The sequence below is a fragment of the Corynebacterium kalinowskii genome, from assembly GCF_009734385.1.
GTDB classification, from domain to species: domain Bacteria; phylum Actinomycetota; class Actinomycetes; order Mycobacteriales; family Mycobacteriaceae; genus Corynebacterium; species Corynebacterium kalinowskii.
In genome coordinates this window covers 1,207,628-1,265,298 of the sequence record NZ_CP046452.1, presented here as the reverse complement: position 1 = coordinate 1,265,298, position 57,671 = coordinate 1,207,628, and the positions used below count along the sequence as shown (strand labels likewise).

Sequence of the window (57,671 nt, the reverse complement as noted above, 5' to 3'; positions counted from 1 at the left end):
GGGCTGGATGTGGCTCACCAACCCTATTCTGCTGGTTGTCGTCGGCCTGCTGCTCGCCATTGAGCTCGTTGCGGACAAGATTCCCGCGGTCGATTCGGTCAACGACATCATTCAAACCCTGATTCGACCAACCTCCGGTGGCATCATGTTCGCCTCAGTGTTTGGCGATCAAACAGTGTCTTCCACCGAGATGCTTTCTGATCCACAGACGTGGATTCTTCTTGTCGTTGGTTTCGTAGTCGCCTTGGTTATGCACTTGATGAAGTCCACGACTCGGCCAGTAATTAATGCGGGAACTGTGGGCATCGGTGCCCCGGTGGTTTCCACTGCTGAGAACGTGGCCGCAGCATCGCTGACCGGAGCCGCGCTGCTCGCGCCACTGCTCGTGTTTATCCTGCTTATTCCAGTAGTGCTGGGCTTCTTCTGGTTCCTGTCCAAGTTCCGTCGCCCGAAGGCTGCTTAGCTAAGAAGTAGCTCCACGAATCAAAAAAGCCCGTCAAAAATGACGGGCTTTAACAGTTTCAAGAACTATGCAGCTACGCGCTCACGTCCGGCTGCGTAGAGCCAAGCGGTGTATGCGGTCACGATGCCAGACAGTGCGACGTGAACTGGGATAGTCCAGCTTGGGATACCGAACCAGTACTGAATCAGGCCGACGGCTGCCTGTACGAGGATCAAGACGATCAACATAACACCGAGCTTGCGGGCCTTCTCCGAGGCCTTAACCGTAAACAGTGCCACGACGAGACCAATTGTCAGGCCGAGATACAGGTACATGAAGTGGGCGTGGATATGGGCGATCTCGATGATCGGAACGTTCAGACGACCCTCCATGCCGATGCCCTTATCTCCCGAGTGCACGCCAGCACCAGTGACCATTGTTCCGGTCACCAGCACTGCTACCAGGGAGACTGCAGAGCCAACTGTGAGGAGACGAAGCGGCCGAGGGTACATCCATTGGTCGACGCCTTCGTCGCTTTCCTTCACGTGCTCGTAGAGCAACACCGCGAGCCAAATGAGCAGCATAGACGGCAGGAAGTGCAACGCTACAGACCACCACTGGAGGTCGAGACGGACAGAGATGCCTCCGAGGATGCCCTGGAAGATCACACCAGCGAACTGGTACCAGGCGTGGAGCTTAATCAATTTACTGCGATTGGCCTTGTACACTGCCACCAGCAGGGCAAGCACCAGGAATCCGAGAATGATGGCAAGGCCACGGTTACCGAATTCGATGATTTGGTTAATCCAAGGGGCAGCACCTTCGACAGGGACCAGGGAGCCTTCATGGCAATTAGGCCAGGTGTTGCAGCCCAGCCCGGAGCCGGTCACGCGCACCAGCGATCCGGTTACTGTAATGGCGATCTGACTGATGAGAACGGTGAGCGCGAGACGCTTCACCCACGTATTAGCTGCGGTATTCACATCTTCGAATCTTATCCCTGCCGGGCCGATAAAGGTAAACGGCTAGCCGGTGAACTTAAACAGCCGAACAGCTGCTATCGATGCCGCCGCAAACCAACATCCGAGGACGAGGAAGGACAGCCAGGCGACACTTCCTTGGAACGCGGAGGTCAGGGACTCCACGACAGCCACAGAAGGCAGCCACTGTAGCCATGGAGAAGCATCAGCACCAGCGCGGAAAGTGGCATAGGCTGCCGCGCCGATGAGAACGAACCAAATGAGGTTAGCGCTGGCCAGCACGGCTTCGGAGCCCAGAGTGCCACCGAGTAGCAAACCTAGAGCTGTGAACGTGGCAACACCCATAACAACTGCACAGAAGGACAACAGAACGCCGAGCATGCTCGTGTGAAAGCCGAGGACTGTGGCAACGGCACCCAACACAATGGCCTGAAGCAGCGCCACTGCGAGCACCGCAACGACCTTGCCAACGATGATCGTCCACGCGGGCACGCCAGAGGCACCGATCCGTTTGAGAGCGCCGTATCGACGGTCGAACGCGACCGCGATGGCTTGTCCAGTGAATCCGGCGCTCATTCCGGCTATCGCCAGGGTGAAGGGGAACACGCGCTGCACTGGATCGGCGTCGTCAAGCACGGGCACCAGTGTGAGACCGACCAACAACGCGAGCGGAATGATCATGGACAACAGCTGCTGCTCGCCGTGGCGCAGAAAGAGCTTGGCTTCGATCAAGGCTTGCGCCCGCACCATCGCGCCGATAGAAGCACGTTGCGGGGCAGGGCTAAAGGTACCGGGCTGAAACATTTAAGTCCTCATCTTTCGGCCGGTGATATCAAGGAACACTTCCTCCAGCGATGCCTTATCCACCTCAAGGCTCCTAATTAAGACGTTTTGTGCTGCAGCGGCCGACACAATCTGAGAAATGGATTCCGGAGTGGCCGGAGCCTGGAAACGATAGGTCAGTGGGCGAATCGCTTCGCCGGGAAGCTCCACCGCCGATAGATCCAGGGCGGAAGACGTGGAGACATGGATGTGGGAAACTTCAGACCCACGCTTCATGAGCTCTGCTGGTGTACCTGCAGCCACCAGGGCACCATGATCAACGATCACCACTTGATCTGCCAGCGCCTCGGCTTCATCCATCAGGTGAGTGGTAAGGATGACAGTGACACCGTCCGCTCGAAGGCGATCAATGAGGTCCCACACCAAGAGGCGAGATTGTGCGTCCATGCCAGCGGTCGGTTCGTCTAGGAACATCAGTTCGGGTTTGCCTACCAATGCCTGTGCCAGAGACAGGCGTTGTTGCTGCCCGCCGGAGAGGCGTCGATAAGGCGTGCGACGCTGCGCCTCGAGACCCACGAGCTCGAGGAGCCAATCTACGTCGTGAGGATCAGCGCTGTACGAGGCGGTAAGACGCAGCATTTCTTCTACCCGCACCCCTGGGTAGGCGCCGCCTCCCTGTAGCATAATGCCGATGCGCTCTCGCACCTGGCCAGGTGCACGGGTGGGGTCGAGCCCGAGCACACGGATCTCCCCCGAGTCAGGCTTCTGGAAGCCCTCGCACATCTCGATCGTCGTTGTCTTGCCGGCGCCGTTCGGGCCCAGCAGCGCGAGAACAGATGCTGCCGGAACATCAAAGGAAAGCCCGGTGACGGCGACCTTGTCACCGAAAGACTTAGATACGTTGCGCACTGACAACGCAGAATCGAGAGCGTTCACAAGGAATCAGTGTAGGCCAACGATGCCCCGACGCTTCAACAACCACCACAATGCAGCCAGCAACAAAGCGAAGATGATGGCGGCCCCTACATAAATGCTAACCACCGTCTCAGGAGGCAGCCGGAGGCCACGTGGGAGAACGAAGAAGCTCATGATCGCGGAGTAAAGCACAGTGAGCACGCGAAAGAGCGGGCGGTTTGCCCAGGCGGCAAGCGGAACAATCGCCCACAACAGATACCACGGGTGTACAACTGGGAAGAGCACGACCAGGACAAACATGGCTGCGCCGAGCCCACCGATGGTATGGATGCGACCACGGAACGTAGCCAAGAGCATGCGGAGCATAAAACCTCCGGCAATGACCAGGCCCACTAGGCGAGAGACCGCGAGCATTTGCTCGGTATGGTCGCCGAGCCCCAGCCAACCACCGATCAACCCGGATATCACGCCCACGTCAGTGGTGATAGACATCCAGCTCCGAATGGTCGCGGCACCGCCCTGGCCGGTGATCCACCCCAAACCGATCCCGGACGCGGCGGTAACTATCGCCGTCGTCACTATGAGAATCGTGCATTGGGCAGCCACCGCCAACGCAACGGCGGTCAGCGGTCCCTTGCCACCGAGGTGCAGCTTCCGCGCCAAGGCCATACCCACGAAACCCAGCGCGATAAAGCCGGTTACTTTGACCAGCCCGCCGCAGGTAATTAGCGCGCCCCCGAGCGCGAACAGGAGCCAGGCAGGCGCACCCTTGGATTCAATGCCCCGCAAGGCGATCTCGATGCCAGCGATCATGAAACCGAGCATCACGGACTCATTGTGAATGCCACCGATGAGATGGAGCATGCACAGCGGATTCAGGATGCCCAGCCACATCGCCGCCTGCTTTGACACGTTGCAGCGGCCGGCAAGCTTCACGACGCCCCAGGCTGCGCACACTAGTGCCACCACAGAGAGCAGTCGGTGTGCCAGCACTCCCAGCACAATGCTGTTATCAGTGAGGTGGCTGATAACAGCAGCGAACATGAGAGCCACCGGCCCATAGGGTGATGGCGAGTGCGCCCAGATGAAGGGAACACTGCGAGCCAAGGTGTTGTCTGGTCCGAGTAGGTCGATCGGCCCCGCAGAATACGGGTCTAACCCATTTGCAACGATGGCGCCTTGGGCCAGATAGGAATAGATGTCCTGGGTAAAGAGCGGGGCAGTGAGAGCAATCGGTAGCACCCAGGCGACGAAGGTACGACGCAGCATGTTCATGCTCACCCGGTGGGCGTTGCTTGCTGTCCCGGCAATCGGCACGGCAAGGGTGGTACTCACGAACGGTGCCATGAGGACCCAAGCGAGAACGAGGAAGCCGACTCCAATCAGCGTGATGATCGACGACGTGGTGAGCATGCGAGCCATGAACCCGCCGCCGGGGTAACCGGGGTAAGGGTTGTTGACGACCGGGAAAGCGCCAGCACCGAGGGCGCCAAAACCCATGAGCAAGGACCCTACGGTTCCGATCCAACGCAGAATGATGAATCTCTGCAGTTCGGACGGCGAAAGTGGGAGGGCATCAAGGGAACGGTCGTCGTGAAGCTCAGCAGAGCGGGAGCCAGGGGTACCCAGGCGCGGCAGGGCGTCTTTTAGCCAGGTCATGCCATGGATACTGCTGGAAGTAATCACGGTGCTTAATCCTACAAGAGTCAACGAATCGCCCATGTTCGGCGTGTCGTGGCCGTGGGGCTGGACAAACCTCGTGAATTACGGAACACTTGTGTTGTCTAATAGCTACGTTGGACAGTTAGTTGAGAATTCAGGAGGTGATCGTCGCATGACAGCCCACATCCATCCGGAGCACGCTGACGGACGCACGCGCAGCGACATCATGGACATGCTCCTGAAGAATGGGCCGTGTAGCGCATCCGATCTCGGAGAACGACTCGGCCTTTCAGCAGCGGGAGTACGACGTCACTTGGACATTTTGGAAGCCGAAGGTCTGGCGGAAGTCGCGCCAGCCCGCGGGCTTGCCCAACGAGGTCGAGGACGCCCAGCCAAGTCCTTCGTCCTCACCGACAAAGGGCGCAGCCAATTCGGACACGACTACGACGGCCTAGCAGCCTCCGCTTTGGAAGCACTACGTGAAGCCGGTGGGGAAGACGCAGTGCGCGTCTTTGCCCGGAAACGGATCGAGAAGATAGTCGCGGGCATCACGCCGGCGGACGCATCGGAAGAATCCGTGAAGGACACCACCGAGCAAATCGTGGCAGCCTTTGCTAAAAGCGGCTACGCGGCGTCGACAAGCTCTGCGGGCGGTGGCATGCAGCTTTGCCAGCACCATTGCCCAATCTCACACGTGGCCTCGGAGTTTCCGGAGCTATGCGAGGCAGAACACCGGGTGATTGCCGAACTCCTCGGCCAGCACGTTCAACCTTTGGCCACCATTGTGGATGGCCACGGGATCTGCACAACTAACATTCCACTAATCCCTATTAACAACTCATCCAAGGCACAACGCGAAACTTTAAGGGAAGGAGCTACTGATGACTCAGGCAACTAACGAGCGCGACGTCAAACCGCAGCTCACTGACGATGAAATTATTGACTCCATTGGTGCGTACCAATTCGGTTGGCACGACCCAGATGTCGCAGGTGCCGCCGCTAAGCGCGGACTGAGCGAGGCTGTCGTCCGCGATATTTCTGGTCTCAAGAACGAGCCGGAGTGGATGCTGGAGCGTCGACTCAAGGCACTCGAGATCTTTGACAAGAAGCCAATGCCGAAGTGGGGCGCCGATCTCTCTGGCATCGACTTCGACAACATTAAGTACTTCGTCCGCTCTACTGAGAAGCAGGCGACCTCCTGGGAAGAACTTCCTGAGGACATTAAGAACACCTACGACAAGCTGGGTATCCCAGAGGCCGAGAAGCAGCGCCTCGTCGCTGGCGTGGCCGCTCAGTACGAGTCTGAGGTCGTCTACCACCAGATCCGTGAGGACCTGGAGGAAAAGGGCGTCATCTTCGTCGATACCGACACCGCGCTGCGCGAGCACGAGGATATCTTCCGCGAGTACTTCGGCACCGTCATCCCTTCCGGCGATAACAAGTTCTCCGCACTGAACACCGCTGTTTGGTCCGGCGGTTCCTTCATCTACGTGCCAAAGGGCGTCCACGTGGACATCCCGCTGCAGGCTTACTTCCGCATTAACACCGAGAACATGGGCCAGTTTGAGCGCACGCTGATCGTCGTTGACGAAGATGCCTACGTCCACTACGTGGAGGGTTGTACCGCTCCGATCTACAAGTCCGACTCGCTGCACTCTGCAGTCGTGGAAATCATCGTGAAGAAGGGCGGCCGCTGCCGCTACACCACGATCCAGAACTGGTCTAACAACGTCTACAACCTGGTGACCAAGCGCACCAAGTGTGAAGAAGGCGCCACCATGGAGTGGGTCGACGGCAACATCGGCTCCAAGGTGACCATGAAGTACCCAGCTGTGTGGATGACTGGTCCACATGCCAAGGGTGAGGTGCTCTCCGTCGCGTTCGCAGGCGAGGGTCAGTTCCAGGACACCGGCGCGAAGATGGTGCACATGGCGCCATACACGTCCTCCAACATTGTCTCTAAGTCCGTTGCCCGCGGTGGCGGCCGCGCTGCGTACCGTGGCCTCGTGCAGATCAACAAGGACGCGCACCACTCCACCTCCAACGTCGAGTGCGACGCGCTGCTGGTTGATAACATCTCCCGCTCGGACACGTACCCGTACAACGACATCCGTAACGACCACGTCTCCCTCGGTCACGAGGCGAAGGTGTCTCAGGTCTCCGAGGATCAGCTGTTCTACCTGATGTCCCGCGGCGTTGCCGAGGACGAGGCCATGGCCATGATCGTCCGTGGCTTTGTTGAGCCGATCGCCAAGGAGCTCCCAATGGAGTACGCGCTTGAGCTCAACCGCCTCATCGAACTGCAAATGGAAGGATCTGTGGGTTAATGACCGCCCCTGTGAAGAACGCCACCTACCACAACACCAAGGGCGATCTGTTTACGTCTTTTAACGTCGAAGACTTCGACGTCCCACACGGCCGCGACGAAGTCTGGCGCTTCGTACCAATGCGTCGCCTTCGTGGCCTGCACGACGGCAGCTTTGCGACGGCAGTGACTGCCGATATCGCAGTGTCTGTTCCTGACTCAGCCACTGGTGTGACCGTGGAAACGGTTGCTAAGAACGATCCTCGCCTCGGCCAGGCGGGCGCTCCAGTGGACCGCACTTCTGCCCAGGCATGGACCTCCATGAGCGAAGCGACCGTAGTTACTTTTGCCAAGAACTCCGTTGTCGCCGATGCCGTGAACATCACGGTGACCGGCAAGGGCGACGATGTCACTTCTTTCGGCGCAATCACCGTCATCGTTGAAGAGGGCGCGGAAGCTCTGGTGAACCTCCACTTTGTTGGCTCAGGAACTCACTCTGACAATCATGAGTTCATCGTGGGCGATAACGCTCGCTTGTCTGTCGTTGTTCACGAGGATTGGAACGACGACGCGGTACACCTGGGCGCCGAGCGCGCCTTGCTTGGCCGCGACGCCACCTTCCGCCACGCGGTTGCCGTGTTTGGTGGCTCCCTGGTTCGCCTGGTGCCACAGGTGAAGTTCGCGGCCCCAGGCGGCGACGCCGAAATGCTCGGTGTCTACTTCGCCGACGACGGACAGTTCTTTGAACAGCGTCTGCTGGTTGACCACGCACAACCGAACTGCAAGTCCAATGTTCTGTACAAGGGCGCACTGCAAGGCGACCCAAGTACCGAGCGCTCCGAAGCACGTACCGCCTGGGTTGGCGACGTCCTGATTCGCGCCAACGCACAGGGCACCGACACCTACGAGGCCAACCGCAACCTGGTTCTCACCGAGGGCGCTCGGGCAGATGCGGTTCCTAACCTGGAAATCGAAACCGGCGAGATCGCCGGCGCAGGTCACGCCGCAACTGTCGGCCGTTTCGACGACGAGCAGCTGTTCTACCTGCTTTCCCGCGGTATCAACGCAGAAGATGCACGACGTCTGATCGTCCGCGGCTTCTTCTCTGAAGTGATAAATCGCATTCCAGGCGAAGCTACCCGCGAGCTACTGGAAGCAAAGATCACCGAAGAACTCGACGGCACCGAACTTTAATTAACTTAAAAAGGAACACACATGAGCACCCTTGAAATCCGTAACCTGACCGCACAGGTTCTGCCCAACGACGAGTCCGGCGAACCAAAGCAGATCCTCAACGGCGTGAACCTGACCATCAAGTCCGGCGAAACCCACGCCATCATGGGACCAAATGGCTCCGGTAAGTCCACCCTGGCCTACACCCTTGCTGGCCACCCACGTTACGAAGTTACCGGCGGCGAAGTACTGCTCGACGGCGAGAACATCCTGGACCTTGAGGTAGACGAGCGCGCCCGCGCTGGCCTGTTCCTGGCAATGCAGTACCCAGTGGAGGTTCCTGGTGTCTCCATGGCCAACTTCCTGCGCACTGCAGCCACCGCTGTCCGCGGCGAGGCACCTAAGCTGCGCGACTGGGTAAAGGAAGTTAAGGTCGCGCAGGAAGAGCTAGCGATCTCCAAGGAGTTCGCCGAGCGATCCGTGAACGAGGGCTTTTCTGGTGGCGAGAAGAAGCGCCACGAGGTCCTGCAGCTGGGCCTGCTGAAGCCAAAGTTTGCTGTTCTGGATGAGACCGACTCCGGCCTCGACGTTGACGCGCTCCGAGTTGTCTCCGAGGGCATCAACAAGTTCCAGGAACGCGAAAACGGCGGTGTCCTGATGATCACGCACTACAAGCGCATCCTGAACTACGTCAAGCCTGATTTCGTTCACGTGTTTGCTAACGGCAAGATCATCACCACTGGTGGCCCTGAGCTTGCTGATGAGCTCGAGGCTAACGGCTACGACCAGTACCTGTAAATGGTCTCTCTCACTCATTCCGACGGATCGCTCAACCTTGATGCGATCCGCTCGGAATTTCCCATCCTCCAGCGCAAGGTCCGCGGTGATCAGCCACTGACGTACCTTGATTCGGGAGCTACTTCGCAGCGCCCAGAGCGCGTGTGGCGGGTAGAGGAGCAGTTCGTGCTCCACACCAATGCGCCTGTGCATCGCGGTGCGTACTCCCTGGCTGAGGAAGCCACCGACGCTTACGAGTCCGCGCGCGCTGCCATTGCGGCTTTCGTGGGTGCGGACACTGACGAGCTTGCGTTCACCAAGAACGCTACCGAGGCGCTTAACCTGGTCGCCTACGTGCTTGGCGACGAGCGCAGCGGCGACCTCGCAGTGGGCGCGGGCGATACCGTGGTTGTCACGGAGCTCGAGCATCACGCGAACCTCGTGCCTTGGCAGGAACTGTGTCGTCGCACGGGTGCCACCCTCAAGTGGTACTCCGCCACCGATGACGGGCGAATTGACCTGTCATCTTTGGAACTGGACGAGACCGTCAAGGTGGTCGCATTCACCCATCAATCCAACGTCACCGGAGCTATCGCTGACGTTCCGGAGCTGGTACGTCGTGCCCAGGCAGTCGGAGCGCTCACCGTGCTGGACGCTTGCCAATCCGTGCCCCACATGCCGGTGAACTTCCACGAACTCGGAGTAGACTTTGCTGCGTTCTCTGGGCATAAGATGTGCGGCCCTACCGGTGTCGGCGCGCTTTATGGCCGAAGCGAGCTCCTACGCAAACTGCCACCATTCCTCACCGGCGGATCGATGATTGAGCTAGTGCGGATGGAGGGATCCACCTACGCGCCACCACCACAGCGCTTCGAGGCCGGTACGCAGATGAACTCCCAGGTTGTTGGTCTCGGCGCGGCAGTGCAGTTCCTTAACGAAATCGGAATGGATCGCATCTCAGCTCACGAACACGAGCTGGTGTCTTATGCCTTGGAACAGCTGCAAAGCATCGAGGGATTGACCATTTTCGGTCCGACCACCGCAGAGCAGCGGGGCAGCGCAATTTCTTTTGCTGTCGAAGGCATCCACCCGCATGATTTAGGTCAGGTGTTGGATGATCAGGGCGTATCCATCCGTGTTGGGCACCATTGCGCCTGGCCGATTCACCGTGCGAAGGGGGTACAGGCGTCGGCAAGAGCGTCCTTTTACCTGTACAACACCCGCGCAGAAGTCGATCGCTTGGTAGCGGCAATCAAACATGCTCAAGAGTTTTTTGGAGTGGCAAAATGAAGCTAGAGCAGATGTACCAGGAAGTCATCCTGGACCACTACAAGCACCCACAGCACGCAGGTCTACGCGAGCCCTACTGCGCTGAGGTACACCACGTGAACACGTCGTGTGGCGACGAGCTAACGCTGCGCGTCCACCTGTCGGAGGATCAGAAAACTGTTGAGGATATCTCCTACGAGGCTGAGGGCTGTTCGATTAGCCAGGCGTCGACCTCTGTGATGGCGGAGGAGATTGTTGGTCGCCCAGTGTCCGAGGCTATGGACACTTTGGCAGCCTTTGAAACAATGGTTACCTCACGTGGCGAAGTCGAAGGTGATCCAGAGGTTATCGGCGACGGCGTTGCCTTCGCTGGTGTGTCGAAGTATCCCGCACGCGTCAAATGCGCGCTGCTGGGCTGGAAAGCATTCCAAGCCGCCACGGCGGAAGCTCTGGAAGGAAAGAAATAGATGAGCGAAGAGAACTTGAGCGAAGAAGAGAAGGTCGTTCCACCGAAGCCAGAGCAATCTGAGGCAGATCTTGCCAAGGCCTCTGATGTCGAGGAATACATGCGCGATGTCATCGACCCGGAGCTTGGCATCAACGTCGTTGATCTCGGCTTGGTGTACGACATCTACATGGTCGAGGGCACGCACGCGGTCATCAACATGACGTTGACCTCGCCCGCCTGCCCACTGACTGATGTCATTGAAGAGCAGGCAGAACAAGCAGTGGTCGGTAATGGTGTCGCCGAGAAGATGACGCTGAACTGGGTGTGGATTCCAGCATGGGGTCCACACATGATCACCGAGGACGGCCGAGATCAGCTCCGCGCGTTAGGCTTCTCCGTCTAAGTGAGCTAAGACGACTCGGTTTCGTAGGCTCCTAATAGGCAGCCACCGAACATGAGCAGTTGGGCCGGGTGCCCGGGGAAGTCCTCGATGCGCCCGGTCTCTTTTGCATCCTGCACCAGGGCGACGCAGGCACCAGGTCGGTCGGGATGGTCAGAAAGACCTCGCCCCTCCTCGACGGCATCTGAGGCTGCCGTCATATTGACCATGGCTACGAACAGGTAGAGCGCCACTGCTCCCTTCAGGAGAGAACTAAGCATGCAGCCACTCTTCGGTTTCACCGGCACCATTGGGCGTTGCTGTGTCTGGTGAGGTGAAGGTATCGCCAAAGGTCCTGGAGGAACCATCGGTGTTCCGCCAGTTTGTGCAGGTGCTACCTGCGAGCGATAAGTGGGCAATCCGACCGGGGTGAATACGCTATCGAGCAGTTCGGTCGGTTCGATACCGTAGCGTTCCAGTTCTGCCGCGATAGCGCGTTTCGACGGCACTGCAGCAAATCGCAGGATGATGTGGCCCTGCTGACCCGACTTGAGTGTGTACGTGACGTTATAGTCTTGACCTTGCTCGTTGCCCATACCTTGAACCTATCCCGTCCGCTGCCACAATGCTCGCAGGATACCGGCCTTGGTACCTATATCCACGCGTGCGAAAACCAATGCCATTCCCATGAGGGTGCCTCGGATATCGCCCATGCGGAGGAACCGACGCTGTATGTAGACAGGCAGCGTGAGCAGCGACCGCAATAATGAGTGCAACTGCTGTGGCGGTAGCCCGGTGAGAGTCTTAGACAATAGTCTCAAGAGGGCGCGATCCGCTCGGAACTCGCGGCTTCGCCAAGGCAACGCGCCACCTCCCCAAAGCGCATTCAGTGTGGATTCTGCCATGGCCAGCGAGGTAGCAAGACTGTAGCCGGTGATCGGGTTGACGAATCCAGCACGCGCCCCAAAAGCTAGTGCCGGTCCAGCAGTCTCGTGGCTGTCCAAGGGAATGAGTACATGCTCGACTGCTGTTGGTGTGGCTTGAGGGAATCGGCGCTTAAGCTGCTCCTCCAGCACCGACCAGTCCTGCACGCTGCTCGTCGCCAAAAAGGTTTCTTCCACTAGATGACCGCGGGGCGTGGCGAAGCTGTACAGGAATGTCTGACCGGCGAAATCCATCCACGCATTTGGTGCGGAGTCGATGAACCAGCCGAGCGCCTGCTGGACAGGGGAGTTTGGCTGTATAGCTGCGCCCCGTGCGTCGACGACCACATCTGCAAAGACTTCAGTGCCGTCGATAAGCACGCGGTTGGCAGATGGTATCTCAGCGGTGCCGTAGCGGACGGGGAAGGTGAGGAGCTGCTTGCGCCACGTAGCGGAGTCGACAATGGCGTACTCGCGCTCGATGACTCGTCCGAGCCCGCCGAACCGGACTGTTGGCTTGCCCCGCCAGTGCAAGGGCACATCGGGGAGCTCGTCGACCCAGCCACCGTACGTGGCTTCCCACTGCTCATTGCGATCAACTCCGAGGACCTTGAGGCCACGCGCTTGCGCGCAGTAGCCCAGGTAGGCGCCGGCCGGGCCAAGGCCAACGATGATCAGGTCGTAGGAGCTCATACTTCACACGCTATACTGACCTGCTGTGATTGTCACCGAAGATTTGGAAGTGCGCGTCGGCGCCCGCACCCTGCTCAACGCCCCCGGCCAGCACCTGCGCGTGCAGCCGGGCGACCGCATCGGCCTGGTCGGCCGTAACGGTGCAGGCAAGACGACGACCATGCGCATTCTCGCAGGTGAAGGGGAGCCTTACGCTGGCAAAGTTGTCCGATCCGGGGAGATCGGCTACCTGCCACAGGACTCTCGGGAAGGCAATATCGATGTTACTGCCCGCGATCGCGTGCTCTCGGCACGAGGCCTGGACCGTATCAAGAGCTCGATGGAGCGTCAGCAGGAGCTGATCGAGACCGGTACCGATGCGGTGCGGGACAAGGCCGTCAATAAGTATTCCCGGTTGGAAGAGCAGTATTATTCCCTCGGCGGCTACGAGGCAGATGCTGAAGCAGCCCGCATTTGCGACGCCCTCGGCCTGCCGGAACGGGTGCTAGATCAGCAGCTCAAGACGTTGTCTGGTGGTCAGCGTCGCCGTGTGGAACTCGCGCAGATCCTGTTCGCCGCCACCGCGGGTTCGGGTCGCTCGCAGACCACGCTGCTTCTCGACGAGCCGACCAACCACCTCGATGCCGATTCCATTACGTGGTTGCGTGACTTCCTGTCCAAGCACGAGGGCGGGCTCATCATGATTTCGCACGACGTGGAGCTGCTCGAAGCCGTCTGTAACAAGGTCTGGTTCCTCGATGCCGTGCGCAGCGAAGCGGACGTGTACAACATGGGCTGGAAGAAGTACCTGGATGCCCGCGCCACTGACGAAGCTCGACGACGCCGTGAGCGCGCCAACGCGGAGAAGAAAGCTTCTGCGCTGAAAACGCAGGCCGCGAAGCTGGGTGCCAAGGCTACCAAGGCAGCGGCAGCCAAGCAGATGCTCGCCCGCGCCGAAAAGATGGTGTCCTCCACCGACGATATTCGTCAGGCGGACCGCGTGGCCCACATCCAATTCCCGGAGCCAGCGCCATGTGGCAAAACGCCGATGAATGCCAAGGGTCTGACCAAGATGTACGGTTCCCTAGAGGTCTTTGCCGGCGTTGACCTAGCAATTGATAAGGGCTCGCGTGTGGTCGTACTGGGCTTCAACGGCGCTGGTAAGACCACTTTGTTGAAGCTACTCGCTGGCGTCGAACGCACCGACGGCGAAGGTGGCATCGTCACCGGACATGGCCTCAAGATCGGCTACTTCGCCCAGGAACACGACACCATCGATCCTGCTAAGTCCGTGTGGCAGAACACCATCGATGCCTGCCCAGAAGCAGGGGAGCAGGATCTGCGCTCTCTCCTCGGTGCCTTCATGTTCTCCGGGGAACAGCTCGATCAACCGGCTGGCACCCTGTCCGGTGGTGAAAAGACCCGTCTTGCACTCGCATCGCTCGTGTCCTCCCGTGCCAACGTGCTGCTCCTTGACGAGCCGACCAACAACCTCGACCCACAATCCCGCGAACAGGTCCTAGACGCATTGCGCACCTACACCGGTGCCGTCGTCCTGGTTACCCACGACCCGGGCGCTGTTCGAGCATTGGAGCCGGAGCGGGTCATCGTGCTTCCAGATGGCACCGAAGACCTGTGGAATGACGAATACATGGAGATTGTCGAACTCGCCTAAAACCTAGATGAATTCTAGATTTTTACATGAGTTAGTGGGCTATACATAAAAGTATGTGGATTTCTCCGACTCTGACTCTTGCTAACGATCACGTCCGTCTCGAACCTTTGAGCGTTGCACATACGCCTGAGCTACAACAGGCGGTGCGCGAGGGCAAGATTTATGAGAATTTCTGGACATCGACACCTAGTCCTGAAACGATGCACACAGACATCGAGGATAAGCTTGCGCTGCGGGACCGTGGGGATATGGCTCCATTCGCGGTCCGCTCGTCGTTTACTAACGAGACGCTCGGAGTAACTACCTTTTACGACCTAAAGCCCAAGGTTCCTCACCTAGAGATCGGCTACACCTGGATTCGACAGTCAGCACAAGGCGGTATGACAAATCCGGCGATGAAGCATCTCATGCTGGAGTACGCCTTCGAAGAACTTGGATGCGAAGCAGTGGGCATTCGCACCAAGTGGACTAATCGGCAGTCACAGCGGGCGATCGAGAAAATTGGATTCAAACTTGATGGTGTTATTCGCGCCAGTGCCCGTCACAAGAACGGGCTACTAGTCGACGAGGTACTGTACTCAATGGTGCGGAGCGAGTGGCCTGCGTTAAAAGCCGGACTGGAGCAGCGCCTCAGCGAGTTCTGATCACCACTGGCGGCTAGATTCTCTCTGGCCACCAATGGTGAACGACGTTATTTAATTCCTAAACCCGTGCACCGGCGCCGGAATGTAGCCACCACGCTGGATGAACTGCGTGTTGCCCACCGTGTTCACTGGAATGACTGGAGCGTAGCCGAGCAGGCCACCGAAGTTGACCTCGTCACCTGGCCCCGTGCCTGGGACCGGGATGACGCGTACAGCAGTGGTCTTATGGTTCATGATTCCGATGGCCGCTTCGTCAGCGATCATGCCGGAGATGAGCTCGGCGGAGGTGTCGCCTGGGATGGCGACCATGTCGAGGCCCACGGAGCAGATGGCGGTCATCGCTTCCAGTTTGTCGATGGAAATGGTGCCTGCGCGAACGGCGTCGATCATGCCCTTGTCTTCGGAGACTGGAATGAAGGAACCGGATAGGCCACCGACGCGAGAGCAGGCCATCATGCCGCCCTTCTTCACGGCGTCGTTAAGCAGGGCAAGCGCGGCAGTCGTGCCGTGTGTGCCCACCTGATCGAGGCCCATTGCCTCGAGGATGTTGGCCACGGAGTCGCCGACTTCGGCGGTGGGGGCGAGCGACAGGTCAACGATGCCGAAGGGGACGCCAAGTCGCTCAGAGGCGAGGTTGCCTACCAACTGTCCTGCGCGGGTGATCTTGAAAGCCGCTTTTTTGATCTCCTCAGCAATTTGGTCGAGGGTGGCATCGGCAGGCATGCGCTCAAGGGCACGAGCGACCACGCCAGGGCCGGAGACACCGACGCTGACAACGCAATCCGGTTCTTCGATGCCGTGGAAGGCACCGGCCATGAAAGGATTGTCGCCGACCGAGTTAGCAAAGATGACCAGCTTGGCGCAGGCGATGGCGCTGCGGTCAGCGGTGAGCTCCGCGGCTTCCTTGACCACCTGGCCCATCCGAGCCACGGCGTTCATGTTCAGGCCGGCGCGCGAAGTTCCGACGTTCACCGAGGAACACACGAGGTCGGTCACGGTGAGAGCCTCAGGGATGGAGTCGATCAAACGGCTGTCACCGGAGGTCGCGCCCTTTTCGACGAGCGCAGAGTATCCGCCGACAAAGTTCACGCCGGTCTCGTGCGCGGCGCGATCCAGAGCCTTGGCCAGATCAACCGGGTTGCCTGAGACGGACGCCGTGAGCAGCGCGATCGGGGTGACCGAGATGCGCTTGTTCACAATCGGAATACCCAACTCGCGTTCGATGCCTTCGCAGGTGCTCACGAGCTCCTGCGCCTGAGTAGTCAGACGGTCGTACACCGCCTGGCAGGTTTCCGCCATCGTGCCGCGGATGCAGTCGAGCAAGCTGATGCCCATCGTCACGGTTCGGATGTCCAGACGATAGTCCTGGATCATCTCAATGGTGTCCCAAATGGCCTGGCTGCGCTGCGCAAAGTTCATTGACATGGCTTAGATCTCGTTGGTCGCGGTAAAGAGCGCCTCGGATTGCACGCGGATGGCCAAGTTCTGCTTTTCGCCCACCACAGTCATTCGTTCCTGCACGGTGACGATATCCAACTTTGACTCGTCAAAAGCTACGTGAAGGATCATGGTGAAGTATCCCTCCATGATGGTTTGCGAGACGTTATGGATGTTGACGTCCATGGCAGCGAGTTCGGTGGCGACAGCTGCGATGATGCCCGAGTGGTCTGGGCCGGCGACAGAGATGATGGCGTACATGGGTATCACTTTAGCGTGCTCACGGGAGGCCAGCGGGCTTGCGTCTAAACTTAGGACTATGAACCCGAAAGTAGATGTCTTCAAATTTGATAACAAGGGAATGTCCGCACTGGACTGGTCTGACTTGGACAAAAGCGCACAGCGCTGGATCATCGGAGTCGCGGCCTACGAGGTACTGGAGAAGCTGGTGGTCTGGCACTTCATCTACCACACCCCGAAAGAGCAGACCCGTGGCCCGAAGTGGATGTGGTACGCACTGAGCCTGATCAACTTTGCGGGTCCGATTTCATACGCGTTGTTTGGCCGAAAGCGGGGGTAAACTCGGCCGGACTGGAAAATTCCTGACACAATACTTAGGTCGAATTATCAATTAATCGGTGGCTGCACGATACCAACTATTGATCGTGGAGCACAGGACCTAAGTAGCTAGGAAAGATATGGATATCTTTATCAAGGCCACCCCTCAAGACGTCGCCACACATGCGGCGGATGTCATGGCAGAGTACGTACGCAACGGACAGACCATCGGACTCGCTACCGGATCTACTCCGCTGCTGATGTACCGTGAGCTCATCGCCCGCTTCCAGGCCAAGGAACTGTCATTCAAGGATTGCACGGCCTTCCTGCTCGATGAGTACATCGGATTGCCACGCGAGCACGAGCAAAGCTACTACCGTTTCATCCGCGACAACTTCACCAGCCACATCGATATCGATGATGCCAAGGTGCACAGCCCCAACGGTCTTGCCGAGGACGTCCACGCAGAAGGGCCAGCCTACGACGCAGCCATCGAAGCCGCTGGTGGCATCGCCTGCCAGCTGGTTGGTGTAGGTGCCAACGGCCACATTGGCTTCAACGAACCCGCTTGCTCCCTCAACTCAGGCACCCGAGTTGAGACCCTGCACCCGAAAACTATCGCGGACAATGCACGCTTCTTCGATGACGATGAGTCCCAAGTACCCGTGCACGTCCTCACCCAAGGTCTGGGCACGATCTCCCGCGCCGGTCACGTACTTCTGATCGCCACGGGCGCAGCCAAGGCTCGGGCAGTGAAGGCCCTGATTGAAGGCCCGTTGTCCGCCTTTTGCCCTGCTTCCGTCCTCCAGCTCCACAACCACGCCACCGTCATCATTGACGAGGAAGCCGCGCAGCTCCTGGAGTACTCGGACTACTACCGGTTCTGTGCCGACAACCGAGTCTAATCAGCGGCAAACGCCACGAAGTTGTGCAGAATGCGCTTGACATCTGAGGTATCAACCTGCTTAACACGTGACATTATGTTGTCGAACTCCGCAGGGTCAAAGTACCCTTTGTTCAGGTAATAGAGCATTCTGGCTTCCAACCCTTGGGCATCCATTTCAGCGTGGAACTGGCATGCCCAGGTGTCCTCTCCCAACCGAAACATCTGCACCGGGCAGGTCGGCCCCGTGGCCAAGAGCACCGCGCCCTCGGGCAGCTTTTCGACGCTCTCCGTGTGGCCAGTCAACGCCTCGAACTGCCTCGGTAGCCCCTGAAGTAGCGGGTCAGCTTGGGCGGCTTCAGTGAGCTCGACAACAGTCGAGCCGGCAGGTTCGCTGTAGGAAGAGCCGACCACTCCGCCTAGTTCAAAGGTCAGTAGGCTCTGGCCGAAGCAGACGAACATCTTCGGTACCGGGAGATGAAGCAGCGTCATCAATTGTGCTTGGACGTGGGACTGTTCGGGCGCATAGTTTTCGTCCATGACATTGAATGGGCTGCCGCCAACGAAAATGCCGTCGTAGCTAGACAGGTCACCCACTTCGGCAGACTCCGAGTCCAGGACCACATGGTCGAGCTGCGTTGGCAGAAGTCCCGTCGACTTGATGAAGTCGCGGTACTCCGAATCGAGAATTTCCTTGCCCTTGCGGGCTGCTACCAGCACGAACTTAGACATACCGCTCAGTCTAGTATGCGTTGCACGAGGAAAAGACTGGAATGGTCTTCGGATTTACGTGTCGCGCCGACGGACAGAGTCCTCAACCAGGTCAAGCACAGGGGAGAAGGCCGAACTATCGACGCCCGAGGCGACCTTCGCCGTCAGACCGTCGAACATCGTCTCCAGGTAGAGGTACAGCACTTCCGGGTCGACATCGGTGCGCATGGTGCCCGCGTCTGCGTTGGCCTGTAGGCGGCGGCGGATGGCGTCGTCAAGCACTGCTTGTTGCTGTTGCCACCGATCTCGAAAAGCAGCGTCCGTGCGAAGTAGGCGGGTGATTTCGAGGCGAGTGGACAGCCAGTCGAATCGCTCTGGGTTAGCTAGCATATCCCGCATAACCTGTACGAGACCCTCTTCGGCAACGGTTTCTGCCATGCGCAGCGCATCTTCTCGCCCGATCTCCAGGAACAGCGATTCCTTGTCCGTGAAGTGGTGGAAAATTGCGCCACGGGACTTACCAGTTGCCTCTTCGAGGAGACGCACAGTGGCCCCCTCATATCCATGCTCCGCGAAGCAACGGCGAGCGCCCTCGAGGATTTCATGGCGACGCTCGTTCAAAGCAGCGCTGCTTACCCTAGGCATGCTGGTGCTCCTTCGCGTCTGAAATGAAAAGTCTGAAATAGAACTGGGGCTGACAGTGCCCGCTGCTAGCGGGAACTAGTCAGCCCCAGTCACGTGATCGAAAGGGGATTAGCCCTTAATCATGTTGCGCAGTACGTACTGCAGGATGCCGCCGTTGCGGTAGTAGTCAGCTTCACCCGGGGTGTCGATGCGGACAACAGCGTCGAACTCGACCTTGTCGCCAGACTCCTTGGTTGCGGTGACCTTAACCGTCTTAGGGGTAACACCGTTGTTGAGCTCCTCGATGCCTTCGATGTCGAAGACTTCGGTGCCGTCCAAGCCCAGGGAAGCGTGGGACTCGCCAGCAGGGAACTGCAGCGGGATAACGCCCATGCCGATCAGGTTGGAGCGGTGGATACGCTCGAAGGACTCGGTGATAACAGCCTTCACGCCGAGCAGGTTGGTGCCCTTAGCAGCCCAGTCACGGGAAGAACCAGTGCCGTATTCCTTACCAGCCAAAACGACCAGCGGGGTGCCAGCAGCCTTGTAGTTCTGGCAAGCGTCGAAGATGAACGCCTGCTCGCCGCCCTTGGTGAAGTCGCGGGTGTAGCCACCTGCGATGTCAACCAGCTGGTTCTGGAGGCGGATGTTGGCGAAGGTACCACGCATCATGACCTCGTGGTTACCACGACGGGAACCGAGGGAGTTGTAATCCTTGCGCTCAACGCCGTTTTCATCCAGGTACTGAGCAGCTGGGGTGCCTGGCTTGATGGAGGAAGCAGGGGAGATGTGGTCAGTGGTGACCGAGTCGCCCAACTTAGCCAGAACGCGTGCGCCCTTGATGTCGGTGACAGGAGCTGGCTCGAGCTCCATGCCGTCGAAGTAAGGAGCCTTGCGGATGTAGGTAGACTTCTCATCCCACTCGAAGGTCTTGCCCTCTGGGGTTGGGAGGTTCTGCCACTGCTCGTCGCCCTTGAAGACGTCAGCGTAGTCAGCTTCGTAGAGCTCGCGAGAGATAGCCTGCTCGATGGTAGCTTCGATCTCTTCGGTGGATGGCCAGATGTCCTTCAGGAAGACATCGTTGCCGTCCTTATCCTGACCCAGTGCCTGGGTCTCGAAGTCGAAGTCCATGGTGCCGGCGATGGCGTAAGCGATGACCATGATTGGCGAAGCCAAGTAGTTCATCTTTACGTCAGGGGAGATGCGGCCTTCGAAGTTACGGTTACCGGAGAGAACTGCGGTAGCTGCGAGGTCGTTGGCGTTGATGGCCTTGGAAACCTCGTCTGGCAGTGGGCCGGAGTTACCGATACAAGTGGTGCAGCCGAAGCCGGAGAGGTAGAAGCCCATGGCCTCCAGGTCCTTCCAGAGGTCAGCGCGCTTGTAGTAGCCGTCAACAACCTGGGAGCCCGGTGCACAGATGGTCTTAACCCATGGCTTGGACTTGAGGCCCTTTTCAGCAGCCTTACGAGCGATGAGGCCAGCGCCGATCATCACAGATGGGTTAGAGGTGTTGGTGCAAGAGGTGATGGACGCAATCGCAACCATGCCGTGGTCGAGGGTGTACTCGCCGCCCTTAGGGGAGGTCACGGTGATTGGGTTGGATGGGCGACCAGTTGCGCCAGCGGCTGCGGATTCGCCGCTGCCAGCCTGGGAGACGTTGAGCTCGGTAACCTGCTCGGACGAGGTCTCCTCCATGGCTTCACCTTCGGCCTCCATGCGCTTTGCAGGCAGGGACTCGTCGGTGCACACTGCATCGGTGGTGTAGTTGGCCAGGTCCTTGCGGAACTGCTCCTTGGACTCGGTGAGCAGGATGCGGTCCTGAGGACGCTTCGGGCCAGCGATGGAAGGAACCACGGTGGAAAGGTCCAACTCGAGGTACTCGGAGTAGACAGCTTCTTGAGCGTCTGCATCGAGCCACATGCCCTGCGCCTTAGCGTAAGCCTCAACGAGTGCGCACTGCTCTTCGGAGCGACCGGTGAGACGCATGTACTTGGTGGTCTCTTCGTCGATTGGGAACATCGCACAGGTAGAGCCGAACTCTGGGGACATGTTGCCGATGGTTGCGCGGTTTGCCAGTGGAACAGCCTTCACACCGGAGCCGTAGAACTCAACGAACTTCTGAACCACGCCGTGCTTGCGGAGCATCTCGGTGATGGTCAGAACGACGTCGGTAGCGGTAACGCCTACTGGGATCTCGCCGGTGAGCTTGAAGCCAACGACGCGAGGGATGAGCATGGACACTGGCTGGCCAAGCATGGCAGCTTCAGCTTCGATGCCACCAACACCCCAGCCCAGGATGCCCAGGCCGTTTTCCATCGTGGTGTGGGAGTCAGTACCAATACAGGTATCTGGGTATGCGAGACCATCGTTGTCGAAGACAACGCGAGCCAGGTTCTCAATGTTGACCTGGTGGACGATGCCGGTTCCTGGAGGCACAACGCGGAAGTTAGAGAAAGACTTAGAGCCCCAGCGCAGGAACTGGTAGCGCTCTTCGTTGCGTTCGTACTCGATAGCGACGTTGGTCTTGAGGGCGTCGTGGGAAGCGAAAGCTTCAACGATGACGGAGTGGTCGATGACCATCTCAGCTGGGTTCAGTGGGTTGACCTTTTCTGGGTCGCCGCCCAAGGTCTTAACAGCTTCACGCATGGTTGCGAGGTCGACAACACAAGGAACACCGGTGAAGTCCTGCATCAGCACGCGAGCTGGGGTGAACTGGATTTCGATGCTTGGCTCAGCAGAAGCATCCCAGTTAGCGATCGCATTAATGTGATCGGCGGTGATGTTGGCGCCATCTTCGGTGCGCAGCAGGTTCTCGCCGAGAACCTTGAGCGAGTATGGCAGTTTCTCCATGCCTTCAACAGCGCTGAGGGCGAAGTAGTCGTAAGACTTATCGCCAACGGTCAGCGTGCTCTTGGCACCAAAGGAGTTCTTGCTTTCAGTCACAGTCAGCTCCACTTCCTATTTTTATGGGTGAGTAAACGAAAGGCTAAAACCATCGTTTGCAGACAGCTTAACAGTACGGGCGTTCTGTTGGGGTATTTCTACTCAAACACGCCCCAATTAGGGGAGTGAAAAGCAAACTAGAACGCTGCAGGCTCTGTCTGACTACTAGGGTACGTGGATTTAGGACTTCCTACAGGCGCGTCAAACCTAAGGCCACGCACTGTGACATTAAACTCTCGCCTATCCGTATCGATACAACTAAAGGGAAGTGCGTTCCATGACACTGGAGAACATCGATGTTGCATCGCTGCGCGAGCAGATCAATGTCGATTCAGTCGCCATCGGAGATCTGGGGGTCACCTATCCCAGCCTGGAGCAGGAGCTTATCGACGCTTCCCGACATGGCATGGATACCGGGTTCGGTCGCACTGCCTTTGTCGTGCTCGACGACGCGCCCACCGGCATTGCCACCACTCGTGATGTGGCGCAAGAGCTGCTTAATACGACGAGTTTCGACACCATCATCGTGCGTTCTCCATATTCGGGTGCCATTGTGAGCCATGACTACTCACGCGCAGCCATTGAATCAGCACAGTATGATTTTCTGGCAAACCCACAGATTGCTAATGGGGCACGGGAGTTTATGGACACTCTTAATGGGCAGTTCTATCCATGGTCGACGATAAACATCATTATCGGCTTAGTGGTCATACTCGTGGTCGCATTCACCGCTTGGATCACAATACGTCAAGCGAAAAGCCTTGACCGTTGAGTTACACCTAACCCCTAACCGACATCAAATCTTTATCTGACCGCAACACACCCTCCGTAGTCAATTGTGACATAATTCACATAGGCAACAACCGTTAGTCATTTTCGCAGGCCAGCACCGCAAAGTAAGTCATGGTGCTGGCCTTTACTTGTGTGACTACAGTTTCTTAAGTGTCAACTGGGGGCCGATGTGCCCTATTGTTTTGTTGTCAGCTCATGAGTTGCTTTGTGAATCGTGAGTCAACAGTTGAATCACTTGAATCAAATCGCTGGTGTGGGGAAGCATTGCGCGATATTCAAGCATCAGAGGTTGACCATGAGGCCAAAACTCTCGCACTGAGCTGAAGTAGCACTAGTTCGGTCAGCACCGCCAAAGTATCCGCCTGAATGACGGTGGTGGAATGGAGTTTTCAGTGGCAATACAAAAGCCTTCGCCTAAGCACACGAGCACGACTAAGTCGTGGATTGCTGCTGCGGCTTGCTGCGCATCCCTCGGTTCTGGGGTTGCCATCGCTCAGCCTGTGGCTCCACCGAACCCGTCCGATGCTGAGCTCAAGGCAGCAGACGACGCTGTTGCATCTGGTAGCGGGGATGTTGCTCGACTAGCAACTACCGTCTCCCAGAAGGAGGCGGAGATCTCCAAGCTCGAGAACGAGATGGGCGGACTACGCGAGGCAGTCAACAAGGCCCTCGTGGATCTCGAGACTGCCCGTACGGAAGCAAAACTGGCTCGTGAAGAAGCCGACGCTGCCAAGGCGGACCTTGACAGTAGCCAGAAGGCTATTGATGAAGCTCAGAAGACCCTGGACGAAGTCTCTCGTTCGGCTTATCGGCGTGGCACGACCAATGGAGCTGTGGCCGGCGCAGCCGGTACGGCAAACACCGAAGACGCTTTGGCCCGGCAAACTTACTTGCGTCAGAATGCTGCCAAACAGCGCGCCGCGATTGAAGAACTTGACCGGCTACGTGCAGAATCCGCCAACAAGGAATCTGTGCTGCGTGAAAAGCGCGCTGTAGCTGAACAGCGCGAGCAGGAGGCAACCGCAGCCGAACAGACAGCTCAGGCGGCACTCACCACCAACACGTCGCTGCTCAATGCGCGCGCTGCAGAACGCCAGCGACTCGTGGAAGAACGCAACCTGGCCAAGGCACGACTCGAGGCAGCCAAAGCCAACAGTGGCACCCTTAATCAGCAGCGCAAAGAGTACCAAGACTTCCTGAAGGCTGAGGAAGAGCGAAAGGCAGCTGAAAAGGCTGCGGCTGAAGCTGCCGCAGCCAAAGCTAAAGCGGAAGAAGAAGCTCGGGCCCGTGCCAAGGCCGAAGAGGAAGCTCGCGCCAGGGCGGAAGCTGCCGCCGCAGCGGAGCGTGCTGAAGCCGCACGTGCGGCCCAAGAGGCTGAACAAGCAGCTGCGGCCGCTAAACGGGCTGAAGCCGATCGCGCCGCCCGCGAAGCAGCGCAAGCTGCGGCCGCAGCTCAGGCTGACGCAGAGCTGAAGCAACAGGAAGCTGCGAATTCCCAGCAGGCACAGCAAGCAGCCGTAGCTGCGGCGGCCACCGCTGCAGCCGCACTTGCCGCTGCGCAGGCTGCCGACAACGCGCAAGCCAGCCCAGTCGAAGCCCCTTCAGAATCGGTAGCTCAGCCGGGGACTGGCGTTTTTGGTGCGGACGATTACCTTGATTTGGGTCCATCGGTAGGCGCTGCTGGCACTAGTGGTGTCGATACGGCTGCGCCAGCAGTGACCTCGGGTAGCCGATCTGAGAAGGTTGAATCAGTCATCGCCCGCGCAAAGTCGCAGGTTGGCTTGCCATACGCATGGGGTGGCGGCACCGCCAATGGCCCTAGCCGTGGCATCCGTGATGGTGGCGTCGCTGACTCCTTCGGCGATTACAACAAGATCGGTTTCGACTGCTCAGGCCTAGTGCTCTACGCTTTTGCTGGCGTTGGCATCGATCTGCCGCACTACACCGGGTACCAGTATCAGCACGGCACCAAGGTAAGCCCGAGTGAGATGCAGCGAGGCGACCTGATCTTCTACGGTCCAAATGCCGAACACCACGTCGCCATTTACCTTGGCGACGGCATGATGATCGAGGCACCTCAGTCCGGCTCCACCGTCTCTATCAACCCAGTTCGCTGGAGCGGCATGAGCCCATATGCCGTTCGCTTGATCTAATTTAGGGTGCGCTAATCTGGTCTACATGACTAGCACAAAGCTTCCGTTCGACGCCCTCCTCGTGCTCTCCTTCGGCGGGCCGGAGGGTCCGGAGGATGTTCGCCCTTTCATGGAGAACGTCACTCGAGGGCGCGGCATTCCGCCGGAGCGCCTCGATGAAGTTTCCCAGCACTACTACTTCTTCGACGGCATCAGCCCTCTTAATAGGTTGAACCGCGAGATCATTGATCAGTTGCAGGTGGCATTGCCTGAACTCCCGATTTTCTTCGGAAATCGAAATTGGCACCCCTTTGGTACTGAAGCAGCCGAGGCAATCGCACGCGCTGGCCACCGCAACGTCGCCGTGTTCGCCACCTCGGCTTGGGGTGGCTACTCAGGGTGTAGGCAGTACGACGAAGACCTCGCAGCGCTGCGCCAGCATTTGGCCGAACAAAATCTGCCCGAGGTGACCTTCACCAAGCTGCGCCAATTCTTCGACCACCCGCTGTTTGTTGAGACCAGCGCTGCCCTGATCGAAGAGGCCTACCAAGAAATCGGCACCGACAAGGCCCGCTTGGTGTTCACCGCGCATTCCATCCCCATCGCTGCCGACGAAGCTTCGGGCACGCCTGACGACGGCCCGTTGTATTCAACCCAGGTAGCCGAAGCGTCTCGTCTCATCGCCGACCATCTCGGCATCGCAGACTATGACTTGGTCTGGCAGTCCCGCTCCGGTGCACCCCACATCCCGTGGCTCGAACCGGACATCGTTGACCACGCAACTGCACTGTCTGAACAGGGAGTGACCGACATCGTCGTGTATCCCGTCGGCTTCATTTCGGACCACATCGAGGTGGTGTGGGACTTGGATACGGAACTGAAGCAGGCAGCCGACGAGCTAGGTATTCGTGTGGTGCGGGCAAAGACGGTGGGACCGACCCCTGAATTCACTAAGTTGGTCGTCGAGCTCTTGACGGAGCACGCTGGTGCGGAGCCACGTTCGCTGGGCAACGTCCCGGTAAAGGGTTGCACGGTCAATGGGGCGCCGTGCGCGGAAAACTGCTGCGTGCCTGCGCGGCGTCGATAAGCGTGGCTAGGCGCGGCTGAGCTCGAGCACAGCGTGGCTGACTCCGGCCACGCGGGCGGCACGCACGTGTCGCATGAGCGGCAGCAACAGCGGATCTAGGGCTCGGTCGCCGACATGGGTGGAAACGGTCTCGATGATCGCCGCGACGCGGTCGGCGCGGGCGAACAGTTTCGCGGCACGTGGCGGAGTACAAAAGGGCAAGCCAGGGGTGTCATAGAAGTCGGAAAGCATGCCGACGGTCAACCGAGGATTTGGTAGGTCGGCAGGCGCTGCGCCGTTAAGCTCGATGAGTCTCGCGGCTTCCCGCGTTGCCTCCGTGAGCAAAAGATCGGCTTCACCAGGGGATAGGTAGGCCGGAGCGGGTAGCAGCTGATTCTCGGCGAATACCGTGAACTCCCAGCTGCCAGCGCCAGTATTTCGGGGCACGAGAATGTGGTGTTGAAAACGATCCGTTCCCGGAAAGACCAAAGCTCCCACTCCAGATTCGATAGCTGCCCGCGCACTTTCACTGCCTGCGCGCAGCCCCAATGCTTCGCCAGGCCCGGTCAGCACCAGCTGGATGCTGGGTTCGTCGGAAGCCAAGGCATCCTCGCCGATCCGCCGTACGGCTTTGAGCACGTCGATGCCCGCATCGGGCGCTTCAGGGTGAGTTCCCGCCAGATGAACCCGGCCACCAAGCGCCATGAGCGCATCCAGACACTCGTCCGAGGAGACTTGTCCATGCAACCAAGCGGCCAGCCACACGGCAACGTTTTGCAGTGGTGAATAGACATGCGCGCGGTGATCCATAGTTCGTAAAGGGTACCCGATAGGCTTAACACCCATGAACGACCCCTATGCAGGAGACATCTTTTCCGGACATGCCCGCACTCGACGGCCAAGCTACCCCACGGTGCCTGCCAAACCGGGTTTGGTGGTGGAAGTACTTGGTGACGACTACGTAGGAGCCGTTGTCGGCTTCGAACGCACCTATGACGGCGACTTTGTCCGCTTGGAGGATCACCGAGGCATCACCCGCTTGTTCAAACTAATGACCGGGGGATTCTTGGTCGATGGCCAACGAGTTTCGCTCTCGCGCTATGTGCCAAAGCAAGCCCCCGCACGATCGAACTCCGGCTCGATCAAGGTCAGCCACGTGGAGGCAAAGGTGGCAGCGCCCTCACGCATCTGGGTGGAGGGCATTCACGACGCCGCCATCGTGGAAAAGGTATGGGGCCACGATCTTCGTGTGGAGGGTGTCGTGGTCGAATACTTGGAGGGTCTGGATAACCTGCCCGACCAGTTGGCAGACTTTCAGCCGGGTCCGGGGCGTCGCGTTGGTGTGCTCGCAGACCACTTGGTGGAAGGCTCTAAGGAGTCCCGACTGGTGGCCAATGTCGGCCCGCATGTGCTGGTCACTGGCCACCCATTCATCGACATTTGGGCGGCAGTGAAGCCACAAAAGCTCGGGATACGCGCTTGGCCAGAAGTGCCATATGGCGAGGACTGGAAGACGGGAATCTGCGAGCGTCTTGGTTGGTCTGACCCACGCGAGGGTTGGCACCGGGTGTACAACGCAGTCGAGAGTTTCCGGGATTTGGATCCCGCGCTCATTGGCGCCGTGGAGAAGTTGGTTGACTGGGTAACCGTCCCGGATCTAACTAAGGCTGATTTTCGTTAAGCAGGACAACTATGCAGATTATTAGGTAGGTTGATTGGTGTGGGACCCCTCATTTGGCTCATCGCAGCTCTCGTTCTTGCCTCGGCGGAAATGCTCGCCGGCGAGTTCACCATGCTCATGCTGGCAGGGGCGGCGTTAGCTACCGCTGGTATCGCTATCGCTGATGTGCCGCTGTGGGCGGAAATCGTCTGTTTTGCTGCCTCCGCCCTGGTCTTATTGCTGTTTCTCAAGCCTTATCTCCACCGTCATCTGAAGAGCCAGCCGGTTCTGGATACCTCGACAAAGGCTCTTGAGGGTGCTCCAGCCGAAGTGCTTGAATCTGTTTCCAGCACCGGTGGGCAGATTCGTTTGGACGGTTCCATCTGGTCGGCACGCAGCATTGATCCCACTTCTTCGTTCGCCGTCGGCGAGCGCGTATCAGTAGTTCGAATCGATGGCACGACAGCCATCGTGTGGAAGGAGCTGTAAATGGAGGGGATCATTGTCCTCTTTGTACTGATGATCTTCGTGATCATCGTGCTCGTCAAATCGATCGCCTTGATCCCGCAAGGCGAAGCCGCCGTGATTGAACGTCTGGGTCGCTATACCCGGACGGTGTCCGGTGGCATCACTTTGTTGGTGCCTTTCATCGACCGCGTCCGCGCCAAGGTGGACACCCGTGAGCGCGTCGTCTCATTCCCACCGCAGGCGGTCATTACCCAGGACAACCTGACGGTGGCCATTGACACTGTGGTCACGTTCCAGATCAATGACGCAGCCCGCGCGATTTACGGCGTGGACAACTACATCGTTGGCGTGGAACAAATCTCCACTGCAACGCTTCGCGACGTCGTCGGCGGCATGACCTTGGAAGAGACCCTCACTTCCCGTGAAGTGATCAACCGTCGACTGCGCGGTGAACTTGACGCCGCAACGACTAAGTGGGGTCTACGCATTTCCCGCGTGGAGCTGAAGGCTATTGATCCACCTCCATCGATTCAGCAGTCGATGGAGAAGCAGATGAAAGCGGACCGCGAGAAGCGCGCCACGATTTTGACAGCAGAGGGTCAGCGTGAGGCTGACATCAAGACTGCAGAGGGTGAGAAGCAAGCGAAGATCCTCGCGGCGGAGGGTGAGAAGCACGCGATGATTCTCGCTGCAGAAGCCGAACGCCAGGCAATGATCCTTCGTGCTGAGGGTGAGCGCGCGGCCAAGTACCTGAAGGCTCAGGGTGAGGCACGCTCTATCCAGAAGGTTAATGCCGCGATCAAGTCTGCTCAGTTGACTCCGGAGGTATTGGCGTACCAGTACCTGGACAAGTTGCCGAAGATGGCACAGGGCTCAGCCAATAAGACGTGGATCATTCCAAGCCAATTTGGCGATTCTCTAGAGCAGTTCGCCAAGGCCATGGCCAAGAAGGATGACGAGGGAATCTTCCGCTACGAGCCTGCTGCGGTCAACGAAGAAACTAAGGAGATGGCCTCCGAGGAAGACACGGCGGAGTGGTTCAATACTGAATCCGATCCGGCTATCGCTGCTGCTGTAGCTGCCGCGAACGCGGTGGCAAACAAACCAGTTGAATCTCCGCTGGAAGAGCTGTCTACTTCCCGTGAACCCCAGGGACAGCGGGAGTTGACTCAGTTTGACGAGCCGGTTCCTAGCTTTGAAGCTCAGCCTGTGCCACCGCAGAATCCTCGGCCCTACGAATCAAATTAACGGCGAGCTGCCAGCCAGCAGTTTCCGCCTGCCAGCCAGCTGCCTGCAGCCGCTGTGACATCGCTTGCTTGGTGATGCCCAGCTCTGCGGCAGCTTCGTTTTGGTTGTAACCGCGTCGCATCATCGAGGTTGCTTCTCGGCCTTCAGGGCTCCGCTTAGCAAGGAGCGTCGCCAAGAGTAGGAAGCTGGCAGCGATGTCGGAAGCCCACCGATCAGCGTCCTCTTTGCCCGCACGCGATGCCTTGACCTTCACCTTTACAGTGCCAATGCGGGCGCGAGTGCCCAGCGCAGCACCCGCGAGCTTCTTTGCCTGGGCACTTGCCAACTTAGGCGCAGCTACAGACGTCGGGACAATACCGATACCCACAGCCCATTCTCCGGCGGACAGCAGAGCCATCGTGGTGTCTGCGATGGCCTCGGGAGTATCCACTAGAGCGCAGATGTCCTCGACCCCCAGCACCTCGAACGTCCCGACGCCTTCCAGCGTGGACAAGGCCTCAGCGGAACGAGCTACGAGCTCGGCGCGTCGTACCGCCCGGCCACGGTAACGGGCATGAATGGCAAACATGGGCCAAGTCTACGCTTTAGACTTGACCGGTAGCAACAGATCGACAACCAATCCCACCATGCCGACCAGGCCGAGTGCACCCAAGAGCAGTGCCGTGCTTTGATGCTGCCCGGTAGTCAGCGAATCGCCGAGGAGCACGCCAATGATCGTGGAAGGCGCCGAACCCACAAAGGTAGCGAAGGCGAAATCGAGACGCTTGACTGGAGTGAACACGCAGGCATAGTTCAGGATGGAGAACGGCAATCCCGGAATGAGTCGCAGGCACATGACCGAGAACCAGCCGCGGTGTTCCAACCGCTCGTTCACTTTGGACAAGGCTGGGTGTCCTCCCTGTTTGCGCGCCCATCGGCCGAGGACAGAGTCAGCGGCCTTGGTGGGGTCGGAAGGGACGTCGAGAAGCGCCCGCAGCAGGGTGAGGGACACCACGGCGGCGACAGTTGTGCTCAGCAGCGCAATCGTGATGCCGAGCGCTGGGCCAAAGAGAATTCCCGAGGATACCGTGAGCGCGGTGCGCGGGATGGGGAACTGAGTCACAGTGACGTAGAGCAGTGCGAAGAGAAGGATTGACCAAGCACCGTACACCTCCGTCCAGTGGCGCAGCTGTTCCAGCGAGGGGAGATCAACTAGGAACGCCAACAACAGGCCACACACGAGAAAGAGGCCGAAAGCGATGACTCGCCAGCGTTCGATGAGTTGGTTGCGCACGTCTTCACACGCTACTCGTGCCTGCAGCGCTATTCGTCATTGACATTCGGGTGTAGTGTGATTGCCCCTTTGAGCCAAAGGTTCCCCCGTTTATCTGCATGTTTAGGCACTGCCTACCACTGATTTGGAGAGTGTCGGCCCCAATGTTCCGCTAGTTCGTGCGCTCGTCGCTACACTTGAGGTGTAATTGTGAGCTGCATTGTATCCACATGGTGGTCGCGGTGTGCTCATGGTGACTCAAGTAGTGAACTCAAACGATTCGAGCGTGGCGTTATGCCTTCGTTCGAGTTCAAGCACAAGGGGAGAAGGTCCGTAGTGACTGATGTACAGTCTGACGCGGTAAATACCTCACTGCCTGCCGATTTCGCTGACAACCAGCAGGATTGGTACAAGCAGGTTGCAAAGGTGTTTGCACGTGTACAAAAGAAGGACATCGCTGATGTCCCACTTGACGTGTGGACGAAGCTGATCCACACCACCTATGAGGGTATCGACGTTAATCCGCTTTACACTCGCGCAGATGAACTCGCTGAAGTCTCTGCACCAGGCGTGTTCCCATTCACCCGCGGTGGCGTTGCAACCTCTGCGGAGCGCATTGGTTGGGATGTCACTGAGACGTTCGGTGGCACCCTGTCCGGCACGTCCGGCGACCCAGCAGCCACCAACAAGGCCATCTTGCATGCCTTGAATAACGGCACCACCGTGGTAGTCGTAGACCTCACTGCTGGTCTCACCGCCGCTGATCTGTCGGTCGTCCTGAAGGACGTACTGCTCGACCTCGTCGAGGTTCGCGTAGTCGCAGGCACTGAGGTCAAGGCTGCTGGCGAGGCGCTGAAGAAGCTGGCCGAAGATGCCGGTGTCGCGGATAAGGCTCGCTTCGAGCTGGCTGCCGCTCCACTCACCGACAGCATCGTTGGCGCTGAGGGCATTTCGCTTGCCGACGCCGTTGCCATCGCCGTCGAGAATGCCGCCTGGTCTGGCACCATCCGCACCCTGCTTGTCGACGCCACTGTCTTCGCCAACCAGGGCGCCACCGACGCTCAGGAAATCGGTTTCGCACTTGCTGCCGGCGTCGAGTATGTCCGCGCGCTGACCGAGGCTGGACTTTCCGTGGAGCAGGCGCTGTCTCAGATCGCCTTCCGCTTCGCTGCTACTGACGATCAGTTTGCTCAGATTGCTAAGTTCCGCGTCGCTCGTACCCTGTGGGCTCGCGTCGCCGAGGTGCTGGAGGCTCCTGAAGCCGGCTTTGCTCCACAGCACGCCGTGACCGCACCAGCAATGTTCTCCCAGCGTGATCCGTGGGTAAACATGCTCCGCGTGACCGTGGCTGCGTTTGCTGCTGGTGTTGGCGGCGCATCGGACGTCGAGGTTCTGCCATTTGACTCCGCTATCCAGGGTGGCCTACCTGGCACCTCGCGTGTGTTCGCTGCCCGCATTGCACGCAATACCAACCTGCTGCTGCTCGAAGAGTCGCACTTGGGTTATGTCGTTGACCCTGCTGGTGGCTCGTACTTCGTCGAGTCTCTGACTAAGCAGTTGGCGGAGAAGGCTTGGGCTGAGTTCGCTGGTGTTGAAGCAAAGGGTGGCCTCCGCGAGGCGGACATTCAGGCAGACCTGGACGCTTCCTACGAGAAGATGCGCAGCGACATCGCTCGCCGCGTGAAGAAGGTCACTGGCATCAACGAGTTCCCGAACTTGGGCGAAAAGCCACTGCCAGCAGAGCTTCGCACGGAACCTACCGGCATTCGCCGTTGGGCTGCTGATTTTGAGGCGCTGCGCGACCGCTCGGATGCCTTCCTCGATGCCAACGGCAAGCGTCCACTCATTGGCATGATCCCGGTCGGGCCACTGGCCAAGCACAACATCCGCACCGGATTCACCGCCAACCTGCTGGCTTCTGGTGGTATTGAGACGGCCAACCCTGGCCAGGTCACCCCTGGCACTGACGAGTTCGTGACGGCTGCCAAGGCTTCCGACATCGTCGTTGTCTGCGGCACCGACCAGGAATACGAAGCAACCGGCGCTGACGTGGTGAAGGCACTGCGCGAAGCCGGTGTCAGCACGATCCTGATCGCCGGCGCTGAGAAGTCCTTCGAGAACGCTGACGTGAAGCCAGACGGCTATGTCAACATGAAGATCGACGCTGCGTCGACCCTGTCCGACCTGCTCACCAAGCTGGGAGCGTAAGGAAATATGACTACCATCCCGAATTTCGCCGAAGTACCGCACACGGCTGACGCTGGTGCCCAGACGGAAGCCCCAGCTGCGTCGACCGCAGACAAGGTGTGGGCAACCCCTGAAGGCATCGACGTTAAGCGTGTGTACACCCGCGCCGACCGCGACGCAGCCGCAGAGGCTGGCCACCCAGTCGATTCCTTCCCAGGCATCGCGCCATTCATGCGCGGCCCGTACCCAACCATGTACACCAACCAGCCTTGGACGATTCGCCAGTACGCTGGCTTCTCCACGGCCGCCGAGTCCAACGCGTTCTACCGCCGCAACTTGGCCGCTGGTCAGAAGGGTCTGTCGGTCGCTTTCGACCTGGCAACCCACCGTGGTTACGACTCCGACAACGAGCGCGTTGTCGGTGACGTCGGCATGGCCGGCGTGGCCATCGACTCCATCCTGGACATGCGCCAGCTGTTCGAGGGCATCGACCTCGGCAACGTGTCCGTGTCCATGACCATGAACGGCGCTGTGCTGCCGATCCTCGCGCTGTACATTGTGGCAGCAGAGGAGCAGGGTGTTTCCCCTGAGCAGCTCGCCGGAACCATTCAGAACGACATTCTGAAGGAGTTCATGGTTCGTAACACCTACATATACCCACCGAAGCCTTCGATGCGTATCATCTCGAACATTTTCGAGTACACGTCGCTGAAGATGCCACGCTTCAACTCCATCTCCATCTCCGGCTACCACATCCAGGAAGCCGGCGCGACCGCCGACCTCGAGCTCGCGTACACGCTTGCTGACGGCATTGAGTACATCCGCGCTGGTAAGGACGTCGGCCTGGACGTGGACAAGTTCGCGCCTCGTCTGTCCTTCTTCTGGGGCATTTCGATGTACACCTTCATGGAGATCGCCAAGCTGCGCGCTGGCCGTCTGCTGTGGAGCGAGCTGGTGGCCAAGTTCGAGCCGAAGAACCCTAAGTCCCAGTCCCTGCGTACCCACTCGCAGACCTCCGGTTGGTCCCTGACCGCGCAGGACGTGTTCAACAACGTCTCCCGTACCGCCATCGAGGCTATGGCTGCAACCCAGGGCCACACCCAGTCCCTGCACACCAACGCGCTGGATGAAGCACTGGCTCTGCCTACTGACTTTTCCGCACGTATTGCTCGTAACACCCAGCTGCTGCTGCAGCAGGAGTCCGGCACGGTTCGTCCGGTTGACCCATGGGCTGGTTCTTACTACATCGAGTGGCTGACCAACGAGCTCGCTAACCGCGCTCGCAAGCACATCGAAGAAGTTGAAGCTGCTGGTGGTATGGCGCAGGCTACGATCGAGGGCATTCCAAAGCTGCGCATCGAAGAGTCCGCTGCACGTACCCAGGCTCGCATTGACTCCGGTCGACAGGCCCTCATCGGCGTGAACAAGTACATCGTGGACGAAGACGAGTCCATCGAGGTGCTCAAGGTCGAGAACTCCAAGGTTCGCACCGAGCAGTTGGAAAAGCTCGTACGCCTGCGCGCCGAGCGCGACGAGACTGAAGTTCAGCGCACCCTGGATGCCCTGACCGCTGCGGCACAGACTGAGGAGCGCGAGGCTGGCGATCTGGAGTCCAACCTGCTGAAGCTGGCTGTCGACGCAGCGCGTGCGAAGGCCACCGTGGGCGAGATTTCCCTCGCACTCGAGAAGGTCTTTGGTCGCCACGAGGCTGAAATTAAGACCCTGTCCGGCGTATATAAGGACGAGGTCGGAAAGGAAGGCGAGGTGTCCAACGTCACCAAGGCTATCGCTATGGCCGATGCTTTCGAGAAGGAAGAAGGTCGCCGTCCGCGTATCTTCATCGCCAAGATGGGCCAGGACGGTCACGACCGTGGCCAGAAGGTCATCGCATCCGCATACGCCGACCTTGGCATGGACGTCGATGTTGGACCACTGTTCCAGACCCCTGCGGAGGCAGCGCGTTCCGCTGTCGACGCTGACGTCCACGTCGTGGGCGTATCCTCCCTGGCTGCCGGCCACCTCACCCTGGTGCCTGCGCTGAAGGAGGAGCTGGCCAAGCTTGGCCGCGAGGACATCATGATCATCGTCGGTGGCGTTATTCCTCCAGGAGATTTCCAGGAGCTCTACGACATGGGCGCTGCAGCGATCTACCCTCCAGGAACGGTCATTGCGGACTCCGCAATCGACATGCTGACGAAGCTGTCGGCAAACCTGGGCTTCGACATCGAAGTCTAGTTTCGACCACCAGCGGCGTATGAGCTCCTGTCTTGCAGGGCTTGTGCGCCGCTGTGTTTTATCCGCTTATCGACGACCATAGGAGTACTTTCCATCATGGGCAATGACTTCCTTGAGCATTCGCTCGGCTCCCTGACCACCACCGCCGGCACCGACTTGGGTGCGCAAACAGCAGTTGCACCGGAGGTGGTCAAGCGGGCTCGCCAGCGTATCGACGTCGATAAGCTTTACGAGGCCGTCCTCGCCGGCGACCGGACCCAGATCGCCCGCGCGGTGACCCTGCTCGAATCATCTGCTCCGGCACACCGCGTGCTCGCCCAGGAGTTGCTGGTCAGGCTGCTGCCGCATTCTGGCAAAGCGCTGCGCGTGGGTTTGACTGGTGTGCCGGGTGTGGGAAAGTCCACGACCATTGAAACCTTGGGTATGAAGCTGATTCGAGAAGGGCATCGGGTTGCCGTGCTGGCCATCGATCCTTCCTCGACCAAGACCCGCGGCTCAATTCTTGGCGATAAGACTCGCATGGCCAAGCTGTCTGCCGAGGACAACGCCTTCATCCGTCCTTCGCCGTCGGCGGGCACCCTCGGTGGCGTGGCAAAGGCGACGCGTGAGTCCATGGTCGTCTTTGAGGCAGCTGGGTACGACGTCATCATCGTCGAGACTGTCGGTGTCGGCCAATCCGAAGTTGCGGTATCTCAGATGGTCGACGTGTTCTGTTTCCTAGCACTCGCTGGCGCCGGTGACCAGCTGCAGGGCATTAAGAAGGGCGTGCTGGAGATGGCTGAGATAGTGGCCATCAACAAGGCCGACGGACCTAATCTAAAGCCTGCGAAGCGTGCTGCCCGCGAACTGGCAGCCGCAATGCGCATGGTGCGATCCGAGAATGAGCTCTGGCACCCGCCGACGATCACCATGTCCGCGGTGGAACATGAGGGCATCGATGAATTCTGGGGCCACGTCATGGAGCACCACAAGGTGATGCAGGATTCAGGCCAGTTTGAGGAGCGCCGCCGTGAGCAGCAGGTGGGGTGGATGTGGTCGATGGTCCACGAGACGCTACTGCAGCGGCTCAACACGAATCTGAATGTCGTGGAGACGCAGAAGCGCGTGGAACACCAGCTCAGGCAAGGCGAAATCACCGCTACGTTAGCGGCGCAAGAGGTGCTCGCAGCCTTTGATGCGGTTTCCGAGCCATAGACTGTATGCAAACACCTGTTCTAGCTAGGATCGATTAAGTCCAGTACACTGGGGTGTCATAACCTGTCATTGAAGAGCAAAGGAGCCCAGCATGACTGATTTGCTGAAGGACCACGGACCAAACCCGTACGTCTTGGACATTGAAAAGGCAACCCTAGATAACGAGAATTTTCGCGATACCCTCTGGACTGGCAAGTTCCTCCAGATGACCGTGATGTCGATTCCAGCTGGCGGCGAGATCGGCGCTGAGGTTCATGAGGATCATGACCAGTTCTTGCGCGTAGAAGCGGGCAAGGGCCACGTCATGATCGGTGATGACGAGAACAACCTGGACGTTGACCAGGTCGTCGAAGACGATTGGGCTATCTTTGTGCCCGCAGGCAAGTGGCACAACGTGGTCAATGAAGGCGACGAACCACTCAAGGTTTATTCCATTTACGCAGCCCCCGACCACAAGCCAGGTACCGTGCACAAGACCAAGGAAGACGCTGACAACGACCCTAACGAGCAGCACTAGAGAGTCGGCCGAAACATCCCCACCTCGTTCGCCCACGCGTCCGGGGTGGGGATTTCCGCTTTCACTTCGAACCCATGTCGCTCATACAGCCGCCGGGAGCCTGGTGTGGTGGCCTCAAGATAGACTCCATGGCCGGAGTCATCTGCGCGCTGCAAGCCATGCCCCAACAGCTGAGAACCAATCCCGCGCCCCTGCGCATCAGGGGAGACCACGATGGTATAGAGATACCAGTGCGGCTCAGCAGGGTGGTAGCGCTTGGAATAGGCGTCACGAATCGCCATGCGGAACGAGTGAGCGCCATACATACGCACGTACGAGCCGAAATTGAACCCTCCGCGTTCGAATGGTGAGTTCCAGCTGGCAGCACCCAGAATCTCGCCGTCGTCTTCGAAGACGTCAACTACGCCCTCGGGGACGTACTCGACTTCCAGCTGGCGGGCGAAAATGGGGGCAAGCGCTTTTCGACGCTCCTCGGCGCCCACCGCGCGATCCACACCTGCAAAGCCCTTGAAGTACCTGCGAAACGCATCGTCATCCCAGAAGGCGGTAGCCATCAGCTCAGCGATGACTGGAATATCGGAGAATTCAGCAGACCTAATCACAAAGCGTCAGGCTACCACGGGTGAGGTCGGTAGTCTTTCAGGAAGCAGCCATACAGGTCGACGCCGTTTTCGCCTTGGACGATGGGGTCGTAGACCCGGGCGGCACCATCGACAAGATCCAGCGGAGCTTTGAATCCTTCAGTCGCTAGGCGTTCCTTGGTGGTGTGGGGACGTTCGTCGGTGATCCAGCCAGTGTCCACTGCGGTCATGAGGATGCCGTGTTTGAACAGCTCTCCCGCAGCGGTACGTGTGAGCATGTTCAGTGCTGCCTTGGACATGTTGGTGTGCGGGTGTCCCGGTCCCTTGTATCCGCGCCCGAAGACTCCTTCCATCGCGGAGACGTTCACCACGTACTTGCGACGGAACTTAGAGGCCTCAAGTGCCGGTCGCAATCTGTTGACCAGGATGAACGGCGCCGTCTGGTTACACAGCTGCACTTCGAGTAGCTCGAGCGGATCGACCTCTCCAATGGTCGCGACCCAGGAGTTGTGCGACACCAGGTCCGGGATGAGGCCACCGGCATCAATCGCGGTACCTGCTTCAATTCGGTCCAAGGAGGCCGATCCGCCGAGCAGGGCCTCGTGGGCCAACAATTCCGCGTGGGTTGCTCCACCACCAGAGACCAAAGCAGCCGGGTGCAGATCCGACGAGCGACCAAGCGCGAGCATGTCCACGCCCTGTTGTTTTCCTTCAAGCGCCACCATCTCGGCATCGACTAACCCGGAATATGCGCCAGGGGAGCGGCGCACCGTTTGCGCTGCGTTGTTGATAAGAATGTCCAACGGGCCTTGGGCAGCTACATGATCTGCCAAGTCGGCTACCTGTGCTGGATTACGCAGGTCAATGCCCACTACATGCAGGCGTTCCAGCCACTCAGAGCTATCTCCAATAGCTGTGAATCGGCGCACCGCGTCTTTGGGGAACCGCGTGGTAATCGTGACGTCGGCGCCGTCGCGAAGCAGCTTCAACGCAATGTACATACCGATCTTGGCGCGCCCACCGGTGAGCAACGCACGCCTCCCAGTGAGGTCTACTCGGGCGTCGCGACGTGCGCGGTTGTCCGCAGCGCAATCCGGGCACAGTTGGTGGTGAAAGGAATCCACCAGCGTGTAGGGCTTTTTACACACGTAGCAGTTCTGCGCCCGGTACAGCTCGCCAGCCCAGCCGTGCGGTGTTGCCACCGCTCCGCGCTCGAGTGCGACCGGTTCTGCGCCGGCGGGACGGACGAGAATACCGGCGGTCTCGTCGTCGATACGCTGCGGGTTCGCCGTCGCGGTCCTGGCGAATACCGCCTCGTCGGCTTCTCGACGCTCCGACTTTGCCTTCGCGCGGCGCTGCCGCTTGACCTCCTTGAACAGCTTGCCCACAGCGCGTTGCAGCGTCACAGAGTCCTCAGAGGTGGGGTCGAGGGAACCGGCTTGCTCCAGCACGTTGAGGCAAACAGCCAGCTCTTTTGGATCAATCGACATAGTGCTAGTCAACCACACAGAACCCGCGGCTCCGCGACCAGATACCACCTAAAGTGGAGCTATGAAAGCAAAATCCCTCATCGCAACGGCTGCCTTAGCCACCCTCTTAGGCGGGGGTGCGGCCGCGACCGCATACTCCTTAGTCGATGTGCCAGAACCTTCCGAAGTGGCAGTCACTGCGCCGATCCAGCACGGCATCAGCAAGGTCGAAGTCCACGACCCAGGGAACATCCTTAATGAAAGCGATGAAGCACGCATGCTTCGCGACGCCGGCTCCATCGACACCGTCTCCAGCGTCCAGCAACTCCACTACATCGTTTTTGACAAGAACCGTGACAATGTCAACGACTCGGTGGAGGAGTACCTGAGGGACAACCGCCCAGAACTGATTGGGAAGGATAAGTTCGCCGATGGCGTGCTCATCGTGGGTGTTGGCTTAGATCCCCGGCAAGCTTTCGTCTTTGCGGGCGAAGACGTGGCTGATGACCTTGACCTGCGTGAAGGAAGTCATCTTGACAAATCCTTGGATGCGATCAAGCCGGGTGTGAAGGATAACAACATCCCAGCAGGCCTGTTTGCAGGTGTGCGGGAGGCGACGGACGTCGAAAAGCTTGCGGAATCTCGGATCGAGTCCGCAGAATCTGATCGTACGGCAGCCAGCGTGGTCAGTGGCCTTGTCACGGGAGGCGGCTTGGTTTTGGGTAGTGGAATCTGGGCCGCCGCCCGCCAAAAGCGGGAGAAGAAGCTGGCTCAGGCGCGGGAGGACTTGGCGTTTGTCTCAAAGGAGTATGGCGAGTTGGCGCAGCGTCTCGACGGTATCGATATCCGTGCTAACTCACTGACCTCACCGCTGGCGCACGCCACGCTCCGCTCGCAGTGGGCAGAAGTACGGGACCACTTCCTGGACTTGCACGACCAAGTGGACCGGTTTGGCGGGCTAACAACCTCGGCGGAACCGAAGCAGATCCTGGCACAAGCTGAAGAGATTGGCTCGGCGGCCGAGGTTGCCCGCAAGGTCGGGTACGCCGAAGGCAATATCGACGCGCTATTCAAGCTTGAAAACGGAGATGAGGTGGTGCGCAAGCAAGAAACCACCGAACTTCGAGCTGACATCGTTGCCGCGCAGGGCGCCGTGACCAATACGGATTCGGGGCTGTTTGTTGCCTTGACGCAAGCTAGGGCAGAAGCGGACGCGCTACTCCGGGACGTTGCTGAGCCCAATTTCGTCGAGCGCTACGCCCGACTGCTTTCCGACTATCAAGCCGCGCTCACCACGCTGAAGGCCCAGGAATTCTCCGACGTGAAGAAACCTAAGACCCAGCCGGAAGCGCCAGCTATCTACGATCAGAACTACCGCCCTGGCTATGGCTATGCCGACTTTGTCCCGTACTGGGCTCTCAGTACCTGGCATAGCGATGCAGTGGCTGCGCAAGCCGAAGTATCGAGTTCGACCAATTCCTCATTCAGCTCGGGATTCAGTGGCGCGGGTGGTTCGTCGAGCTTCTAGCAACGAAAAAACCCTGGCCATTGCTGACCAGGGTTTTCATTTTGTGCCCGAGGGGGGACTTGAACCCCCACGTCCATTAGTAGGACACTAGCACCTCAAGCTAGCGCGTCTGCCATTCCGCCACCCGGGCAGGGTGATTGTTTTCAGCCTCTCGGCTGGGCACTCGTAAACAATAGCCCGAAGTGGCAAACAAAAACAAATCTGCAGGTCAAGTTAAGTTCCACGGACGTAATTAGGGTATCCTCAGTTCTCATGTTCACCCCACCGTCGAAAGTTCCGCCACGCATGCGGACCTGGGCCTGGTTCGTGCCGGAACAACCTCCCGTGCCACCACGCCCGCTGATGTCGAGCGCCACCACCGCACGGTCATTAGTTCGAAAAACCCTCATGAGCCATCGCACTGCTTTCTGGATGCTATTCGCGTGCTGGACGCTGTCCTCGGCAAACGCAGCGCTCATGTCTCGCATCATCGGCTACGGCGTCGATAACGTGATTCCACACGCGGACGTTGCCCAGGTGTTAACCGCAGTAGGAGCGGTGGCGTGCACTCTGGTACTCATGTTCTTCCTCGACGCGACGGGGGACTCCCTTACCTCCTTGTCCGCAGCACGCATCGCGCACGACCTGCGATTGGAACTGATCGCCAAGCTCATTCGGACCAAGGTGGATAAGACGCCCGGGGAGTTGCTCAACACGACCGACGAGGATATCCAACAGCTCAGCGACGTCAAACAGGTGTTGAACTTCCCCCTGGGGATGGTGGCCTATTTAGCCTCAACAGCTGTCGTCGTGGGCCAATTCTCTCTTCCGTTGTCTTTGATTGTGCTTTGTGGCGGGATTGGTACTGCGATCGCTTCATATTTCACAGGAAAGGCAATTTCCCGCGCATCCAGTAACCGTCGTACAGCTGAGGCTGCGTCGATTTCGCTGGCCACTGATTACGCCCAGGGTTCCCGGGTACTGAAGGGTCTCGGCGCGGTGGAAGAGAGCGAGCGCGCTTTTTCTGTCGCCGCCCGCAGCGCTCTTGATGCCATGATCAAGGATGCGAGTGTGGCTGCGGTAACCACATTCTTGCGTCAGATCGTTCCGTTGGTAGCTAACATCGCGGTACTGGCAATTGCCGGCTGGTTCGCAGTTTCCGGCAAGATCACTGCTGGTGAGTTCTTCACCGTCACGTTGCTCGCTCCTCCTGCGCTCACGGTGACAGGTCACGCTCTCGGCTTCTTTACGGAATTTTGGGCCCGAGCCTCAGCTTCAGCTACGCGTGCTATCGACCTGCTCGAAGGCGCGTCTCCAATCGAAACCCATGAATTGGGGAGCGCTTCCCATCGAGTGGGCTTGGAGGTGTGGATCGCGCAGGATTCTGCTGCCCAAGAGCGAGCAGAGCAGGAGCTGAATAAACTCGGGGCGATTCGCGCGCCACACGCTGCAAACATTTTCGAAGGCACGCTGGTAGACAACATCGATCCAACCGGCTCAGCCCCACTCGTCCACGAAGCCCTGCGGGCTGCCGCATGCACCGACATCGTCACTCGACTAGGCGGCTACGGTGCCCATGGTGAACTGCCACAGGCTGCTATTGGTGAGGCTGGTCTGAACCTTTCCGGCGGACAACGCCAACGCGTCGCACTCGCCCGGGCACTCGCGCTCAATCCGCAAGTACTCGTCTTGGATGACCCAACGACCGGTCTCGACGCCGTCACCTTGGACGAAGTTGCTCGGAATGTCGCGCAACTGCGCAAACATCGTCTCACCATCGTCCTCACCACCTCCCGCAGCTGGCGCGCAATCGCGGATCGTGTGATGGATTTCGATGCGGAGGTGGCGCGATGAGGACGGCGTCGATAAGCGAAATTGCCCGCTACCTGGGCACCCTTCCAGACCGCCCAAACCGCCGCTGGTGGTTGATGGCCAGTGCGGTGTTCGTGACCACGCTGCTGTCCATGATGGGTGCCACGGCGCTGATTGGCCGGCTTATCGACGTCATCGGCGGCGCGCCTACCTCCTATGTGTGGCTTGTCGCATTGATTGCCCTGGCTATGACGCTGGAGGCCGCCGGACGCGCGTGTGCGCAGTATTTGCTGCAATCGCGGGCCAGACGACTCTCGGTGAACGTCCGCGAGGCAGCATTGTCCGCAGCGCTGCGGGCTCCGGTGCCGGACATGCTGGAGCTGGGTACCGGCAACGTGATCTCGCGTCTGACGAAGGACATTGATGCCGCCGTGCGCATGGTGAACGCCATGGGCGTGCGCGTGGTGATCACGGCGCTCATGTTCCCGTTCACCCTGGTGTCGCTCACTCTGGTGCACTGGAGCTATTTCTTTGTGTTCGTGTTCGTGGTGCTCGCGATATTTCCGCTGGCCAAGGCAAACACGCTACTAGTGCCTCCGCTTACGACCGCTGTGGCGGACGCCGATGCGAAGCGCAACAATCAGCTACTGGACACGATCCGTGGTTTGCCGACTTTGCGAGCGTTCGGTCTAGAGGAGTGGGCCACCAACCGTCTGGAGCGCACCTCATGGAATGGAGTTCGCGCCATGGGCGATCGCGAGCCACTGTTCAATCGGCTGACTTTCCATGGGGTGCTCGGCTACGGCAGTTTAGTCATCCTCGGGTTTTCGCTGTCGGCGTACCTCGTCCATGCAGATCAGCTCACTCTCGGAGGCGCTTCCACCGCGATGCTGCTGATCTCCCGCTTGGAGATCCATGTTTTCAACGTGATGTACTTCGCGGGCGAAATCCACAATGCAATGACCTGCCTCGGACGCGCAGTGGCCCTGGCCAAATTGCAGCCACCCGCGATGGACGATCCAGCACCGTTGGTGTCCTCTCCAGAAATCGTTATAGAGGATCTAACCTTTGCTTATCCCGGTGGCGCCCCCATCCTGGAGGGACTGAATCTGACCCTTGCGGCGGGAACAACCACGGCGCTCGTGGGCTCCTCCGGCGCTGGCAAATCCACCCTGGCCGGGCTGATCGCAGGGCTCCAGCGCCCAACCGCAGGCCGGATTCTCATTGGAGGAGTTGATTCGGCAACCGTCTCCGACTCGTGGGTGTCCCAGCAGGTTGTGCTCATCAGCCAGGAGGTGCACATTTTCGCCGGCACGCTTGCCGACGACCTTCGCCTGGCTCACCCAACGGCCAGCGATGACGAACTCGTCGCCGTCCTTACTCAAGTGGGGCTGGGGGTCGACACACCCGCCTGGCGTCGTTGGCTACCGCAAGGACTGCAGACCAAGGTGGGTGCCGGTGCTAACGAGCTCTCTCCCGAGGTCCAGCAACAAATTTCCCTGGCCCGCATCATCCTATTGGACCCGCCGGCTCTCTTGATGGATGAGGCTACAGCCGAAGCGGGTTCGGAAAGTGCCCGTGACCTGGAGCGCGCCGCCACCGCAGTTGCCAGCAGTCGTACCTCCTTGATTGTCGCGCATCGATTAGACCAAGCTCGGACTGCTGACCGGATCATTGTGATGTCAGAGGGACGAATCATTGAAGACGGTACCCACGATGAGCTGCTCAAACACGGCGGGAAATACGCACGCCTCTATGAAAAGTGGGAAAGCTAGAAATGCGAGTCAGAACGCAGGTATAAGGGAAGTATGACTTCCTACACTGATTCTCGATTCCCTGGCCCAGATCCATACGCGCCTCTCGGCGATAAGCCGTCCTTTCCACTGAGCTCGTCTGACTTCGTTGACGGTGGCACTTTCAAGCCCGAGCAACTCGGTGGCTCTGATGTCTCGCCACAGCTCGAATGGTCCGACTTGCCTGAGGGCACCAAGTCTTTGGCCATCACGTGCTTCGACCCGGATGCACCAACCGCTTCCGGGTTTTGGCACTGGGCTGTGTTCAATATTCCAGCTTCGGTGAATGAGCTGCCATCGGGCGCTGGTGACGAAACTTTAGGTGGCATCGAGGGCGTTGTCACGCTAAAGGGCGACTCCGGTAAGCGGGGCTACTACGGTCCTAACCCTCCAGCCGGGCACGCGCCACACCGATACCTATTTGCTGTCCACGCGCTTGATGTGGACAAGCTTGATATCCCTGAAGATGCTACCCCCACGGTGCTGGGTTTCAACCTGTACTTCCACACCCTTGGGCGTGCAATTACTTGGGGCTGGCACGAGAACCACTAAGCTGACCAGCTATGAGTGATGTAGCTAACACCGAGTTGCCGCTGCCGATTCGCGTCGGTGGCGCATTTGTTGCCGTTGCAATCGTCCTGGTGATCTTTACTTTCGTCGCCGTGGTCACCCAGGGCTTCCTGGTTCCCTTCGATGTGACCCCGCGTTTCCTATTGATTGTGGTCGCAGCAGCGATCCTCGGTGGCTTCGGCATGACCGCCCCCGGACAGCCGCGCAGTGCGTGGAGCGTTTTCGCACTCGCAGTGGCGCTGCTCTTAGTCGTGGGTGGCCGGTTCATTCCGAATGACCCGCTGTACACGATGGAACAGTGGTGGCTTCCGGCCTACGCCATGCTCGCTATCCTGTGTGGCTTGGTTTTGCGCCGGGCAGCAGTCCGATAAGCAGTTCATTTACTTTGGCTCTCTTCAAAAGCGCGCAATTCCAGCTATGTGAAACCAGCTATTCGGGGTAGAACTAGTGCTATTTCGCCGATTTGGCCATAATAGCACACTTGCTACTCCCAATAGCTGGTTTCACATAGCTGAGTTACGCCCTTAAGTCCCTAAACCCCGGGAAACCCAGAGAAGCTAATCCAGCCCGCAGCCCACAGCTTCAGAGATGTTGCTAAAGCCATGCTGACGCAGCTTCTCAGCGATGCCCAGATGAATGTCGCGAATCCAGTCCGGACCACCGTAAATGAACGGAGTGTATCCCTGCAAAAGGGTCGCTCCTGCGGCAATGCGCTGCCACGCTTCTTCAGGCGTGGTGATGCCGCCGACGGAGATTAGGACCAGCTGGGATCCCACGCGCGCATGCAAACGGCGCAAGACTTCCAACGATCGAGTAGCGAGCGGGGCGCCAGAGATGCCGCCGGCACCCATGGCTGCTACGTCAGCGGATGGCGTCGACAAGCCTTCGCGTGAGATTGTCGTGTTGGTGGCGACGATGCCGGCCAACCCCAGCTCGACTGCCAGGTCGGCGACGGCGTCAATGTCTTCGTCGGAAAGATCCGGAGCAATCTTCACCAGCACTGGGGAAGTGGTCGACTCTTGGACGGCTGCCAGGATTGGGCGCAACGATTCGACAGCCTGGAGGTCGCGCAGACCCGGCGTGTTCGGGGAGGAAACATTGACCACCAAGAAGTCGGCGAGGTCACCGAGCAGGGAAGCGGAGGCGCGGTAATCGGCCACGGCTTCGGCTGCAGGAACGACCTTCGTCTTGCCAATGTTGATGCCGACCACATCATCGGAGCGACGAAGTCGCAGCTGCTCAGCAGCAAAGGCTGCGCCACGGTTGTTGAAGCCCATGCGATTGAGGATCGCCTTGTCCGCAGGCAGGCGGAACAGGCGAGGAGTCGGGTTGCCGGGCTGCGCCTGTGCGGTCACAGTGCCTAGTTCGGCGTACCCGAAACCGAGCGGTGCCCACGCGTCAGCGCAGGTGGCGTTCTTGTCAAAACCTGCGGCGAGTCCAAGGGGGCGAGGGAAGTGCACGCCGAACACGTCCTGAGCGAGGATCGGATCGCGCACCGGAAGCACCCGGTTCATCGCGCGGTTGATAGGCGTTGCCTGGTGCAGCATCCTCAGGGCCTTAACCATCAGGATGTGAATGCGCTCCGGGCGCAGCGTGAACATGCCGGAAAGAGCCAGCTCGTAGGCCTTGGTGCGCAGAGGATGATGTGTCACGGTAGCTGTCCTTTAAGGTTGTGCTGGCTTTTCGACGGCCGCTGCTGCGTCTTTCGCTGGAATAATCTGCAGGCCATCCCCGGAATCCGAGATGGCATAGATGGTGCCATCGCTGTCGATGGTCATGCTGCGAACGTTCGCGACGGTGTCCACGGTGCCCTGGAGTTCGGGAACTCCCGAGCTAATCTTAAAGGCCTGGATCTTGTTGGTCTCGTTGGAGGAAATCCAGGCGAGTTTCCGCTGGGTGTCCCAGGCGAGCGCCCACGGGGACTTGTCGGTAGGGATGGTCTGGTGGAGCATCAGGATGTCATCGTCAGTGTAGATGCCAAGCTGGTGTCCGAGTGCGTCCGAGGCGAGGAACAACCCGTCGTCACCGGCTGCGATGGAGCCGACACCCACACCCATGCGTAGGGCGCCACCGGCACGATTGTTGGTGTAGTCGACGCCCTGGATGACGGTCTTGTCGCGCTCAATGAACACGACGCCATCTCGGCTGCCACTCACCGGGCTGGCAACCATTTCATCTGCTTTGCGGGACGTGGTGATCTTCTTCGAATCGGAGGAATCCGTGCCACGGAAGACAATGACATCCGGCTCTTCTGAGCTGCCTCCGACGACTTCGCCGCTGGTGGTGAGCACAGCGGAAGTGAACTTCATGTCCGCGCGACGGGTGTCTTTGAGCCCTGGGTTCTTCGCGTCGATGAGGTAGATGACTCCGCCACCTGCGCCACCCTCAATAGGCACGGGGCAAGGCAGCACGAAAGTATCGCCCGTAGCAGTGATGTCGCCACAGTTAGCATTGATCTCGAGGGTGGTTGCAGAGTTGGTGCGGAACTTGTCTACGGTTCCTAGAGCCAGCTGGTCACCGGCACGAACCGCCAGGACATCCCCAGCCATTTCGATATCGCTGGCCTTTGCAAGGCGCCCCTCGAGCTTTACTACCTCGCCGGCTGGGTTAGCTGATGCAGGAGAAACCGCCGGGGTAGCTTTGCCCAACGCGCCGGAAACGGTCTGACCTGATCCCGCCTGGTCCTGCGCTTGCTTTTGTGGATCTTCCACACCCGGAGGAGTGCAGGAAGCAAGGAGAATAGAGCTGCTCGCGGCAACCGCGACGAGTGAGTTACGCAGGGATTTCTTCACGGCTCTTTAGGTTACCAGAGGGTTACAGCGCCGAGATGTCATCCAGCGCAGACACGATGGCCGCGGGCAGCGTTCGAGACAGCGCCAAGACGATGTCCTCGCACTGCGTCGGATCGCTCACACTGACCAACGTGGAGCTCACACCAGGTCGAGACTGCGCCCAAGCCAGCGCTGCGGTCGCTGGGGAAATACCCAAACCGGCAGCTGCCGTTCCCAGCGCCTCGACGATCCGATCACTGCGACTATCCAGCCTGCTGTGGACTTCGGCGTCCGTGGGAGCCGCGCCGTCCCGGTATTTGCCCGTCAAAATGCCGTGTGCCAGCGACGAACTCGAAATGAAGCCGACCCCGAGGAACTCACAAGCAGGAAGCAGTTCCTGTTCGGCGCTGCGATCGAGCAAGTTGTACTCCGATTGCGTAGCCACGATGTGCGGAGAATGGGTTACTGCCAACTGCCAGCTGGAGTAGCCCCGAACTCCTGCATACCGAGCACGACCGGTGCGAACAATGTATTCCAGCGTTTCCTGAACCTCATGTGGCGGGGTGAGCTCGTCCCAGTACTCCACGCTGAATAGGTCAAGATAGTCTGTCCGCAAAGCCCTTAAAGTCGCATCCAAAGTAGCGAGCACGGACTTTCGCGAGCAGTCCACTCGTTGTCCTACCGGGGCAGTGGGCCGCACCCCCGCGGCGGAAGAGAGCACGAGTTCTTCGCGGTCATTGCCCTGCAGTGCGGCGCCGAGCAGGGACACTGCACGGCCATCGTGTGCGGACCATGAGGCGTCGATAAGCGTGCCACCTGCCGAGCGGAACGCGCTGAGCACCTGGCCAGCACCCTCTTCGGTCATGTCCGCACCCCACGCCCGAGTACCGAGGCCGATGCTGGAGACCCGCAGTCCGCTGCGCCCAAGTTGCCGTTGCTTCACAGCGCCCAAGGATACGTCGCTGCCGTGTCGAATGGGGACAGGCAAGGCCGTGGGGACTAAGGTTGTGCGAGTGAATACCGAAGCTATGTCATGGTCACAGACCATCGTGTTGTCCGTCGTCCAGGGACTTACCGAGTTTCTTCCGGTGAGCTCATCGGGACATCTGCGCATCATTTCCGAGCTGTTCTGGGGCCAGGACGCCGGAGCATCGTTTACGGCCGTGGTGCAGCTGGGCACGGAGGCCGCGGTGCTGGTGTACTTTGCGCGCGACATCTTCAGCATCGCTAAGGGCTGGCTGCAAGGCCTGTTTAACAAGAGCAAGCGCGGTTTCGACTACCGCATGGGCTGGATGGTAATCGTCGGTACGCTGCCGGTTGGCATCCTAGGCTACCTGGGTAAGGACCTGATTCGCGACAACCTGCGCAACATGTGGATCACCGCCACGGTGCTCGTGCTGTTCTCCTTCGTGTTCATCGTCGCCGAGAAATTCGGTAGCAAGAAGCGCTCTTTTGATGAACTCACCATGAAGGATGCCATCATCATGGGTTTCGCCCAGTGCCTTGCCCTCATCCCGGGCGTGTCCCGTTCCGGAGGCACCGTCTCCGCGGGTCTGTTCACCGGTTTGAACCGTGAGGTCGCTACCAGGTTTTCCTTCCTGCTCGCGATCCCAGCTGTGCTCGCCTCCGGGCTTTTCTCGCTTCCCGACGCCTTGAACCCCGAAGCCGGCCAGGTGGCATCGCCGGCACAGCTGGTCGTCGGTACGGTGATCGCCTTCGGTCTGGGTTACGCCTCGATTGCATGGTTGCTGAAGTTCGTCTCACATCACTCTTTCTCTTGGTTCGCTGCTTACCGCATTCCTGCAGGTCTAGCTGTTATGGGCCTGTTGGCGGCAGGGGTACTACAGCCTTAAGTGACGCATCCCCTAGGTGGTCCACGCTAAGGTTTCAGTTATGCAATCGTGGCCACGTCCAGAAGTTCCCCGTCTAGACCCTGCGCTCGGCACCCCAGTGCCGCTGGTGCTCTTTGACACCGCAGATCAAGATCTGACTCCCATCTCTGCTCAAGAAGGGAAGGTGGGGATGTATGTCTGTGGCATCACCCCCTATGACGCCACCCACCTAGGGCATGCGGCGACATACCTCGCCTTCGACCTGGCTTATCGCCAGCTCTTGGACAACGGGCACGAGGTGCACTACGTCCAAAACATCACCGACGTAGATGACCCGCTTTTTGAGCGCGCCGAGCGCGATGGCGTGGACTGGAAGGAACTGGGCAACAGCCAGATTGACCTGTTCCGTTCCGACATGACTGCCCTTGAGGTGCTGCCACCGCAGCACTACGTGGGTGTCATGGACGCGGTAGACGAAGTGATCGAAATGGTGCAGGGGCTGCTGGATAACGGATCCGCTTACCAAATCGAGGGTGACGAGTACCCGGACATCTACGCCTCCATCGATGCGACAAAGCATTTTGGCTATGAGTCAAATTACGACCGCGAAACGATGGAGAAGTTCTTTGCCGAGCGCGGGGGAGACCTAGACCGCGCTGGCAAGCGCGATCCACTTGATGCCCTCATTTGGCGCGCTGCCCGCGAAGGAGAGCCTTCCTGGGACGCACCATTCGGCAAGGGGCGTCCGGGCTGGCACATCGAGTGCTCGGCCATTGCCACCAATCGCCTCGGTTCCCACTTCGCCATCCAGGGCGGTGGCAGTGACCTGATCTTCCCACACCATGAATTCTCTGCTGCCCACGCGGAAGCACTGCACGGCGAAGAGCGAATGGCGGACGTCTACGTGCACACCGGCATGATTGCCTTGGATGGCGTGAAGATGTCCAAGTCTTTGGGCAATCTAGTGTTCGTTTCCAAGCTGACCGCAGCTGGGCACGATCCAAGTGCGATTCGCCTGGGAGTGTTTGCGACTCATTATCGCAGCGACCGCGACTGGTCGGATGCCGTTCTCACCACTGCCGAAATGCGCCTCGACCATTGGCGTCAGGCCATCGTTCGTGCGGGCAATGAACCTGCGGCAAAGGCACTGGTGGCCGAAATGCGATCCGCGCTTGCCGACGACCTGGACACCCCACGCGCCCTGGCCGCAATTGATTCCTGGGCGTTGAGCGTCCCAGAAAACGACAACACTGAAGCCAAGGCGGCCGGACGAATCGTCCAGCAGGCCGTGCATGCCTTGCTGGGCGTGCGATTGTAACTCGTGTTGTAACCCAGCACACGAAGCAGATTTAAGGGAGAATTGAGAGCATGACCATTCGCGCAGAGTTTCAAGCAGAAGTCGACGAGTTTATTGCCAACCTGGAAGAGTTCGCCACCGGTTCTTACCTTCGTGAGGACGAGCGCGAATTTTGGGATCAGCCTTTTGATCCTGCCGTTTTGCCTGAGCTTCGCACGATCTTGGAAGCTTTCCTCGATGAGCTGGATGCCCTGCCAGTGGAGCCAGACCCGGATGCAGTGACCAGTCTGGTTGGAACCACCGTCAGCGCCATTGACGCTTTCAACGCCAAGAACGCCGATGCCGTGGTGGAACCGGAGGAGCGCGAGGAGCTCAACGCTATGTTCCGCAAGGCTGTGGCATCGTCTCCAGCAAATGCTGAGGTAATTTCTTCCCTTCCAGAACTGGAATAGTCTAAGCTGTCTAGTTTATGAAGACTAGTACGACTTTCCTCGACGCTCTGTCCACCCGAATTCTCATCGGCGACGGTGCCATGGGCACCCAGCTGCAGGGCTTCGATATGTCCATTGACCAAGACTTTCTTGGTCTGGAAGGCTGTAACGAAATCCTCAACGCCACTCGCCCCGACGTTGTCGGCAGCATTCACCGCAGCTACTTCGAAGCTGGCGCCGACTTCGTCGAAACGAACACTTTCGGGTGTAACCTCCCGAACCTCGCGGACTATGGCATTGCCGACCGCTGTGAAGAGCTCGCTCAGGCAGGCGCCCGCATCGCCCGAAACATTGCCGACGAGTTTGACGGCAAGTTCGTCGTTGGCTCACTCGGCCCCGGAACCAAACTGCCCTCCCTGCGGCATGCGCTTTTCGACGACCTCAGCCACCACTACTTCCTGGCCGCCCGCGGCCTCGTATCCGGCGGCGCCGACGCGATCCTCATCGAAACTGCGCAGGACTTGCTGCAGGTAAAAAGCGCAGTCCAGGCTTGCCACCAGGCCTTCGAAGAAAGCGGCACCCAACTTCCGATCTTGGTCCACGTCACCGTGGAAACCACCGGCACGATGCTCCTCGGATCAGAGATTGGCGCTGCTCTCACCGCGCTGGAGCGCCTAGGGGTGTCCGCCATTGGTCTGAACTGTGCCACCGGACCAGCAGAGATGAGCGAACACCTGCGCTACTTGTCTCAGCACGCTTCGATTCCCGTGTCAGTCATGCCTAACGCGGGCCTGCCCATCCTCGGAAAAGACGGAGCTGTCTACCCGTTGACGGCTCCAGAGTTGGCGGAAGCGCTCACCGGGTTCATCGATGAGTTCGGGCTCGGCATCGTAGGGGGTTGCTGTGGTACTACGCCGGAGCACATCGCTGCGTTGGCCGAGGCCGTCGGCAAGCGTGCCCCTGCCACGCCGCGGCAGGCAGCCCCGGAGGACAATGTGTCCTCCTTGTACCAATCGGTCCCGCTGACGCAGGAGACGGGCATCACGATTATCGGCGAACGGACGAATGCAAACGGGTCCAAGGCGTTTCGCGAGGCGATGCTGGCGGGGGATTGGGAGAAGTGCATTGACATCGCTAAGGGCCAGACCCGGGATGGCGCCCACTTACTCGATGTCTGTGTCGATTACGTAGGCCGCGATGGCCGCCAGGACATGCATGAGTTTGCCGCTCGGCTCTCTACGTCCACGACCCTGCCGATCATGTTGGACTCCACCGAGCCTGCGGTTTTGGAGGCAGGACTGAAGGTACTCGGCGGCCGCTGCGCGCTGAACTCCGTGAACTTCGAGGATGGCGACGGGCCTGATTCGCGATATCAAAGAATCATGAGGTTGGCCAAAGACCATGGCGCGGCGGTGGTAGCGCTGACGATCGATGAAGAGGGCCAGGCGCGCACCGCCGACCGCAAGGTTGAAGTTGCGCAGCGACTGATCAAGGACATCACCGAGACCTGGGGGTTGGCGGAGCAAGACATCATCGTCGATTGCCTCACCTTCCCAATCTCGACCGGCCAGGAAGAAACTCGCCGCGACGGCATTGAAACCATCGAAGCCATCAAGCGTCTGAAGGCCGAGCACCCTAACGTGCACACCACTCTTGGCCTTTCCAACATCTCCTTCGGACTCAACCCAGCTGCCCGACAGGTGCTCAACTCCGTCTTCCTCAACGAGTGCATCAATGCCGGACTAGACACCGCGATCGCGCACAGCTCCAAGATCTTGCCGATGAACCGCATCGATGAGCGCCAGCGCGAGGTGGCCCTGGACATGGTCTACGACCGCCGCACCGAAAGTTATGATCCGCTCCAGGTGTTCATGGAGCTTTTCGACGGCGTAGACGCCACCAGCGCCAAGGACGCCCGCGCTGAAGCGCTAGCTGCGATGCCATTGTTCGAACGCCTGGCGCAGCGCATCATCGATGGTGAGAAGCAGGGGCTAGAGGCCGACCTCGATCAAGCGATGACCGAGAAAAGCCCGATCGAGATCATCAACCAGGATCTTTTAGCTGGCATGAAGACGGTGGGCGAGTTGTTTGGCTCAGGTCAGATGCAGTTGCCGTTTGTATTGCAGTCCGCCGAAACCATGAAGACAGCGGTGGCCTACCTCGAGCAGTTTATGGAGGCTGCAGATTCTTCGGGCTCGAAAGGCAAGCTCGTCATCGCCACGGTGAAGGGTGACGTGCACGACATTGGTAAGAACCTGGTGGACATCATCTTGTCTAACAACGGCTATGAAGTGGTGAACTTGGGCATCAAGCAGCCGATTCGCGACATCGCTGCCGCCGCACAGGAACACGGAGCCGATGTCATCGGCATGTCCGGATTGCTGGTGAAGTCCACCGTGGTGATGAAAGAGAATCTCCAGGAGCTCAACACTCTCGGGCTTTCTGACTATCCGGTGCTGCTGGGCGGGGCAGCCTTAACCCGCACCTACGTGGAAAACGACCTGGATGAGGTCTACGACGGCGACGTCCACTACGCCCGTGATGCCTTCGAGGGACTCACCCTCATGGACAATGTCATGGCCGGCAAGAGGGGAGAAGTAGACCCGGAGCAGTTGGAGGCCGCGCGAGTAGCAGAGGAGAAGAAGGCGGAACGCAAGGCGCGTCGAGAGCGTTCGTTGCGGATCGCCGCTGAGCGCAAGGCGAACGCGCCGGAGGTCGACCTGCCGGAGCGATCCGATGTGGCAGTAGACGTACCTCGTGCGACGCCACCGTTCTGGGGAACCAGAATAGTCAAGGGCATGACACTGTCCGACTACCTGCCACTCTTGGACGAACGCGCTCTCTTCCTGGGGCAATGGGGCCTCAAACCAGCCAAAGGATCTGAGGAAACCTATGAGGAACTCGTCGAACGTGAGGGCAGGCCACGCCTGCGGATGTGGCTGGATCGGCTCAAGTCGGAAGGCATCCTGGACCACGCCGCAGCTGTCTACGGGTATTTTCCGGTACACGCGTCCGGAGAAGAGATCCTGGTACACGCCGAACCTTCGCTTGAATCCCCGATTATCCAGCGCTTTGCGTTTCCGCGACAAAAGCGCGGTCGATTCCTGTCCATCCCAGACTTCGTCTCGCCGACCGAAATCGATGTTCTCCCGTTCCAGCTCGTGACCATGGGGCAGCCCATCGCAGACTTCGCCAATGAACTGTTCGCGGCTAACAATTACCGCGACTACCTTGAGGTGCACGGACTGGGTGTGCAGCTGACTGAAGCTATGGCCGAGTGGCTGCACAGCCGGATTCGCGCCGAGCTGACTCTGCCAGACGGTGCCTTTGTAGGAGATAGCGATGCCACCGACCCGCGTCGCTTCTTCGACCTCGACTACTCCGGCGCACGCTATTCCTTTGGCTACGGCTCCTGCCCAGACCTCGAATCACGCCGCACCTTGGTGGAGTTACTACAGCCTGAGCGCATTGGCGTCAGTCTTTCTGAAGAGCTCCAGCTGCATCCTGAGCAGTCAACAGATGCCTTCGTGCTCTACCACCCGGAAGCAAAGTACTTCAACGTCTAAGCTAACGAGTTATGTATAACGCTGTTTTGTGGGACATGGACGGTACCCTGGTGGATTCCGAGCCGTTGTGGGAAATTGCCACGTATGAGCTGAGTGAGTCGCTAGGTCGACGAATCACTCCGGAGTTCCGTGCCCGCACCATCGGCGGCACCTTCCAGAACACGCTGCAGTTATGTGCGGACTTCGCGGGAGTGTCAGTCAGCGCCGAACAAGCAGAGCAACTGCAACGCCAGATGTTTACCCGCATGCACGAATTGCTTTCCACCCGGTTGGAGTTGCGACCGGGCATCGAAAAGCTGCTGAGCGAACTCGCGAATTCCGGCACGCCGATGATGCTGGTGACCAACACCGCTCGCGAGCTCGCCGACCCAGCCATCGAAGCCATCGGCCGCGACTTCTTCACTTCGACCATCTGCGGTGATGAAGTTGCCAACGGCAAGCCGAATCCGGAGATTTATCGCACCGCCGCTCTGCGCCTCGGTTTCCAACCGGATCAGTGTTTGGCATTTGAGGACTCACCAACTGGCATGGCCTCTGCCACGGCGGCTGGCTGCAGGGTAGTGGGGCTGCCTGAGCGCGGCGAGGTACCAGCGGAAGCACTGGACATGCGTGATCTCCACGGCAGCACCTCCTTTTTAGGGGTAACTGCGGCTGATCTTGCTGCGTGGTACGCAGCCTTTGACAACTAGCAGCCCATGGCTGTGAAACAATGGTCGGGTGAAGAATTTTGACTCGCTCTACGAAGAACTTTTGACCCGCTCCCAGACCCGTCCTGAGGGCTCCGGCACTGTCGCTGCCTTGGATAAGGGTGTGCATCATGTGGGCAAGAAGATCATCGAGGAAGCGGGCGAAGTGTGGATCGCCGCTGAGTACCAGTCCGATGCGGAATTGGCTGAGGAAATGTCCCAATTGATCTACTGGACCCAGGTCATGATGGTGGCCCGTGGGCTCAAGCCCGAAGACATCTACAAGTACCTGTAAAGGATCCACCATGCTCAAAGTTGCCGTTCCCAACAAGGGCTCGCTGTCCGAGCGTGCCGTCGAAATCCTCGAGGAAGCTGGCTATGAAGGCCGTCAAGACCCGAAGGCCTTGACAGTTCTCGATCAGGCAAACAAGGTGGAATTCTTCTTCCTGCGCCCGAAGGACATTGCCATTTATGTCGCCAAGGGCCACCTCGACCTCGGCATTACCGGTCGCGATCTTGCAGCCGACTCCATGGCGAAGGTTCAGGAAGTCATGCCTCTCGGCTTCGGCGCTTCCACTTTCCGCTACGCCGGCCCTAAGGATGCTCAGCTGGACGTCGCGTCCCTCGCCGGGCTGCGCATCGCAACCTCATACCCGAATTTGGTTCGGGAGGATCTGAAGGCTCAGGGGATCGAAGCTGACGTTATCCGACTGGATGGGGCAGTAGAGATCTCTATCAAGCTCGGCGTAGCGGACGCTATCGCCGACGTGGTCTCCACCGGACGGACCCTACGCAAGCAGGGCTTGGTTCCCTTCGGCCCGGTCATTTGCGACTCTGAGGCTGTGGTCGTAGCGCGCGAGGGCATTGAGCTTCTCGACGCCCACCAGGTATTCCTACGCCGCATGCAAGGCATTTTGCATGCACAAAACTTCCTCATGCTCGACTACAACATCCACGAAGACCTGCTGACTGAGGCCACCAAAATCACTCCGGGACTATCCGGACCAACGGTGTCACCACTTGCTCACGAAAACTGGGTAGCAGTGCGCGCTATGGTTCCCAAAAAGGAAGCCAACCACATCATGGATCAGCTCTCCTTGCTGGGGGCCAAGGCCATCCTGGCTTCCGAGATCCGGATCGCACGCATGTAGTAGCAGACCTCATGTCAGTGTCCGCCCGTACTTTTAGTACGCGGCGGATTTTTGTTTTGTTGACAAATGTGACTGTGAGAGATCCAGAAAATAGTTTGCTTTTCTGTTTCGTGGGGGTTGGATTAACACATAATTCGGACACGGATTCATTGTTGACTGAATTTCAGCTACCCCCATTTGCGCCTAGGTTTGACCGAGCTTTAATTGCAGTCGCAATCATTAGAAACTTTCTTGCCTGCAAAGCAACACTTCAAACCGCCCCTACCTGCATTGTTGAACAATGTTTTGTCAACCTTGTCGGCCACTTTGATGGGGGTGAAAGTTCCTTTTGATGCTGGTGTGGAATACCACATCTAAAAGGCCTGAAACGGTGGTTTTTCCCTTGGTTTTCTCACATTAGCTGGCTACCATAGGTAATAGACGCCATCTTTCAATAACTATTGTTAGGTGCGCCACAAACAACAGCCCCAATTCGGGTTGTTCATAACACTCAACCACATCCTGGACACGATCCACCTCGTGATTCGCCCTTTCAATATCAAAGGAGAGCATTACCGTGACCGACGCAACCTTCGCAGAAGGAACCCGCATTGAAGAAGACCTGCTGGGCACAAAGGAGGTGCCAAACGATTGCTATTACGGCATTCACACCCTCCGTGCTGTGGAGAACTTCGTCATTTCCGGAAGGACCCACAATCAGGTTCCTGACTTCATCCGGGGCATGGTGCAGGTGAAGAAGGCCACGGCGATGGCGAACCGCAAGTGCAAGACGTTGCCCAAGGACAAGTACGAGGCCATTGTCTGGGCCTGCGACCAAATCCTTGAAGAGGGCCGTTGCATGGATCAGTTCCCAACCGATTCCTTCCAAGGCGGTGCCGGCACGTCCATGAACATGAACTCCAACGAGGTAGTAGCTAACCTCGCTCTCGAGCACATGGGCAAGCCAAAAGGCTCCTACCATGACCTGAATCCGAACGATGATGTCAATATGGCGCAGTCCACTAACGATGCATACCCAACCGGCTTGAAGCTGGGCATCTACCACGCAGCGGTCGGCTACATCAAGGAGCTGCGCAACCTCGCAGATGCTTTTAACGCTAAGGGCGAGGAATTCAAGGACGTTCTCAAGATGGGTCGCACCCAATTGCAGGACGCCGTTCCAATGACTCTAGGTGGGGAATTCAAAGCCTTTGGCTATGGCCTCCATGAGGAAGCGGATTTCCTCGAGCAAGCCATCAAGATCCTGCTCAC

At 58.9% G+C, this 57,671-nt stretch carries 54 protein-coding genes and 1 tRNA gene (2 of these 55 running past the window's edge); 35 read left to right on the top strand and 20 right to left on the bottom strand.

Annotation, left to right across the window (positions count from 1 at the left end; genetic code table 11):
• On the top strand, positions 1–463 hold the 3' portion of the coding sequence (locus CKALI_RS05925) for a DUF4126 domain-containing protein (protein WP_156192424.1). It extends 113 nt beyond the left edge of the window; 463 of the gene's 576 nt are visible here — the last part of the coding sequence; its start codon lies off the left edge, out of view; the stop codon is at positions 461–463.
• A gap of 65 nt (positions 464–528) precedes the next feature.
• Here CKALI_RS05925 and CKALI_RS05920 read toward each other — a convergent pair whose 3' ends face one another.
• From CKALI_RS05920 to mptB, 4 genes are read right to left on the bottom strand one after another with little or no spacing between them, the layout of a single operon-like run.
• On the bottom strand, positions 529–1,425 hold the full coding sequence (locus tag CKALI_RS05920) for a COX15/CtaA family protein (RefSeq protein WP_231580415.1): 897 nt from the start codon (positions 1,423–1,425) through the stop codon (positions 529–531).
• Between the two features lie 42 nt (positions 1,426–1,467).
• Positions 1,468–2,226 (bottom strand): ABC transporter permease, encoded by a 759-nt coding sequence (locus CKALI_RS05915; RefSeq protein WP_197079639.1) that lies wholly within the window; start codon positions 2,224–2,226, stop codon positions 1,468–1,470.
• Positions 2,227–3,141: an ABC transporter ATP-binding protein gene (locus CKALI_RS05910; protein WP_197079638.1), complete on the bottom strand. Its 915-nt coding sequence runs from the start codon at positions 3,139–3,141 to the stop codon at positions 2,227–2,229.
• 6 nt (positions 3,142–3,147) lie between these two features.
• Positions 3,148–4,779: a polyprenol phosphomannose-dependent alpha 1,6 mannosyltransferase MptB gene (gene mptB / locus CKALI_RS05905; RefSeq protein WP_156192422.1), complete on the bottom strand. Its 1,632-nt coding sequence runs from the start codon at positions 4,777–4,779 to the stop codon at positions 3,148–3,150.
• Between the two features lie 175 nt (positions 4,780–4,954).
• Between mptB and CKALI_RS05900 the strand changes: the two genes are divergently transcribed.
• The 7 genes from CKALI_RS05900 to CKALI_RS05870 are packed head-to-tail and all read left to right on the top strand — an operon-like array spanning position 4,955 to position 11,157.
• Complete coding sequence (locus CKALI_RS05900) at positions 4,955–5,680, top strand: helix-turn-helix transcriptional regulator (protein WP_156192421.1); 726 nt, start codon at positions 4,955–4,957, stop codon at positions 5,678–5,680.
• The gene (gene sufB, locus CKALI_RS05895) at positions 5,664–7,109 is read left to right on the top strand and encodes a Fe-S cluster assembly protein SufB (protein WP_156192420.1); all 1,446 of its coding nucleotides are present in this window, start codon (positions 5,664–5,666) and stop codon (positions 7,107–7,109) included. Before CKALI_RS05900 ends, sufB begins: the two co-directional genes overlap by 17 nt.
• Positions 7,109–8,281, top strand: a complete 1,173-nt coding sequence (gene sufD / locus CKALI_RS05890; protein WP_156192419.1) for a Fe-S cluster assembly protein SufD — start codon at positions 7,109–7,111, stop codon at positions 8,279–8,281. Before sufB ends, sufD begins: the two co-directional genes overlap by 1 nt.
• A 21-nt stretch (positions 8,282–8,302) precedes the next feature.
• Positions 8,303–9,058: a Fe-S cluster assembly ATPase SufC gene (gene sufC / locus CKALI_RS05885; RefSeq protein WP_156192418.1), complete on the top strand. Its 756-nt coding sequence runs from the start codon at positions 8,303–8,305 to the stop codon at positions 9,056–9,058.
• On the top strand, positions 9,059–10,327 hold the full coding sequence (locus CKALI_RS05880; protein WP_156192417.1) for a cysteine desulfurase: 1,269 nt from the start codon (positions 9,059–9,061) through the stop codon (positions 10,325–10,327). It begins immediately after the preceding gene.
• A complete protein-coding gene (sufU, locus tag CKALI_RS05875) occupies positions 10,324–10,773 on the top strand; it encodes a Fe-S cluster assembly sulfur transfer protein SufU (RefSeq protein ID WP_156192416.1) in 450 nt (149 codons plus the stop codon). Before CKALI_RS05880 ends, sufU begins: the two co-directional genes overlap by 4 nt.
• Positions 10,774–11,157, top strand: coding sequence for a metal-sulfur cluster assembly factor (locus CKALI_RS05870; protein ID WP_156192415.1), 384 nt, complete (start codon positions 10,774–10,776; stop codon positions 11,155–11,157). It begins immediately after the preceding gene.
• 5 nt (positions 11,158–11,162) lie between these two features.
• On the opposite strand, the gene CKALI_RS05865 is transcribed toward CKALI_RS05870, so the two are convergent.
• Positions 11,163–11,729 carry a hypothetical protein gene (locus tag CKALI_RS05865; protein ID WP_156192414.1) on the bottom strand — a complete coding sequence of 189 codons (567 nt, stop codon included), beginning with the start codon at positions 11,727–11,729 and terminating at the stop codon, positions 11,163–11,165.
• A gap of 9 nt (positions 11,730–11,738) precedes the next feature.
• On the bottom strand, positions 11,739–12,749 hold the full coding sequence (locus tag CKALI_RS05860) for a lycopene cyclase family protein (protein WP_156192413.1): 1,011 nt from the start codon (positions 12,747–12,749) through the stop codon (positions 11,739–11,741).
• A 25-nt stretch (positions 12,750–12,774) separates the two neighbouring features.
• Here CKALI_RS05860 and CKALI_RS05855 point away from each other — a divergent pair, with 25 nt between their 5' ends.
• Positions 12,775–14,403: an ABC-F family ATP-binding cassette domain-containing protein gene (locus CKALI_RS05855; RefSeq protein ID WP_156192412.1), complete on the top strand. Its 1,629-nt coding sequence runs from the start codon at positions 12,775–12,777 to the stop codon at positions 14,401–14,403.
• A 53-nt stretch (positions 14,404–14,456) separates the two neighbouring features.
• Complete coding sequence (locus CKALI_RS05850) at positions 14,457–15,047, top strand: GNAT family N-acetyltransferase (RefSeq protein WP_156192411.1); 591 nt, start codon at positions 14,457–14,459, stop codon at positions 15,045–15,047.
• Positions 15,048–15,098: 51 nt separating this feature from the next.
• Here CKALI_RS05850 and CKALI_RS05845 read toward each other — a convergent pair whose 3' ends face one another.
• Both CKALI_RS05845 and CKALI_RS05840 read right to left on the bottom strand, forming a co-directional pair.
• A complete protein-coding gene (locus CKALI_RS05845; protein WP_156193674.1) occupies positions 15,099–16,466 on the bottom strand; it encodes a PFL family protein in 1,368 nt (455 codons plus the stop codon).
• Between the two features lie 9 nt (positions 16,467–16,475).
• Positions 16,476–16,745 (bottom strand): ACT domain-containing protein, encoded by a 270-nt coding sequence (locus CKALI_RS05840; protein WP_156192410.1) that lies wholly within the window; start codon positions 16,743–16,745, stop codon positions 16,476–16,478.
• A gap of 58 nt (positions 16,746–16,803) precedes the next feature.
• Between CKALI_RS05840 and CKALI_RS05835 the strand changes: the two genes are divergently transcribed.
• Both CKALI_RS05835 and nagB read left to right on the top strand, forming a co-directional pair.
• A complete protein-coding gene (locus tag CKALI_RS05835; protein ID WP_156192409.1) occupies positions 16,804–17,064 on the top strand; it encodes a hypothetical protein in 261 nt (86 codons plus the stop codon).
• Positions 17,065–17,182: 118 nt separating this feature from the next.
• Complete coding sequence (gene nagB, locus CKALI_RS05830) at positions 17,183–17,947, top strand: glucosamine-6-phosphate deaminase (protein ID WP_156192408.1); 765 nt, start codon at positions 17,183–17,185, stop codon at positions 17,945–17,947.
• Here the strand turns inward: nagB and CKALI_RS05825 are convergent.
• The 3 genes from CKALI_RS05825 to can form a co-directional block, all read right to left on the bottom strand.
• Positions 17,944–18,657: a glutamine amidotransferase gene (locus CKALI_RS05825; protein ID WP_156192407.1), complete on the bottom strand. Its 714-nt coding sequence runs from the start codon at positions 18,655–18,657 to the stop codon at positions 17,944–17,946. The genes nagB and CKALI_RS05825 overlap by 4 nt on opposite strands.
• A 54-nt stretch (positions 18,658–18,711) precedes the next feature.
• Positions 18,712–19,281, bottom strand: a complete 570-nt coding sequence (locus CKALI_RS05820; protein ID WP_156192406.1) for a TetR/AcrR family transcriptional regulator — start codon at positions 19,279–19,281, stop codon at positions 18,712–18,714.
• Positions 19,282–19,389: 108 nt separating this feature from the next.
• Complete coding sequence (can, locus tag CKALI_RS05815) at positions 19,390–22,203, bottom strand: aconitate hydratase (protein ID WP_197079776.1); 2,814 nt, start codon at positions 22,201–22,203, stop codon at positions 19,390–19,392.
• A 277-nt stretch (positions 22,204–22,480) separates the two neighbouring features.
• Between can and CKALI_RS05810 the strand changes: the two genes are divergently transcribed.
• The 3 genes from CKALI_RS05810 to CKALI_RS05800 all read left to right on the top strand — a co-directional run bounded on the left by CKALI_RS05810 (position 22,481) and on the right by CKALI_RS05800 (position 26,214).
• On the top strand, positions 22,481–22,975 hold the full coding sequence (locus CKALI_RS05810; protein WP_156192404.1) for an Rv1476 family membrane protein: 495 nt from the start codon (positions 22,481–22,483) through the stop codon (positions 22,973–22,975).
• Between the two features lie 412 nt (positions 22,976–23,387).
• Positions 23,388–25,148 carry a DIP1281 family NlpC/P60 protein gene (locus CKALI_RS05805; protein WP_231580544.1) on the top strand — a complete coding sequence of 587 codons (1,761 nt, stop codon included), beginning with the start codon at positions 23,388–23,390 and terminating at the stop codon, positions 25,146–25,148.
• A gap of 25 nt (positions 25,149–25,173) precedes the next feature.
• Positions 25,174–26,214 (top strand): ferrochelatase, encoded by a 1,041-nt coding sequence (locus tag CKALI_RS05800; RefSeq protein ID WP_156192402.1) that lies wholly within the window; start codon positions 25,174–25,176, stop codon positions 26,212–26,214.
• Between the two features lie 6 nt (positions 26,215–26,220).
• Here the strand turns inward: CKALI_RS05800 and CKALI_RS05795 are convergent, their stop codons facing one another.
• The gene (locus CKALI_RS05795) at positions 26,221–27,039 is read right to left on the bottom strand and encodes a hypothetical protein (RefSeq protein ID WP_326519817.1); all 819 of its coding nucleotides are present in this window, start codon (positions 27,037–27,039) and stop codon (positions 26,221–26,223) included.
• Between CKALI_RS05795 and CKALI_RS05790 the strand changes: the two genes are divergently transcribed.
• The 3 genes from CKALI_RS05790 to CKALI_RS05780 are packed head-to-tail and all read left to right on the top strand — an operon-like array spanning position 27,038 to position 29,569.
• Positions 27,038–27,874, top strand: coding sequence for a DUF3097 domain-containing protein (locus CKALI_RS05790; protein ID WP_156192401.1), 837 nt, complete (start codon positions 27,038–27,040; stop codon positions 27,872–27,874). The genes CKALI_RS05795 and CKALI_RS05790 overlap by 2 nt on opposite strands.
• Before the next feature lie 39 nt (positions 27,875–27,913).
• Positions 27,914–28,342, top strand: a complete 429-nt coding sequence (locus tag CKALI_RS05785; protein WP_156192400.1) for an NfeD family protein — start codon at positions 27,914–27,916, stop codon at positions 28,340–28,342.
• Complete coding sequence (locus CKALI_RS05780) at positions 28,343–29,569, top strand: SPFH domain-containing protein (RefSeq protein ID WP_156192399.1); 1,227 nt, start codon at positions 28,343–28,345, stop codon at positions 29,567–29,569.
• Here CKALI_RS05780 and CKALI_RS05775 read toward each other — a convergent pair.
• Together CKALI_RS05775 and CKALI_RS05770 are read right to left on the bottom strand one after the other, a co-directional pair.
• The gene (locus CKALI_RS05775; RefSeq protein WP_156192398.1) at positions 29,511–30,137 is read right to left on the bottom strand and encodes a MarR family transcriptional regulator; all 627 of its coding nucleotides are present in this window, start codon (positions 30,135–30,137) and stop codon (positions 29,511–29,513) included. The genes CKALI_RS05780 and CKALI_RS05775 overlap by 59 nt on opposite strands.
• Positions 30,138–30,146: 9 nt before the next feature.
• Entirely contained in the window at positions 30,147–30,842 is a 696-nt protein-coding gene (locus CKALI_RS05770) for a TVP38/TMEM64 family protein (RefSeq protein ID WP_231580543.1), read from the bottom strand.
• A gap of 273 nt (positions 30,843–31,115) precedes the next feature.
• Between CKALI_RS05770 and CKALI_RS05765 the strand changes: the two genes are divergently transcribed.
• From CKALI_RS05765 to CKALI_RS05750, 4 genes are all read left to right on the top strand, one after another.
• Complete coding sequence (locus CKALI_RS05765; RefSeq protein ID WP_156192397.1) at positions 31,116–33,029, top strand: methylmalonyl-CoA mutase family protein; 1,914 nt, start codon at positions 31,116–31,118, stop codon at positions 33,027–33,029.
• Between the two features lie 6 nt (positions 33,030–33,035).
• Positions 33,036–35,243: a methylmalonyl-CoA mutase gene (gene scpA, locus CKALI_RS05760; RefSeq protein WP_156192396.1), complete on the top strand. Its 2,208-nt coding sequence runs from the start codon at positions 33,036–33,038 to the stop codon at positions 35,241–35,243.
• A 96-nt stretch (positions 35,244–35,339) separates the two neighbouring features.
• Entirely contained in the window at positions 35,340–36,437 is a 1,098-nt protein-coding gene (gene meaB, locus CKALI_RS05755; protein WP_156192395.1) for a methylmalonyl Co-A mutase-associated GTPase MeaB, read from the top strand.
• Positions 36,438–36,528: 91 nt separating this feature from the next.
• Positions 36,529–36,954 (top strand): cupin domain-containing protein, encoded by a 426-nt coding sequence (locus CKALI_RS05750; RefSeq protein ID WP_156192394.1) that lies wholly within the window; start codon positions 36,529–36,531, stop codon positions 36,952–36,954.
• On the opposite strand, the gene CKALI_RS05745 is transcribed toward CKALI_RS05750, so the two are convergent.
• Positions 36,951–37,556: a GNAT family N-acetyltransferase gene (locus tag CKALI_RS05745; RefSeq protein ID WP_156192393.1), complete on the bottom strand. Its 606-nt coding sequence runs from the start codon at positions 37,554–37,556 to the stop codon at positions 36,951–36,953. The two genes, CKALI_RS05750 and CKALI_RS05745, sit on opposite strands and share 4 nt — an antisense overlap.
• Before the next feature lie 11 nt (positions 37,557–37,567).
• Entirely contained in the window at positions 37,568–39,025 is a 1,458-nt protein-coding gene (locus CKALI_RS05740; protein ID WP_156192392.1) for an SDR family NAD(P)-dependent oxidoreductase, read from the bottom strand.
• Positions 39,026–39,086: 61 nt separating this feature from the next.
• Here CKALI_RS05740 and CKALI_RS05735 point away from each other — a divergent pair, with 61 nt between their 5' ends.
• A complete protein-coding gene (locus CKALI_RS05735; RefSeq protein WP_156192391.1) occupies positions 39,087–40,532 on the top strand; it encodes a DUF5129 domain-containing protein in 1,446 nt (481 codons plus the stop codon).
• A 44-nt stretch (positions 40,533–40,576) separates the two neighbouring features.
• Here CKALI_RS05735 and CKALI_RS05730 read toward each other — a convergent pair.
• Positions 40,577–40,662: transfer RNA gene (locus CKALI_RS05730), tRNA-Leu, on the bottom strand.
• 122 nt (positions 40,663–40,784) lie between these two features.
• Between CKALI_RS05730 and CKALI_RS12330 the strand changes: the two genes are divergently transcribed.
• The 4 genes from CKALI_RS12330 to CKALI_RS05710 are packed head-to-tail and all read left to right on the top strand — an operon-like array spanning position 40,785 to position 45,057.
• Positions 40,785–42,365, top strand: a complete 1,581-nt coding sequence (locus CKALI_RS12330) for an ABC transporter transmembrane domain-containing protein (protein WP_156192390.1) — start codon at positions 40,785–40,787, stop codon at positions 42,363–42,365.
• Positions 42,362–44,098: an ABC transporter ATP-binding protein gene (locus CKALI_RS05720; RefSeq protein ID WP_156192389.1), complete on the top strand. Its 1,737-nt coding sequence runs from the start codon at positions 42,362–42,364 to the stop codon at positions 44,096–44,098. The genes CKALI_RS12330 and CKALI_RS05720 overlap by 4 nt, the downstream gene beginning before the upstream one ends.
• 33 nt (positions 44,099–44,131) lie before the next feature.
• Positions 44,132–44,668 (top strand): YbhB/YbcL family Raf kinase inhibitor-like protein, encoded by a 537-nt coding sequence (locus tag CKALI_RS05715; protein WP_156192388.1) that lies wholly within the window; start codon positions 44,132–44,134, stop codon positions 44,666–44,668.
• An 11-nt stretch (positions 44,669–44,679) separates the two neighbouring features.
• Positions 44,680–45,057, top strand: a complete 378-nt coding sequence (locus CKALI_RS05710; RefSeq protein ID WP_156192387.1) for a hypothetical protein — start codon at positions 44,680–44,682, stop codon at positions 45,055–45,057.
• A 186-nt stretch (positions 45,058–45,243) separates the two neighbouring features.
• Here CKALI_RS05710 and CKALI_RS05705 read toward each other — a convergent pair whose 3' ends face one another.
• From CKALI_RS05705 to CKALI_RS05695, 3 genes are read right to left on the bottom strand one after another with little or no spacing between them, the layout of a single operon-like run.
• Positions 45,244–46,338, bottom strand: coding sequence for a quinone-dependent dihydroorotate dehydrogenase (locus CKALI_RS05705; protein ID WP_269076362.1), 1,095 nt, complete (start codon positions 46,336–46,338; stop codon positions 45,244–45,246).
• 12 nt (positions 46,339–46,350) lie between these two features.
• Complete coding sequence (locus tag CKALI_RS05700; RefSeq protein ID WP_156192386.1) at positions 46,351–47,478, bottom strand: NHL repeat-containing protein; 1,128 nt, start codon at positions 47,476–47,478, stop codon at positions 46,351–46,353.
• 22 nt (positions 47,479–47,500) lie between these two features.
• Entirely contained in the window at positions 47,501–48,400 is a 900-nt protein-coding gene (locus tag CKALI_RS05695; protein ID WP_231580541.1) for an aldo/keto reductase, read from the bottom strand.
• Positions 48,401–48,485: 85 nt separating this feature from the next.
• Here CKALI_RS05695 and CKALI_RS05690 point away from each other — a divergent pair, with 85 nt between their 5' ends.
• The 8 genes from CKALI_RS05690 to aspA all read left to right on the top strand — a co-directional run.
• Positions 48,486–49,310, top strand: a complete 825-nt coding sequence (locus tag CKALI_RS05690; protein ID WP_197079793.1) for an undecaprenyl-diphosphate phosphatase — start codon at positions 48,486–48,488, stop codon at positions 49,308–49,310.
• Between the two features lie 40 nt (positions 49,311–49,350).
• Positions 49,351–50,607 (top strand): cysteine--1-D-myo-inosityl 2-amino-2-deoxy-alpha-D-glucopyranoside ligase, encoded by a 1,257-nt coding sequence (mshC, locus tag CKALI_RS05685; protein WP_156192383.1) that lies wholly within the window; start codon positions 49,351–49,353, stop codon positions 50,605–50,607.
• Between the two features lie 50 nt (positions 50,608–50,657).
• A complete protein-coding gene (locus tag CKALI_RS05680; protein ID WP_156192382.1) occupies positions 50,658–51,038 on the top strand; it encodes a hypothetical protein in 381 nt (126 codons plus the stop codon).
• 17 nt (positions 51,039–51,055) lie between these two features.
• Entirely contained in the window at positions 51,056–54,583 is a 3,528-nt protein-coding gene (gene metH, locus CKALI_RS05675) for a methionine synthase (RefSeq protein ID WP_156192381.1), read from the top strand.
• An 11-nt stretch (positions 54,584–54,594) separates the two neighbouring features.
• Positions 54,595–55,272, top strand: a complete 678-nt coding sequence (locus tag CKALI_RS05670; protein ID WP_156192380.1) for an HAD family hydrolase — start codon at positions 54,595–54,597, stop codon at positions 55,270–55,272.
• Between the two features lie 28 nt (positions 55,273–55,300).
• The gene (locus CKALI_RS05665; protein WP_156192379.1) at positions 55,301–55,564 is read left to right on the top strand and encodes a phosphoribosyl-ATP diphosphatase; all 264 of its coding nucleotides are present in this window, start codon (positions 55,301–55,303) and stop codon (positions 55,562–55,564) included.
• Between the two features lie 10 nt (positions 55,565–55,574).
• Positions 55,575–56,420 (top strand): ATP phosphoribosyltransferase, encoded by an 846-nt coding sequence (hisG, locus tag CKALI_RS05660; protein ID WP_156192378.1) that lies wholly within the window; start codon positions 55,575–55,577, stop codon positions 56,418–56,420.
• 556 nt (positions 56,421–56,976) lie between these two features.
• On the top strand, positions 56,977–57,671 hold the start of the coding sequence (gene aspA / locus CKALI_RS05655; protein WP_231580540.1) for an aspartate ammonia-lyase. It continues 745 nt past the right edge of the window; the window shows 695 of its 1,440 coding nt (coding positions 1–695); it begins with the start codon at positions 56,977–56,979; its stop codon lies off the right edge, out of view.

Bases quoted from the DNA above. Each gene is read 5' to 3' on its own strand.
- CKALI_RS05825 (WP_156192407.1), bottom strand. From the start codon at position 18,657: ATGTCTAAGTTCGTGCTGGTAGCAGCCCGCAAGGGCAAGGAAATTCTC.
- CKALI_RS05690 (WP_197079793.1), top strand. From the start codon at position 48,486: ATGTCATGGTCACAGACCATCGTGTTGTCCGTCGTCCAGGGACTTACC.
- sufB (WP_156192420.1), top strand. From the start codon at position 5,664: ATGACTCAGGCAACTAACGAGCGCGACGTCAAACCGCAGCTCACTGAC.
- scpA (WP_156192396.1), top strand. From the start codon at position 33,036: ATGACTACCATCCCGAATTTCGCCGAAGTACCGCACACGGCTGACGCT.
- CKALI_RS05835 (WP_156192409.1), top strand. From the start codon at position 16,804: ATGAACCCGAAAGTAGATGTCTTCAAATTTGATAACAAGGGAATGTCC.
- CKALI_RS05765 (WP_156192397.1), top strand. From the start codon at position 31,116: ATGCCTTCGTTCGAGTTCAAGCACAAGGGGAGAAGGTCCGTAGTGACT.
- mshC (WP_156192383.1), top strand. From the start codon at position 49,351: ATGCAATCGTGGCCACGTCCAGAAGTTCCCCGTCTAGACCCTGCGCTC.
- mptB (WP_156192422.1), bottom strand. From the start codon at position 4,779: ATGACCTGGCTAAAAGACGCCCTGCCGCGCCTGGGTACCCCTGGCTCC.
- CKALI_RS05670 (WP_156192380.1), top strand. From the start codon at position 54,595: ATGTATAACGCTGTTTTGTGGGACATGGACGGTACCCTGGTGGATTCC.
- CKALI_RS05715 (WP_156192388.1), top strand. From the start codon at position 44,132: ATGACTTCCTACACTGATTCTCGATTCCCTGGCCCAGATCCATACGCG.
- CKALI_RS05710 (WP_156192387.1), top strand. From the start codon at position 44,680: ATGAGTGATGTAGCTAACACCGAGTTGCCGCTGCCGATTCGCGTCGGT.
- sufC (WP_156192418.1), top strand. From the start codon at position 8,303: ATGAGCACCCTTGAAATCCGTAACCTGACCGCACAGGTTCTGCCCAAC.
- CKALI_RS05795 (WP_326519817.1), bottom strand. From the start codon at position 27,039: ATGGGTGTTAAGCCTATCGGGTACCCTTTACGAACTATGGATCACCGC.
- CKALI_RS05810 (WP_156192404.1), top strand. From the start codon at position 22,481: ATGACACTGGAGAACATCGATGTTGCATCGCTGCGCGAGCAGATCAAT.
- CKALI_RS05870 (WP_156192415.1), top strand. From the start codon at position 10,774: ATGAGCGAAGAGAACTTGAGCGAAGAAGAGAAGGTCGTTCCACCGAAG.
- sufU (WP_156192416.1), top strand. From the start codon at position 10,324: ATGAAGCTAGAGCAGATGTACCAGGAAGTCATCCTGGACCACTACAAG.
- hisG (WP_156192378.1), top strand. From the start codon at position 55,575: ATGCTCAAAGTTGCCGTTCCCAACAAGGGCTCGCTGTCCGAGCGTGCC.
- metH (WP_156192381.1), top strand. From the start codon at position 51,056: ATGAAGACTAGTACGACTTTCCTCGACGCTCTGTCCACCCGAATTCTC.
- CKALI_RS05860 (WP_156192413.1), bottom strand. From the start codon at position 12,749: ATGAGCTCCTACGACCTGATCATCGTTGGCCTTGGCCCGGCCGGCGCC.
- CKALI_RS12330 (WP_156192390.1), top strand. From the start codon at position 40,785: ATGTTCACCCCACCGTCGAAAGTTCCGCCACGCATGCGGACCTGGGCC.
- CKALI_RS05680 (WP_156192382.1), top strand. From the start codon at position 50,658: ATGACCATTCGCGCAGAGTTTCAAGCAGAAGTCGACGAGTTTATTGCC.
- CKALI_RS05775 (WP_156192398.1), bottom strand. From the start codon at position 30,137: ATGTTTGCCATTCATGCCCGTTACCGTGGCCGGGCGGTACGACGCGCC.
- CKALI_RS05735 (WP_156192391.1), top strand. From the start codon at position 39,087: ATGAAAGCAAAATCCCTCATCGCAACGGCTGCCTTAGCCACCCTCTTA.
- CKALI_RS05780 (WP_156192399.1), top strand. From the start codon at position 28,343: ATGGAGGGGATCATTGTCCTCTTTGTACTGATGATCTTCGTGATCATC.
- CKALI_RS05820 (WP_156192406.1), bottom strand. From the start codon at position 19,281: ATGCCTAGGGTAAGCAGCGCTGCTTTGAACGAGCGTCGCCATGAAATC.
- CKALI_RS05865 (WP_156192414.1), bottom strand. From the start codon at position 11,729: ATGGGCAACGAGCAAGGTCAAGACTATAACGTCACGTACACACTCAAG.
- CKALI_RS05915 (WP_197079639.1), bottom strand. From the start codon at position 2,226: ATGTTTCAGCCCGGTACCTTTAGCCCTGCCCCGCAACGTGCTTCTATC.
- CKALI_RS05800 (WP_156192402.1), top strand. From the start codon at position 25,174: ATGACTAGCACAAAGCTTCCGTTCGACGCCCTCCTCGTGCTCTCCTTC.
- CKALI_RS05900 (WP_156192421.1), top strand. From the start codon at position 4,955: ATGACAGCCCACATCCATCCGGAGCACGCTGACGGACGCACGCGCAGC.
- CKALI_RS05790 (WP_156192401.1), top strand. From the start codon at position 27,038: ATGAACGACCCCTATGCAGGAGACATCTTTTCCGGACATGCCCGCACT.
- CKALI_RS05750 (WP_156192394.1), top strand. From the start codon at position 36,529: ATGACTGATTTGCTGAAGGACCACGGACCAAACCCGTACGTCTTGGAC.
- CKALI_RS05840 (WP_156192410.1), bottom strand. From the start codon at position 16,745: ATGTACGCCATCATCTCTGTCGCCGGCCCAGACCACTCGGGCATCATC.
- CKALI_RS05880 (WP_156192417.1), top strand. From the start codon at position 9,059: ATGGTCTCTCTCACTCATTCCGACGGATCGCTCAACCTTGATGCGATC.
- CKALI_RS05845 (WP_156193674.1), bottom strand. From the start codon at position 16,466: ATGAACTTTGCGCAGCGCAGCCAGGCCATTTGGGACACCATTGAGATG.
- CKALI_RS05850 (WP_156192411.1), top strand. From the start codon at position 14,457: ATGTGGATTTCTCCGACTCTGACTCTTGCTAACGATCACGTCCGTCTC.
- CKALI_RS05720 (WP_156192389.1), top strand. From the start codon at position 42,362: ATGAGGACGGCGTCGATAAGCGAAATTGCCCGCTACCTGGGCACCCTT.
- meaB (WP_156192395.1), top strand. From the start codon at position 35,340: ATGGGCAATGACTTCCTTGAGCATTCGCTCGGCTCCCTGACCACCACC.
- sufD (WP_156192419.1), top strand. From the start codon at position 7,109: ATGACCGCCCCTGTGAAGAACGCCACCTACCACAACACCAAGGGCGAT.
- CKALI_RS05740 (WP_156192392.1), bottom strand. From the start codon at position 39,025: ATGTCGATTGATCCAAAAGAGCTGGCTGTTTGCCTCAACGTGCTGGAG.
- nagB (WP_156192408.1), top strand. From the start codon at position 17,183: ATGGATATCTTTATCAAGGCCACCCCTCAAGACGTCGCCACACATGCG.